Raw genomic sequence first — 57,671 nt, forward strand, 5'->3', positions numbered from 1 at the left:
CCCGGTTCATCTCTCCAATCGGACAAATGCGGTTTATTCCAATTGTCCCTAATAAATCAGCAAGCGTAAACAGCCGTTGTGGAGCAACTGCAAGACCACAAGATTGCAAGTATTGCTGATAAGGGACAATACATTCCGCTGCATGTTCTAGATTTTCACAAGAAAAAACATGTATGGTCCGATTTAATGGCGATCCTGCAAATCCTGGACTTTTATGAAAAATAACGGTCCAAGCAGTGTCGGAATGGCTTTCATATACGGTAGTTTCACTGTTTCTCAATGATTCTAATTGATGAACATTTCTTATTTTTTGTATAGACATCGCTTCTTCATCAGCCAGTTTGGCTCTTGGCCTTTTTTTATGATAATTTGCTAGTTCTGCTCCAAGCATTTGGGCAAAACCTTTTGCAGTAATGGCTCCCCCTTCTTCGACAAAAATAGTTTGAGGTGATAAACAGCTTTGCTGGTCATATACAGATACATCTTCTGCCAATTTATGGACAGTCTCTGCATAGTAGTCGGAAGTTAAAGCTTCTTTGCCAATCATCGCAAAACTTATTTTATGTCCATAATGGAGAAACTTTTTTTCAGTGGGCACTTTTTCTCTTAATGTTTCCACTGTTTGATTGGAACCATATACAATAATGGCTTCTGCCCTTTCGATTGCCCTTTCTTCCAAAGAAGAGGATCCTCCAATCCATGGAAGGATTGCCATTGCTTCTGCCAATTGCTTATCCACTTCTGCTAACGATTGAACAAATAAAGCAGGAAGTAATGGTTCTGAAAAGGATGTTTTTCCAAGGCATGCTGATTTTAATATAAGCCCCATGATTATGCTCCAAATTTGTACACCAGGCACATTGCCTGAGAAAACATGAAAAATGGCAGCGGGTCCAAAGGCACGACTCATCCCTCCAGATTTTCGGGGACGAAATTCATCCAATAAAGCTCCTTGATCCAACTCTTCGTCTAAAAAACGAAGAAGTTCTTTTTTTCGGAAAGTTCTCATGTATCTTTTTAATTCCAGGCGAACCATTTCTTTGTCATAGCCGGTGATTTCTGGAAGAAGCTTTTCCGCTAGCTGCCGAAGGGGATAAGCTGGATTCAGCCATTTTTGGATAGCTTGATCGATTTTTTCGATTATTTGCTGTACAGGCAACAAAGCAAGATAGTCATTTCTATTGGATCGAACCACTTCTCCTATATGCTTGATTTGTTCGCTTGTAAGGACAGGGTACGTCAAAATAAAAGTAGTATCTGCTGTTTCTATTCTCTTTTTCTCAAAATTTTTCCATTCAATAGATGCTGGCACATGATAGATTGGTATTTCTTTTATTTTTTTCACTAGCGAATTGCACCACCTGTATTTGCTTGCAGCAATTCATCCACTGCGATGGAACAGCCTCTCGCCTCTGAACCTTGTATTCTTCCAAGTAATGTAAACCCATGCTCTGTTAGGCAGCCTAAATCCTCTGTCAAAATAGCAAGACAAGCATTCCAATTGGCTAAATCATAATGGGCAATGACTCCCTGTTCCCCTTTTGCTGCTGGTTGAAGGGTATCTGTATTCAAAATAACGGTTTTAACCCATGCAGGGCTTTTTTTATCCTGTATAGTCGCCATGTTTGAATAATGGGACCAAATCGTTTGATCGTAAATTTGCGAACTTAATTCCGTCATTCCATACATATTAATACAATGATTTCTTTCTATCTTAAAAAAGTCATAAAAACTTTGATACATCTCCTCCATCTCCACTTCACGAGACCTTCCTTTAAAACCGCCGGTATCAAAGATTCTGCTACCTTTTTCCAATTGAAAAGAAAGTTGATGTTTCTCTAAATAATCCATTAGATGAACATAAGAAAATGTAGCCCCTATAAGAAGAACAGGTTCTCCCTTTTGTTCGCATTCTTTTAATGCTTGTTCTAGTTCTGCCATTTTCAAACCTGTTTCATCAAAGAAAAAACGACTGTTTTCCGTGCCAAAAAAAGATACAGCATTGGTTAAATAACGAGCAAGGGAAGAATTTTTATTTAAATCTTCTGCTGGAGAAAGAACAAAAATCGTCATCTTTTCTCTATCTGGAAGGACATATGTTTGAAAAGGCGTTTTCATGGATGCATCCCATACAGCAAGTGCCGGATGATAATTTTTTCCTTTGGAAGCAGGATTAGTTGTCCCGCTCGTCATAAATACTGCCTCTGCTTCCTCTATCGGTGTAGTGGATAATGTCAATTCTTTAAATCCTTGAATGGGCATCAGAGGAATATCAGACCAATGCTTCACCATCAAAGGCGTCTTTTTTTTGCTTTGGCAATACTTTTTATAGGCTTGGTTGTGCTGAAATTGATAGGAAAAAATGGTCAGTGCCAATTCATTAAATTCCTGTTCATATTGTTCATTATGTATAATCGGCTGACCGTATGTTTCCATAAATGCAAGAAGCTTGATTTGAATTTCCTGTGCATGTTCTATCATGATTGATTCTCCTTTTTTACCCAATTTGGGATATAAACAAATAACAACTGAAAAACGATAAACATACTAGGAGATAAAAAAACTCTCCTTGTATTTGTTCATCCAGCTGCAAAACTTGAAAAAAAACAGATACTACATCGATAAATCAATATTCATGTAATTAGTGTCTGTTTCCTCTGCTTTAAAAAGCAAAGGAATTCCTGTAAATAATGATCTTTTCTTTTTAACTTGCGTGTCCTGCATTCCTTAATTTTTGTCTGTATATTTTCTATTTACAGCAGAAGGGGGGAAAACAGCTACACGATTTTTTATAAAAACAGATAGAATAATTGCTCCTATGCATGCACCAACAATCGAACTAAATATAAATAGGGGAATAAATCCGAATAAAGTGGCCTTTTGCCCAAGAAACAGGCTTGCAATTGGATAAGACAGCAATGCACCAAGTATGCCTGTACCGATGATTTCTCCCAAAACAGCCATATACATTTTGTTTGTTTTTAAAAATAATAGGGATGCAAGCAATGCACCAACCATGCTTCCGGGAAATGCAAAAACGGAGCCAGTTCCCATTATGTTTCTCAATAAGGAAATGCATAAAGCTTGCGCCACTGCATAATAAGGTCCTAATAGCACAGCAGATAAGACATTAATAAAATGCTGAACAGGAAATACTTTTGTAAAACCGATCGGAATATAAAATAAATTGCTTGATAGTGTGCCGATTGCAATCATCATTGCTGTAATTGTCAGTTTTTGTGTTTTTCTCATAAAAGTCCCTCCAGTGTGAAATAAATATAGGCACTAAGGGAATTGGGGGAGGCAAAACGATCCATAATCGCATACAACTATCATCGTTTTTCTACACTTCCCTCCGCTGGCATAATCCAGATCAGGTAAAAAGGGTTTTTGAACCTATTGTTCTAATTTCAGCTAAGCAATCAGCTCCCCTAATGCAGCTATAAAGTTTTTATCAACTATTGATGGATAGTTGACGTAAATATGTATAAATTCCCCTCCTGCTTCGTTAAAATAAAAAAGCTTTCTCCTTAAAATCGCCATAAAAAAGCCAGATCCTTTATGCAGACCTGGCTTTGATAGTTAGCGAAAATAACTTTTTTCACTTGACTACTTTCCTCCGCTGGCATGATCCAGATCAGGTCCAAGGGTTAAAAAAATCACTTTTTTCTCTCAGTCCACTATCTGGACACCCCTAGTAGTTTTGCGTTATGAAATTATGTTAATCATATACCCTCCATTTTCATCTGTAAAGAAACAATTTGGTGAAAATTAGCGGATTTTGCAAATTCCTTAGGTATTGCTAGATTAGAATATTCGATTATTTAGAAAAAAATAAGAAATACTAATATCATGAAAGAAGGAATAACAATGAAGAAAAAAATGGTATACTCCTTCAAGAAAAGATGTTTCAAATTTTTTTATATGACAATTTAGTTGCAGAAGTGCGAGGAACATATCCTGATAAACAAATGGACTCATTGCTTCAATTTTTGTTCGTTTTGCTTCAGTTTTCGAATGATTTGCTTCAGTTTTTTCGGAATAGCTATTTTTCGACAAAAAAACACCATTGCCATACTCAAAAAAAGCTGCAATCCATGATTACTCATTGGATACAGCTTTTTTGTTTTCTATTTTTGTGCAATGCTAACCCTTATTTTTTTCCCTTTAATTGTTGTCTGTTCCATCAACTGCAAAACTAAGGATCCTTTGCCATTTAAAATATCGATATATGTCAACTGATCTTTGATGGTGATAATGCCGATATCCTCTGCAGCTACTCCTGGCAGATTGGCAATGGTTCCGACAAAATCAACGGCGCGCAGCTTTTTCTTTTTGCCGCCATTAAAATGAAGCTTCATAATATCTTGATTGATGCGTGCGGTGCGGTTGTTCCGGACAACGCGGCGGCCATTGATTTTTTCTTCGAATGCTTCTTTGCCTTGTGCCACTGCTTCTTTAGCAGGTGCTTCCATTTCGGTTATTTCAAAGCCGATATAGCGCTCAATGGAGTGGACGAATTTGCTTTCATAAGGTGTGGCGAAAGTAATTGCTTTTCCGGTATTGCCCGCTCTGCCTGTTCTGCCAGTACGGTGCACATAGCTTTCTTTTTCCATTGGCACATCATAATTGATGACAAGTGTGACATTATCAATATCAATTCCCCTTGCTGCGACATCTGTTGCGATCAAATAGCGGAAATTGCCCATTTTAAAGCCATTCATCACAGCAAAGCGATCCTCCTGTTCTAAGCCCCCGTGCAATTTTTCGCAACTATAGCCTGCATCGTCTAACTGTTCGAAAACAACATCAACATGTTCCTTTGTGCGGCAGAAAATAATGCTGCTGTCTGGATTTTCCACTATTAATACATCCTGCAGCAACTGGATTTTGTCCTCTTCTTTGCATTCTATTATACGGTGTTCAATCTGTTTTGCTGTTTTTTGCTCTGCCTCTATCTCGATATGGACAGGCTCTTTCATGTATTGATGGCATAACTTCTCGACATCTGTTGGCAATGTGGCAGAAAAGACCATCGTTACCCGATCTGCTGGAAGGCTTTCGATAATTGTTTCCACATCGTCAATAAAGCCCATATTCAACATTTCATCTGCTTCATCAATAATTAAATAGTTGATCTGTTCTAAAGAAAGAGTTTCTCTTTCTATATGATCCAATACACGTCCTGGTGTACCAACCACCACATGCGTTTTTTGTTTTAGCTCTTCTTTTTGAATGGAAAAAGGCTGTTTTCCATATACAGCAGCCGCTTTTATTCGTTTAAATCGGCCAATATTGGTGATGTCTTCTCGCACCTGTGCTGCAAGTTCTCGTGTTGGCGTTAGAATTAACGCTTGTGGTTTTTTCTCTTCCCATTCAATCATCTCGCAAATAGGAATACCGTAAGCGGCTGTTTTTCCGCTGCCTGTTTGTGACTTTACCACAAGATCTTTATTTAAAAGCGCTTTTGGCAATACTTCACACTGTACCTTTGTAGGTGTTTCATATTTCAGCACCGATAAGGCCCTTTTGATTTCATCGCTTAATGAAAACAGATCAAAATTACGTTCTGTCATGATTTCCCTCATTTATCTAGTATTTATTCAACTTCCATATAGGATTCTCCAGTAAGAATAACTTATACTTAATCTGAATATATTTATTATACATGAATTTGAAGGAATAAAGAGTTTTCTTACAATTAACCAAGGACAAGGCTATTTTAGCCATTGTCCTTTATTAATTATTCTGCTGGTACGAGGTGGATAAAGACGGTTTCACCGTTAATCGTTATGTCGCTTCCTTCCCCTTTTTCTTCTGTTATTTTTAAGTCTCTCATTAACAGATTATCCTTAAGCATCGATTGATAATTTGTTATTGCCTTTATTAATGGACCGTTTCCACCTATTTGAAGATTGACGCGAAGATTAATTGGCAAGTTCAGCTGTTTCCGGTATTCTTGAACAGCACGAATAAATTCTCTTGTCACTCCTTCTTGCATCAGTTCTTCTGTGATAGTGACATCTAATATAACAGTAAGTGATTCATTTGATGCAGAAGAAAATCCTTCTTTAGCTTTTTTCTCCACCATCACATCCTCTAGAGCAACAGGGATTTTTTCTCCTTCTGGACTGATAGATTCTCCTAACCCATTCACTAAAAAAGCAGAAACTTCAGCTGATGACAACTGTTGCAGCCAGTTATTCACGATATTGGCATTTTTCCCGAATTTGCGGCCAGATTTTCTAAAATCTAATTTTAATTTCAGCTCTTCTAAAATAATCCCTTCATATGGTTTCCAATTTATTTCTTCCGGCCTATTCACAACAGAAATGCCTGCTAATGGCTGTTTCACTTTTAATGACGCTGTATTGCGAATCGATCTTCCTAATTCCACCACATCTAATACGGCTTGCATGTCTTTTTCTAGGTTATCGTTTAGAAGTGTTGAATCATCTGCTGGAAAATTGCTAAGATGCACGCTTTCTCCTGTTAACTGACTGTATACATCTTCTGCTAAAAAGGGAGTAAAAGGTGCAAGCAGTTGACTTGTTATCGTCAATACCGTATACAGTGTCTGATATGCCGCTCTTTTGTCTTCTGTCATGCCTGCTGACCAAAAACGGCTTCGTGAACGTCTGACATACCAATTGCTGACTTCTTCAATCAATTTTCCCATTTCTCTTGCTGCATTTGTAAATTGATAGACTTCTAGATGCTGTGTTACTTGATAGATGGTTGTATGAAGTCTTGATATTATCCACGTATCTAGTATAGTGTTTTTCCCATCATCATGCCTTTGAGGGTCGAAGCCATCTAATTCTGCATATAACGTATAAAAATTGTGGATATTTACAAATGTGTCGATTACCTTTGATTTTGCTTCCATTTTTATAGAAGGCTGGTATGAGGAAATGTCCGCTTCTGACTATAAGCCAGGAATTTCCGGCATTTTTGATGGCGAGCAAACATTAACGAAGACCTTTAATGAAGCTGTTGACAAACAAAAAGATATAAAAGATCATACGTATTTATGGAGCGCATCACCAAATATCGGCATTACCACAAAAGAAAATGCACCAGACTTTGATGTGGATGCGCCAAAAGACTCGCTTGCATGGGGCTGGCAGTATGGCATTGATGCCGAAACATGCAATATTGATACAAATCTATTTGACAGCAGGCTTTTGGATGTGCTTTGGAGCAGCTAAAATAATAAGCTTATCTGCTTGTTATTCCAGATAAAGTGAAACTTCAATCAGTGGGGGTCAAAAACCCGTTACTGCCGGATAAATAAAGGGTGCAAAGAGCTTGGCTCTTTGCACCCTTTATTTTCATTAAATTTCTTTTGGAGCTGTTTTAATAGCTGTTACAGGTCTTGTCGCAAAAGATACAACAATCAATACGACTAAATTAATAATCAAGGCGATAATGCCGACATTAAAATCTTGAATCGCTTGGGGAAGAAACGGGAACAAGCTGCCAATTGTTGTACCTGAAATCGTTACATAGGCAACCGTTAATACGCCTGTCAAGATTCCGGCAAATGCTCCTTGTTTTGTGACAAAATTATTTTTCATCAAACTGAATAACAAGGTTGGAAACAACTGGGTTACAAGGCTATAGCCCATCAATAATAGCGCAACCAGTGTGCCGCCGCCCTTAAATGTAACAATTAAAGCAATAATCGCTACAATCGGAACAAAATTGCGGGCCATATTGGATACTTGTTTATCTGTAGCACTTGGCTTTAGTACTTTATAAATATTTTTTGCAAGCAATGTGGCAGCAGCCATCAAAATCATAGAACCTGGCACAAGAGCTGTTAAAATTCCAGCAGCACCAATGATGCCGACTACCCATGGATCAAATGTTTGAATGGATAAACGAAGCAAGGCTAAATCTGCATCTGCTCCTTGTAATCCTGGCACTTGAAGAATAGCTGCAAAGCCTACAAAAAAGACAAATAATAGCACTAATTGATAAAGCGGCATAAAAATAGCATTTTGACGGAAAGATTTTTCCCCTTGTGAGGAATAAATAGATCCGAATGTATGTGGCCACATATAAAAACCAAGCGCCGTTAATAGGACGGTTGTGACAAACCATGAAGAACTTTGGCCTTCAGCAGGCAAAGCAAGAAAACCAGATTTTGCCGCATCAATCGCTTCAAACATTGGCTGAATGCCTCCGTAATAATGAAAAGGCAGATAAATTCCTAAAAACAAAACGACAACCAATATTAAGATATCTTTTGCAACAGCTGTCCATGCAGAACCATGGATTCCAGACACCATCACGTAGACAGTAACCACAATAATGCCAATCCAAATCGCTATAGTGGGAGAAATATGGCCATAAGATGCTTCCGATACAATAATTCCAAGTCCTTTCAGCTGCAGAACAAAATAGGGAATCATCGCTGTAAACCCTACAATAGAAACTAAAATACCTAAGTAAGGACTTTTGTATTTGCTGACAAAAAAATCAGATTGTGATAATAAATTGTTTTCTTTTGCATAACGCCAAATTTTTGGAAGCAAAAAATAGGACATAATATAGGCTAGTCCGCCATAAGAAATGATATAATAAGTTGGACCACCTTTACTGTAGGCCCAGCCGCTTCCTCCTAAAAAAGTGAACGTGGTATAAATTTCTCCGGCCATTAATACAAAGATAAGAACAGAGCCGAATCCCCGTCCTCCGACAGACCATTGCTCCAAATCCATATCTTTTCCTTTTTTGGCTCGAATGCCTAAAAAGATGGATAAAATCATCGTAGCAAAGATAATGACTAATGCTGCATTCATTCTGCTTCACTCTCCTTATTCTTCGGATCAATTTTATAAATAATTGCCATAATAACCGATGTTAACACCGTCCATAATACGCACCAAAACAGCAAAAACGGCATACCCAGCACATATGGGGTGATTTGATTAAAAAGAAATACTCCCCCTAAAAGAAATACAAATGGAATAATGGCCAATACTCGAATCATTTTTATTCACATCCTTTTTCTGCATGTAAAAGTTTTAAAGAGCTATGCACAAATAGATTAACCCCTTTTTCAAGTGCATCTTCATCAATAGCAAATCGTGCATGATGATGCGGATAAACAGCCTCTTTGTCCGGATTGCCTGCTCCTATATAAAAGAACATGCCTCGAGTTTTTTGCAAATAGGCAGAAAAATCTTCTCCTCCCATATTTGGCTTCATTCTGTCTACTGCTTCTTCTCCATACAAATCAATAACCGATTCTTCTACAACTTTTGTTATATCCTCTTGATTAATAACCGGTCTGTAGCCATATTGGTAATCAAAAGCATATGCAGCGCCATGCGCTTCTGTTATGCCCTTAACAATACGCTCTATAAGAGTAGGAACTTCTTTGCGCAACTTGGCATCAAAACTGCGTACTGTTCCGCATATTTCAACAGATCCTGGAATAACATTATGAGTTGTTCCTGCGACAAATTGAGTAACAGACAATACTAAAGGATCAAGCGGGTCTGTATTTCTTGAGACAATATGCTGCAAGTTTGTCACTACTTGAGAAGCAATGGCAATTGAATCTACCGTTTCATGAGGCAGTGCAGCATGTCCCCCTTTCCCTTTCACGGTAATATAAAATGTATCGGGTGCTGCCATCATCGGCCCATATACAATCCCTATTTTTCCAATTTCAAGAGGTGCCCAAAGATGCGCGCCAATTACAGCATCCACATCGTCCATTACTCCTGCTTGCACTAATTCTTCGGCGCCGCCAGGAAAAAGTTCTTCCGCATGCTGAAATATCAGCCTGATTTCTCCTTCCATTTCATCTTTTAACGCAGAAAGCACTTTTGCTGCTCCAAGAAGCATCGCAGTATGGCCATCATGTCCACATGCATGCATTACTCCAGGATTATTGGAACGAAATGGACTGCTGTTTTCTTCTTGGATCGGCAGTGCATCCATATCGGCTCGGAGGGCTATCGTTTTCCCGGGCTTTGTACCGATTATTTTTCCAACGACACTTGTTTTTGTCGGACGAGCCAGTTCTATATTTCCAAAGGAAGCTAGCGTGTCGTATATGTATTGAGATGTTTTTTCTTCTTGAAAAGAAAGTTCTGGGTGTTGATGCAAATGGCGGCGCCACGCAATTACTGAACCTTTGACTTCTTCTATTTTCTCTCGTAGACTAGCGGTAATCACTTCCATTGTTTTCTCCCCATTCCTAATTATTTTCGTTTAATTTTTCAATCGCATTTTTTAATACATGAACAGCGTGCAGACAATCAGAAAGGGAGGTCCATTCCAAAGGATTGTGGCTGACACCGTTTTTACTTCTGGCAAAAATCATTGCAGTCGGTATATATCTTCCTAAAATCATCGCATCATGTCCGGCTCCGCTAGGCAAATATACAGGTTTTATCCCCTCTTTTTCCACGGCTTTTGTCAATGTTTCGATTAATGTTTCTTTTACTAAAAAAGGGTCTACTTTTAATGTTTGTTCATAATCAAAAGTTATCTCATATTTTTGGGTAATTTCCTTCGCTTTTGCAAGAATCGCTTCAACAAGCTGTTCCACCGTATCCGTGTAAATGTCTCGAACATCTACATAAAGATCGACTTTTCCTGGAATAACATTGACGCCATTAGGGTGCACCTCCACTTTTCCAATGGTTGCAACAGCACTATCGCTCACCGTTGATGGCAAAAGAGGAATGGCAGCAATAAATTCTCCTGCTGCAACCAATGCATCTTTTCTGCCGATCATTGGCGTATTTCCTGCATGTCCTGCTTCTCCAATAATGCTGATTTTTAACCAGAGGGGACCAGCAATCCCAGTGACCACCCCGACAGGCACATTCGCTTTTTCTAGTACTTTTCCTTGTTCAATATGCACTTCAATATATGCTTTGATAGTCGCAAGATCTCTAGAAGCATCAGTGAATGATTCGGCAGCAAGCCCGTAGTTTTTAATAACAGTAGTAAAATCATCTCCATTTAAGTCCATCAATGTCACTTGTTTTTCCATATCTATATCGCCTACAACTGCTCTGCTGCCAGTTAACCCTCCATTAAACCTTGCTCCTTCTTCATCAGAGAAAATAACTACCTCATAAGGAAATTCAGGCTGATATCCTGTTTCCTTCCAAGCCTCTACCACTTCTAATGCTGCAAGCACTCCTAGTGGTCCATCAAAGTGTCCGCCATTTGGGACACTATCTACATGGGAACCAGAAAGAATGCTCGGCATGTGATCTTGTCTTCCCGCCAATCTTCCAAATACATTGCCCGCACTGTCTGTTCGAACTTTTAAACCTGCTTCTTCCATCCAATTTGCTACAAGTTCTTTTGCTGCTTTTTCTTCTAAAGAATAGCCTATTCGATAAGAACCATTCTCTTCTGTTAACCCTATTTTCGCTAGTTCAGCTAAACGAAAGGCCAATCTTGTTCCAGAAACACCGGAACGATTAAGGGTAGCATCCATATTTTCTAACAATAAATGCTGCAATTCTTTTATTGAGGTATTAGTCATTTGATTTCCTTTCTTTTATCTTTTTAGTGTTATTATTTAGAAATTATAGAATAGTAAGATATTTTTAGGTATATATAAAAAAGACAAATTGTTATGCAACAATTTGTCTTTTTCTAACAACATTAACAATATCGTTATAGAATTAAATGAAATATTCTAAATACCTTTTTGTAAATATTGATGCAGATAAATGGCTAATTGGAGTTCAAAAATGACTTTTCCTTCTAGACTATTCGCTCCCAAAATCTCTTTTATTGTCTGGAGTCGATATTTTATCGTATTTAAGTGAACAAAACTATTCCGTGCCGTTAATGCCATATTTTGTTTACTTTCCAAATATGTAGTTAATGTTTGCAATAGCTCTGTACGATGCTCTTTGTCATAAAGAAGAAGTGCACCAATCGTACTTTCTACAAATTCAAAAAGTTCTTCCTGCTCATGTTTTAAAAAGAGTCGATAAATGCCTAAAGATTTATAGGAAAGCACGCTTGTTTCCTGTTTTTTGTTTTGGATATATTCAGCACAAATTTTGGCCTCTCGATGGGAGTTGGTTATATCAGGAATATCTTGAAATACACGGCCAATGCCAACATAATAATCAAAAGAAATAACTTTCCCCACAATTTCCTTAAAATGGTAAAAAAAGTCATAGAACGTTTTGGTGATCTTATCTTCTGTTCCTTTATCATGAATTATGACAAGAATGTTGTATTCTAAATTTTTTTCTGAAACAATTATTTTAAAGCCCAAATTCTTCAGCTCACGGAATAACAGTTTATTAAAATGTTGTTTTCTCTTATGCAATTCTTCAAAAGGCAGAAGCTGATGAGGAATTTGAATAGAAATGCAAAAATAGCGGTACTTTTTCGATAAACCAAGAATGGTGCGCTGCTGCTCCGTCAATTCATGTTGCTTTTTTGCCAGCAGCTGTTCAAGCAGGTATCCCTCATACTTATAAAATTCAGATAACAATCGTTCTCTTCCTAATATTTCTCTTGCAAAAATATTGTTGGCTAAATCAATGGCCAGTAAATCCAGTGTATCTAAATGAACGCTTTCTTCTCCAAAAATAGCGACTATGCCAAGGACAATATCTCCATCTGTCTTAATGGGTATTATTTGCATCAAATTACTTTCCAGTTCTTTTTGTCCCTTTGAAAATAGCTCTTCCACTTCCTTCTTTTTTTGTTCCCCTAAGTTCTCGGCAATAGAGGAAGAAAATGCAAGCAGATCAAAAAATTCATTATAGACACAAATTTCATGCCTTATAAGCTGGGAAAGGGTAATCGTTGCTTCTGTTAACCCTTTTTGAGAAATAGAAGCAGTCGCCAGTTCCGCATGAATTTTTTTCGACCGTTCTGTATCAGCAAAAAATTTAGCATTTTCAATGGCAATGCTAGCTTGAGCGGCAAAGGTTTCTAAAAGCAATAAATCCCGTTCAGTAAAATGAACATTTTCTGAAAAACTGTCAATTGTCAAAACCCCGATACAATCTTTTTTGCTTAACAGAGGTGCACATATCGTGCTGATGGGATGATAAGGGAATTTGCCGATCGCTTTTTTGAATAGATCTTGGTTTTTATTTTGAATATTTCCCATTCCCGCTTCTGTTTCCTTTAAGTGACTGAATATTTGTCCTTTTTTGCTGGTAAATGTTTTTCCAGTCATTCCTTCATTTGGGCTTAGCATAATATCTTGCAAATAATCTAAGTTTACCCCAATCCCTTTATTGGCAAGCAATTTATTTTTTTTAGGATTATAAACAAATAAAAGGACAGCATCAGCACCTTCTATTACGTTTAATGTTTCATGGATAAGCTGATCTAGCACTTTATCTAAATCTAATGTAGATGTCAGCACTTGTGCAGCATGAATTAGGCTGATGAGTTGTTTTTCTGTATTCAATGTAAGTCCCCCGCAAATTGTCCTGATTGCTTTTTTCATTTTTAATTGTAAAAGATATTTTCAGGAAAACAAGTCCATTATTTGTCATCGGGAAGTGAATCAATGCCTCATCGATTCTTTTGGCATCAAAAGATTTGTTTCGCTGCCTTTTGGCCATATAAGCTTTTTATACACTAATATCCAGAAATTTGTTTATAAAAAGTGACAATTGTTGCTATCTCTTTGATGGAATAATAATTAGTATAGATGGGGAATTTAAGCCTATTCCAACAGAAAGGAAGAATGGAAAATGAAAATCACAAAAGGCTTATTTGTATTATTTGGCGCTTTAACCATCTTGACTGGATGCAATGCTAATGATGATAAAGAAAATGCGATGAATGAAAATGTCAATAATCGCAATAATGATGTCAATGTGCAAAATGTTGGCTACCGAACAAACAATCATAACAATAAAGCCACTGCAGATCTTGACTTAGCAGACGAAGTGGCAGATAAAGTAACGGACATTAAAGGGATAAAAAGAGCTGTTGTTTTTAAAACAGATCGCAATGCTTTTGTTGCCGTTGAGTTGACAGGTAATAAAAGCGGAGAAGTAACAAAAAAATTGGAAGATAAAATTGCCAACAAAGTTCGAAAGATAGATGGGGATATTAAAAATGTCTATGTTTCATCCAATCCGGATTTTTATAACCGCATGACCAATTATGGGCGTGATATTGAAAACGGCAAACCAATAAGCGGTCTTTTTAATGAATTTAGTCAAATGGTCAGAAGAGTATTCCCTAACTACCGATAAAATGAAACTTCAATCAGTGAGGGATTTTTTCATCTCCCCACTAACAATCAGGCTTTTATGGGCAAGTTTTTACCCACCTAGATTTCTCGTTTTCTTTTACACTCCCTTAGGTGAGGGTCAAAAGCCCGTTATTGGGTGATAAATTATTCAAATTGCAGGGATATGTATAAACAGGTAGAGAATTTTCTCTCTACCTGTTGATTTGTTACATTTTTGGTCCATTAGCGCATCTTCATAAAATTAGCGATTAATCGAGCTGTTTTGCCTTCATGTGTAGGCTGATTGCTTTTTTTTTGAACACATTGGATTAATGCCTGATCACATCTAGCGGAGGAACCAAACCTTGCTACACAGTCATCATGTCTTTTGCAACATGAATCGACGTAATTAATGGGTGCTCCTGGCCCACTGCATCCTGGCCCGCAATATCGATATCCTCCTGGAAGGCAAAACCCCTTCTTTCTATTTATACAGGAATATTGATTTTTCAAAATAAACTCACCTTCTTTTTCCATCTTTTAATAGTTTATGTGATGAAAAAAGATTTGTTTGTGTCATATTAATAAATGTTATAAATAATAAAATCACTGTCTAGGTTTCTAATTATCCTATTTTTTCTTAATGGCATAAAAAAAGAAGGATACCTAAATAGAAATAGATATCCCTTTTTATTATTTTTTAAAAATAGTCGAAATGATTTTGTCGGTTGACATCGTGCTGTCAATCTCATAACTTCCCGGTTTAAGGTATTTTTCAACCCCTTTTTTTTCCACTTTTTTAGAAAATTGAAAACCAGTTTCTTTAATGATTTTGGCACTTTTTAATGTATTTCCTACATCAATGCTTGTCATTCCATTTGAAACATAAATAGTTGTACGATAGACAACTTTTCCTGAATCGCTAGAAGCTGCTTGTTTTTTAGCTTCTTCTACTTTTTGATTCCATTCTGTTTCTTTTGCCTTTGCTTCTTCCTCTGATTGAACGACATATCCAGAAGAGGAAAGCAACTCTTTCATTTCATCCACGGTTGGTGTTTTAGCTACTTGTGTTGCTTCTTCTTTTGTCGTTTCCTCTGCTGTATTGTTTTTTGCTTGTGCATCATCTTTTGTCACAAAATAAGCTCCTCCAGCAATTGCTGTTGCAAAAAGCAAACCAGCTGAAAAACTGGTTAATCCATTATACTTCATGTGCTACTTTTCTCCTTTCTTCTTTAGAAGTTACATAAGGAGAGAGCATATTCTCTAGCTCTGCTACAGGTAGTTTCTTTTGTCCTGCAATGCTTTCGATAGAGTAATTACGTTTATATAAATCTAAGATTTCGCGCATCATTACTCGGTCTTTAGAAGATAACTGAATGCCAGCATTTTTTTCAATTATTTCTAAATCAAGCTCAAGATTTCTTATTTGTTTTTGCAGCTGCTCCACTTCATCCATAACAGTTAAGTGAATCATATCAATTTCTCGTTGTTCTGTTTTTGCCGCTTGTCTCCCTTTAGCAAATGACATCATAAGCAAAATAACAGCTGCAACTAACAAAATGGCTAATGTCCATTCCATCTTTTAAGATCCTCCCTCTTTTTAGAATCTAGCATTCTAAGTTTCTATTATACATTCTTTTCTTTAGTTTTTCGATTTTTTTCTACAAAATCCTTCGTTAGTCAGAAGATTGTCAATGTTTGTCGAAAGAATAAAAAGGTAATAATTCTTTTTACCTAATATTTATCCTGCTGTTAAAAACCGAAAATTATCCTAGAAACATATTTTAATCTATAGCATATAAATATGTCTATTTTTACGCCAGTTTCTCATGAAAATTTTTTTCTTTCATAAGCGCATGAACCTATTCTTGTTCTAAGTGTTGGAAAAGTAGTTAAACTCCTCTTTTATTACCCCATACGTAAGCATGAAGCTGTGGGAGCACTCTTACATTCCTCCACACATTAGAATTCATTACCTGATCAATTAGCCATTCATATTTTTTTAGCAACTTTGTTACTAATTCATCATTATTGCCGTTTGTAAGATCATCATTGCCTACTTGCAGAAAAAACGGAACATTTGAATAGCGCGTATACACTTTTTGAGCATATTCCAAATCCTGATCATCAAATACAACTACTTTTAAGCTGAAATGAGTAGAATTCTTTTGTAATTTAGCAACAATGTCATCCAACGTAGAAAAATTTGTTTCCATGCGGGAACTTGGCGGTTTAGGAGAAATCGTTAAATCATCCACTTCATAAAACCAGTCCTGCCATTTGCTTCCTTGTGTCTCTAATGCCACTTGAATATTTTTTTCTTTGCATAACGAGATAAAATCTGATAAAGAAGCAAGAAGGGCAGGGTTGCCCCCTGAAATGGTCACATGATCAAACCGGTCAGAGCCAAGTGCATATAATTGCTCCCAAATATCCTGTGCCGTCATCTGTTTTATTTCATGCTTCGCGGATCCATCCCATGTAAAGGAGGAATCGCACCAAGCACATTTATAATCACAGCCTGCTGTTCTTACAAACATCGTTTTTCTGCCAATAACCATGCCTTCCCCTTGAATTGTTGGACCAAATATTTCTAAAACGGGGATTTTATTCAACTTCCATCCACTCCCTTTTCGCTTCCGCATAGCTTGTAGGTGTTTCAAATAGACGAACAAATTCCAATCTTGTTCCTTCTTTGATAGGATGTTTGGTTAAAGCCATCTGCATTTTTTCATAAATCCATACCACCATATTTTCTGCAGTCGTATTCATATTAGGAAGCGTTTCGTTTAAATAGCGATGATCTAAGTAGATTTCAATTTCATCTTTCCAAATCTTTTTAATATCGCCAAAATCAATAACAAGGCCAATTTCATCTGTGAAACCGCTAATGCCAAACACTACTTTATATGTGTGGCCATGAAGATTTTTGCATTTCCCTTCATATGCATGCAAATGATGAGAGGCATCAAAGGTAAATTCTTTGCTGACAAGCACCCTTTTTTTATGATAATTTAATTCACTTTGTTTTATATCTACATCTAGTTTTTGGAGGCCTTCTACAATGCGAAAGCCAAATAAATCTTTTTGCATGTTTTATTCCGCCTTTATTTTGAAGTTAAATATTGGTCTAATCCTGCTTTTCTTAATTTGCAGGCAGGACATTCACCGCAGCCATTGCCGATAATGCCTTCATAGCATGTTAGTGTTTGCGTTCTAATATAGTCTAACTGATTAAGATCATCAGCAAGTTTCCATGTTTCTGCTTTATCAAGCCACATCAAAGGAGTATGAATAACAAATTGACTGTCCATAGCTAAGTTAATGGAAACATTCAATGATTTGACAAAGGAGTCTCGACAATCTGGATAACCACTGAAATCTGTTTCACAAACTCCAGTAATAATATGTTTAGCGCCAATTTGACTCGCAAGAACTGCTGCAAAAGAAAGAAATAATAAATTGCGCCCCGGCACAAAAGTGGATGGCAATTCGCCATTTTCTCCTTCTTTCACTTCTATATCGCTTCTTGTTAATGCATTTGGTGCCAACTGATTTAATAACGCCATATCTAAAATATGATGGTTTATTTTTAAATCTTTTGCGATTGTTTTGGCACATTCAATTTCTTCTTTGTGGCGTTGATTATAATTAAATGTAACAGCCTCCACTTCCTTAAAAGTGTTTAGTGCCCAAAAAAGGCAAGTAGTGCTGTCTTGGCCCCCACTAAATACTACTACTGCTTTTTCATCTTTTAACATCTTGTTTAACTCCTTTCATTCCCTGAAAATTTCGGTTCCAATCATCACTTCTTTTGCACCCATTTTTTCTTTTGTCTTTGATAAAATTGCAATAATTATTTAGCCGCACAAAAAGAAGCAGTACTCCAAGATAGAAGTACTGCTTCTTCTTAGTTTTTTTAAAGAGGGGTGCTAGAACCTCTGCTTATTATGACTAAATAATATCATATTTTTTCTAGAAAAACCACCTTGCCTTTTTGCTGAAAAAGAAAAACAAAACACAAGCTTAAAGCGCATCCCCTATTTGATAGTCATTTTTTCCATGTTTTTTAATTTCATACATATATTTATCAGCATTTGTTATAAGGGCATCTACTGTATGTCCATGAGTAGGATAAATGCTGATGCCAATGCTTGCTGTAACAATAAAGTTTTCTGATTGAATAGAAAAGGGCTTTTGAAAAATAGAAAGAACGCGATCAGCAAGCTGTTGGATTTGCGCTGATTCCTCAATATTACGCAAGAGGATGATAAATTCATCTCCGCCATACCGGCACACAAAATCTTCTTTGCGAACACTGATAGAAAGTCTTTGGGAAATTGCTGACAAAGCGAGATCTCCATTATGATGACCATACGTATCATTAATTATTTTGAAATTATCGATATCTACAAAAAGCAATGCGAATTTTTTCTTTCCCTCGATATATTTAGTGAGCTCATCATGTAAAAAACGACGATTAGGCAAGTTGGTCAACTCATCTAGATAAGCTTTTTTCTTGATTAATTTTTCCAATTCAACCCTTTCCGTAATATCTCTTGCAATGGTTGAAAAATATTCAACCTCCCCTTGAGATGATTTATGGGCAATCATTATTTGTGAAACAGGCATTTCCCTTCCTGCTTTTGTAATGATGATTGTTTCGCCTTTCCACACTCCTGTTTTTATAGATGTTGGAAAGGCTTCTTGTATAATTAAGTCAGATGCCCATTTAGGATGAAAGGATTCAATGGAAAGTTGAGGTGATTCTTTTAATCCTAATATTGTTTTTGCTGTTGTATTAAGAAAGGTAACATGGCCTAATAAATCGATTGTTGCGATAAAATCAGGTGATTCTTTAATGATATCCAATAATTGCTGCTGCTTTCTTTCAGCAGCTTTTCGAGAGGTGATATCCCGGTCCATGCCTCGATAGCCAATACAAATTCCACGAGAATCTATGATTGGCGAACCGCTTGTTTCCAATATGACCTCATGGCCATCTCGATGGATATTAATATTTTCTAAGCTTTTAATTGGCAGTTTTTGTGAAAGTAATTCTTCAAAAATAGGGGCGATTCTTTTTGCTTCCCATTCTGGCATTAAATCAAAAGGAGTTTTTCCAATCACTTCTTCTGGCTCATATCCTAACATATCTTTCACCCTTGGACTGGCATATGTATATATTCCGTTATGATCTACTTCCCATATCCAGTCACTTACATGTTCGACTAATGCTCGAAATCGATCTATATCCTCATATTTTTGATTTGGTGGATTTTTTTCAATCATATAAATATTCTCCTATGCTTTACTGATTAACTATCATGATGATGCATCGGATGGAAATGTAAAAATTATATATATATTTACATAATAATACCATTTAGTTTCATGTAAGACAATTATAGTATTTTTTGATTAATAAAAGAAAATGAACAAACAATTTAATAGGAAAAAATAGCACTTATGCTTGCTTTTCCCTTAAACTCCCCCATGCTTCCTCTAGTTCTGTAACGGACAGTTCAAATAAATGAAAGGTTCCCTTTTTATAAATGCCATTGCTGAGCAATAAATCAATAAGCTGTTCTTTATAACATTCTTTATCTTCTGTATTCAAAAGTTGTTGATTCAAGTAGTTGTCCTCCTGTGCTGCCGATTATTCCAAGGTTTTTCATGTGTTTACTTGGTCTTAAAGAGAGAAAGCTGCATCACTGCAAAACTTTTCGCAAAAAGCAGTCAATCTCTGACTTATAATCTTTATCCAGGAGGTTTTTTTTTAAAACCTATCTTCAAAAAAAAAAAAAGAATCCACTCTTAGATAGAAGGGATTCCTTGATTATCTCTTCTTATCTGTCAGACGAATGTCTGCTGGAATTGGCACAGTATTCAAAAGAACCCGCTGCCGAGGTATCATAGGGCCACATCCCTCCACCTCTCTGGATAAGATTATATGAAAATTAAAGTAAGCTTATTATTGCATATATGACTAAGAATATCAATGTGTTTCTAGCATGCTTGTTAATTGTTTTGCTGCTGGGGGGCGGACAAAAGTTTAGAGAAGACTTCTCCTGTACTTAAAACAGCAACGTTTTTTATTCCAACATACACTCCAACAGATAAATCGGTTTTAGTTAATTCTCCCATTTCTTTTTCCGCCAAATAGACACAAAATAGTTGACACTTGTTGACATTTAACCATAGCGCTTAAGATGCGACCTTCTCCTTCCTTGAAAAAAGTGTCTTCTCGCCTATTCAGGATAAAATGCTGTTGCATTTTTTCCATATCTTATACATTAGAAAAAACGACAGTATAACCTTTTTGGGTTGACAATTATCGCATTTCATTACATTTCTCCCATCCCAAGCTTTATCTATCTATTTTTGCAGCTAAAAACTCAAGTCTAGCTTATTTTCCTGTATTAGTTTGTTTTTATTTGCTACAAGCAATTGATATATTTGGAGTTTAGTATAAACATTTCCATCTTTCTTTAAATAAGTGTCGTACAAGCCAGCCATCTTGAATACGTTTTATATAGATATGTTTATAGGAGGACGTAGCAGATGGGAAGCATTTTATATTATGTATTACTTGGACTCTCTCTTGCAGCACCGATGGGACCAATTAATGCGGCAGTCATTAACAGGGGCCTAAGAGATGGCTTTTCTTATGCTTGGATATTGGCAATAGGAGCTATGCTTGCAGATATTGTATACATATTATTTGTTTACTTTGGGCTAGTTAAATTTATTAATATCCCAATCATTCAAACCTTTTTATGGTTATTTGGAGGGTTTGTGCTCATATATTCTGGTGTGGAGGGATTTATAAAAACTTCAGCTGCTCTAACGCGAAGCAAAAAAGAAAAAAAGTCCATTTTATGGTCCTTTTTATCAGGATTTATGATAAGTTTTATGAATCCATTATCGATTGTATTTTGGTTAGGGATATATGGCTCAATCCTTGCTTCTACTATCACAAAATATGGTACAAGCAAATTGATCTTTTTTACAGGATGCATCCTTTTTGGTGTTGCAGTCTGGGATTTTTTTGTCGCTTTATTATCCAGCTTTTTTCGCAATTTTGTCTCCGAGCACATTATTCAGCTCATTTCCAAAATTTCTGCATTTGGTTTAATTCTTTTTGGACTATATTTTGGCTATCATGGCATCCAGTTTTTTTTCTAACGAACGCTATAAAGCGTATAAAGCAAAATTTTTTGTCGAAAAATAACTTTTTTTTAAAAAATGAACCAAAATATCGGAAAACTGAACCAAAAATAAAAGAAAAGGAAACAAAGAAACAAAATGCCCCCATAAACTGTTTATCCGTCTAAATAAACAGCTTATGGGGGCATTTTTGAAAGCGAATTCTATAGACATGTATAGCATTTCTTCCCCACCTTGTTAATTTAAGTCACATTTTCGCTATTGTAATGAGTGAAAAATCTGAATATAATAGAAGAATATTTTACATAATAGTTCTATTGTCATGAATGAAAGTCATTATTCTGTTTTATCGTATAAAACTTTTCTTCTCAAGGGAGTTTTGCCCCTCTTATTTCAGAGTGATAATACAGGTCTATAGACTTATTTCAAATAAGATAAGGAAAATTCACAGGAGATATGGATGGTGGTAAATATGGGTTATTTTGGTTGGTTGGATTTTCGGGAAGGGTTGCCCCTTTGGTGGTCCTTTCGGCTAAATAAAAATAGAACAAAAACGATAGAAGAAACGTTTGAAGGGATTGCCAAAACAAGGTTGGATATCCTGACGGGATGGGCAAATGGCCAATGGGATTTCCTTGAAAAAACAGCGTTGGAATTGGAACATATGCTATCTGATAATTTCAAACAAATTCTGGAGAATAAATTGCACAAAAGCAGAGATTTTACAGAATTATTTTTGCTGGATAAAGAGAAGAATGTTTTGTCTTCCACCTATTCCTCTCATATTGGAGCATCCTATGCCAAAGATTCAACTAGCAACTATCAAGAAGCTGCTGATTACGTTCTCAAACATAATAAACCTTTGCTTTATGGACCTTTTCAAGACACTCTTACATTAGAAATCGGAGCAAAAAGCTCTCGTTTTCATGATGAAGTAACACTACTTTTTTTTCAGCCAGTTATGCAAAGAGGCCAATTGAAATATATTCTTTCTGGAAGAATTCCTAACGACGTGGTTGGGGATTTAATACAGCGGGAAGCCGGCCATGTGTTTCAAGACTCAGGAGATAACTATCTATTTATGGCAAAATCTACGTTTAATCCTGCCATTTCTCAAGGGATAGCCTTATCACGCAGTCGTTTTGAAGATCATACTTTTACTTTTGGAGAAAATCTTAAAGACGGCATCCACACCAAATCTTGGGGTACCGTTCAAATAAAAAAGCATACGGAATTTGAAATTCGTTTTACAGATCCTGCAACAAACGAACTGCATCCAGGCGTTTCTAATACCATTCAAAATGGAGAAAATTTATTTGTCGAATTTCCGGGATATTCTGATTATCGCCATATCCCTGTTATCGGAAAAGGTGTAACCTTTCAAATGCCTGGGTCTATAGATACATGGGGAATGATGTGTGAAGCAGATCTAGAAGAGGTGTATCGAAACCGTTCTTTAAATTGGCAGTTTGGCAAAGAAGTTACGTTGATGCTAATTACCGCTCTTATCTTAAATATTATGTTTACGATGATATTTGCCATTCCTCCTATCTTGCTTGCATTAATACAAACGGTTTATCTTTCTTTTGCCGGCTTTTTCTTTTATAAAAAAATATTAAATCCAGTTGTATCAAGACTGCGGCAAATGAATGATATTGTACGCAAAATTGCAGAAGGCGGCGGAGATTTAACGATGCGGCTAGATAAAAAATTGCTTTTGAATGATGAATCAGGAACGCTTGGACGCTGGGTAAATAATATGATTGATAGTCAAGATGAACTGATGACAAAAGTTAAATTAGCAACCTTGGATGTAGAGCAAGCAAATGAATCTCTGCAAAATAAAACACTGCTTGTGGAAGAAAATTCTTATTCCGTGATTAGACAAATGGGAGAAATGCTCCTTGGCATGAATCATCAGTATCAAGATATTCAAGAAGCAATGAAACAAGTGGATCAAATTAGCGATAAGATGAAAGAAATGGAGCATCTTTCTCAACAGCAATTAAATGGAGCCTTAACGCAAGTGGAGGGCATTACAGAAAAAATGAATCAAATTGTAGAAAAGGTAGGACATGCTTTGAAATCCACAGAAGACTTTATGAAACTGTCTCAAAATATTGGCCGAGTAGTCGACTCTATTGATTCCATTGCCCAACAAACAAATCTTCTCGCATTAAATGCCACTATAGAAGCTGCAAGAGCTGGCGAATATGGAAAAGGATTTACCGTTGTAGCAACAGAAATACGAAAATTAGCGGATCAGACAACAAATGCGACAAAAGAGATTGGTCAAACCCTCGAGAAGATTGAAGAAAGTTCCGTCCATGTTCAAAAAGCGATTCAAGAAAGCAGCAAAGAAGTAGAAACAGGTTCTGAATTTGTTCATGGTGTCCATGAAGTGCTAAGCAATATTGCCCAGGCATCTGCTACAGGACCAAATGTAACAGATGAAATGACGGAAATCATTTCTAATATTGCTACAATAAATGAAAAAAATACATACACGGTACAAAATATTGATACAGCTGCCGCAAAAATGGTCAACCTTATACAAGATTCCAGGTTTGATTCAGAACAAAGCTCCTTGGTTGTTTCCCGTTTAAATCGTCTTATTTCGAAATTTAAGCTAACCTCTTAAGGGCAAGCTGACGTTGAATATATGCAGATTCCAGCCCAATAAAGGCCTAAAAAAGACCTCCTCCTATAGGGTTAAATCCCTGTAGAAGGCGGTCTTTTTTATCCATTGTTTCTGTAATTATACCATTATTTTGCAAATATTATTGGTAAATTCAACTGGATCGTTAATTGGCAGTCCTTCAATTAATAAAGCTTGATTATACAATAAGGTTGTAAAAAGGACTAATTTTTCTTTGTCGTTTGCAAAAGCATTTGAAAGCGATTGGAATACAGCATGATCTTTATTGATTTCCAAAACTTTATTGGCTTTTACATTTTGATTATCCGGCATAGCATTTAAGATTTTTTCCATTTCAATCGTTATTTCTCCTTCTGTTGATAAACAAACAGGATGAGATTTTAAACGGGCAGAAATCTTCACATTATTAACTTGTCCATTTAGGATATTTTTCATTTCTTCTAATAGATCTTTATTTTCTTCTTCCAGTTTTTGATCTATTTTGTTTTCTTCTTCATTTAGCCCTAAGTCGCTTGCAGATACAGATTTAAATTCTTTTTCTTTATAATTCATCAGCATTTTAATGGAAAATTCATCAATATCTTCTGTAAAATAAAGAATTTCATAGCCTTTATCTGCCACAAGTTCTGTTTGCGGCAATCTTTCAATTCTTTCAATAGACTCCCCTGCTGCATAATAGATATACTTTTGGTCTTCTTTCATGCGGAGAACATATTCATCAAGGGAAACAAGTTTTTTCTCTTTGGATGAATAAAACAGAAGCAAATCTTGAAGCATGTCTTTGTTTGCACCAAAATCGCTGTATACTCCAAATTTTAACTGTCTGCCAAATGCTTGATAAAATGTTTCGTATTTTTCCCGTTCATTTTTAAGCATCGTTTGCAGCTGACTTTTGATTTTTTTTGTCAGATTTTTTTCAATTCGTTTTAACTGGCGATCTTGCTGCAGCATTTCACGTGAGATATTAAGGGAAAGATCACTCGAATCTACCATGCCTTTTACAAAGCTAAAGTAGTCAGGAAGAAGATCGCCGCACTTTTCCATAATAAGTACACCGTTTGCGTACAATTCCAATCCTTTTTCATATTCTTTCGAATAATAATCAAAAGGTGTTTTTTCAGGAATATAAAGGATCGCCTGATAAGAGATCGTTCCATCAACGCTAATATGAATATGTCTTAGTGGCTGGTCAAATCCAAAGCGTTTTTCTGTATAGAAATTTTGGTAGTCTTCTTCTGTCAGTTCATTTTTATTTTTGCGCCAAATTGGCACCATGCTGTTGATGATTTGTTCTTCCATCACATCTTCCAGCTCGTTTTCCGTTCCTTCTTTTGGCTTTTTTGTTGTGATATCCATTTTGATTGGGTAGCGAATAAAATCAGAATATTTTTTAATAATTGCTTTTAAACGATATTCTTCCAAAAATTCCTCATAGGAATCTTCTTCTGTATTTTCTTTGATTTTTAAGATAATGTCTGTTCCGACTGTTTCTTTCTCTGTTGTTTCAATCGTATATCCATTTGCCCCTTGGGATACCCATTTATAAGCCGCATCACTCTCTAACGCCTTTGTGATGACTGTTACAACATCTGCAACCATAAATGCAGCATAAAAACCGACCCCAAACTGACCAATAATATCATGGCCATCTTTTAGTTCATTTTCTGATTTAAATGCTAAAGAGCCACTTTTGGCAATCGTCCCAAGATTCATTTCCAGCTCTTCTTTTGTCATGCCTATTCCTGTATCTGAGATTGTTAATGTACGATCCTCTTTATTTGCTGTTAATTTAATATAATAATGTTCTTTTTCAAAACTTAATTCCTCATCTGTTAACGCTTTATAGTAGATTTTATCAATGGCATCACTGGCATTGGAGATCAACTCCCGCAAAAACACCTCTTTTTGTGAATAAATCGAATTGATCATCATTTCTAATAATCGTTTCGATTCCGCTTTAAATTCTTTTGTTTCTACCATTTTTATAAATCCCCTTTCTGCTTTCTTTTATGTAATCTATTGTAAAAGAAATTGCTAGCACTTGGCAACGATGAGTGCTAAACAATATTTTAATAACATAAATTCTAATGATTGTCAATTAACTTCCTGGTTTTTGGACGATTAATCGGCAGTTGGAGATCGTTTACCTTTGTGCATCAGAATAAGAAAACGTTCTTCCCTGCAACAATTTATCATCGAAAAAAACAAGGCCGTTTATTCTACCTCTATGAAATAGTTTCAGGATTTTTGTTCAATACATTTTTCCGACTGAAAGCCTTGAGTTAATTTTGCTCGTGTACACTGTATACTTGCTTATTGGTTCATCACCAATAGTTCCATAGCTTTCAAAATAGCCATGGACGCCAGCACCTCTTGTATACATTACTCTTCCAGGGATTCGTTTTCAATTAGCATGACTGATTTTTTCTGAAAAATCATAGTTTTCTCATGTAGCCTTTTCTCTATTTTGGCTATTCGGACATTTTGCTTATTGCTGACAGGATAGCCCTATTGATTAGTGAATAAATCATCATAGTATGTTTTTTCTTTTTCATTCTCCTGCCTTCTTCAATATGTATCTTCTATAAGTTCCATTTTAAGGATCTATATGCATAAAAAGGATTAAAAGGAAACAAGCATAAAAAAACTCATGAAATAATCTATTCATGAGTTTTTTAAATAAGAATGGACATACCTGGTGCATCTGCTTCTCTTTCTTGAAATCCTAATTTTTGATAAAATTGTTTTTTTCCTTTTGCAGAAAAAAGCTGAATGGATTGAATGCCTGTTTCTTGGCATTTTTGCAGCAAACCTTCAATAATTCCTTTTCCCAAGCCTTTTCCTTGATAGCCCGGATCCACCATTACATCACAGATCAGAGCTTGATATACACCATCTGAAATCATTCTGCCAAATGCAATTAGCTGCTCCCCGTTATATATAGAATAGCAGTACCAGCTGTTTTGCGCTGCTGTATATAATTGTTCTTTTGTATAATTTCCCTTTTTATTTTTTATTAAGCCGCTCGCTTCATGTAATGCTGCAAATAAATCAAAGCTCGGCAATTCTTCTTTTATGATGTAGTCCATCGTTCATTTCTCCTCATACGTTATCTGATAATTATATTTATACATCATTATTAATAAATATTCAACCGTTATTATAAAAAATTTTGAAAATTAAATGTGTTCTATAAATAAAGGCTGTTTTCTAAAAGATGACTGTTTTCGGATAGTGTCCATGAGTAAATGCATGGTTAAAACAGATTGATTGGAGTGAAAGACGCAGAAACGCCTGTGAGGTTAAACTTCACAGGAGATACGCCAAGGAGGCTCGCTGCTCGTCCCACGGAAGGCGAGCCTCCTGTAACGGGGATCAACCGATACTCCTTTAAAAGCAACAAGGTTTGCAAAAACAGCCAAATAAAAAAGAAACATCTATTATTTAGATGCTTCTTCGTTTTACTTATGCAGATTTTTTGTTCGCTGATACATTTTTTGGCTGCTTATGCAATTGGTTATAGAAGATAATGCCACTTGCAATTAGAATCACGCCGAATGTAAATGTTTTAATGTCCGACGTTCCAGCAATAATGACCCAAATCGAATAAATCGTTGCAAGGCCGCCAATAATGCCATCTGTTATTCTTTCCTTTTTCGTTTTATATGTTTCCCCAGTGATGGTTAGCTTCAACTGGAAAAAAGAAGAGATTAGATAAGGAATTAAATAAGACAATGTTGCAATATAGATAACAAAATCAAAAGCTTGCGAAATGCTGTTCGAAATGGTTGAAAAAATAAATAATTGCCCAAGAATATTTGTAACCATTAATGAAAAGGTTGGAATTCCTTTTTTATTTTCTTTTAAGAATGCCGGTATAAATATTCCTTGTTTTGCTGCTTGATAAGGAACTTCTGAACTTAGCATCACCCAGCCAATAGTTGAACCAAATAAACTGATTAAGCCAACAGCTGCAAGAACTTTACCGCCGACTGGTCCTAAAATACTTTCCATTGCATCAATTAATGGCTTTTGGGAAGAAATTAATGCATCTTGGCTTAAAACACCCATTACTAGTGTACTGATTCCAATGTAAATGGCAAGTGCAATTAATAATCCTAAAACGGTAGCTGTTTTAATGTAAGATTGTTTTTTTGCCCGAGATGAAAATACTACTGCCGATTCAACCCCAATAAATGCCCATAATGTTGTAATGGCTGCACTGTTAATTTGTCCAAATAAACTAACAGAATTTCCTGCCGCGTCAAATCTTGGTGCAGTAAACGGCAAGATATTGCTTTTTTGAAAAGCGAATAGTGCCACCACAATAAATAATAAAAATCCTACCACTTTAGCAGCAGTTGCCATAAAGTTAAGTTTTCCAGCACTTTCAATTCCTCTTAGGATGATAAAATTTGTTCCCCATAAAAGAATTGTACAAACTGAAAATGTTAAAGCATTTCCTACTTTCAAGTCAAATGTTCCTATTGTAAATAGAACAGATTGGCTTGTTAAAATTGGAAAAAAAGTGGATAGGTATCCAGCAAATGTAGTAATGATCGCAATATTGCCGGCTAAATTTCCAATCCAGTAACCCCATGTAGACATAAAACCAGACAGCAGAGATTTTTTTGATCCCGGTTTAAACAGCTCTTTCGCATAGATTTGCGGACCACCGCTAAGCTCTGGCTTTCTTTTGGCTAAATTGCCAAATACAAGAGCTGTAACAAGCACTCCTAATCCTGTTAATAGCCATGCCGCAATAACGCCAGCAGGACTTGCTACTTCTGAAAGGGAGCGTGGAAGCATAAAAATTCCAGAACCGACCATATTTCCAATAACGAGGGAAGTTAGTATGCCAAGTCCAAGTTTTCCTGTAGTATTCATCTTGTTGTCTCCTTTGATTGTCCTTGTGCTCAAAGATTGGAGAATTTACTGTAAGAATATATCCTGTATAGATTACGAATACAATGTTTATAATTCGTAAAAAGAAGAAAGTGAATACACTTATTCACTATTATTTAAATCTGGGATGTGTATTTGGCTTTTTTAAAGTAAGTTAGACAATAGCCAAATAATGGGGCATAAAAAAACACACCTCTAGTCATGGTGTGCATATACAAAACACCATCAGATAAAAAGGATAGTTCATCATAGTAATTCCTATGACAGTCCTGTACCTATTCGAATACAGTCCCAGCTACTATTATTTAGAGAATAATAGTGCTTCGGCGATTGTTCCTTTCTAAAGATATCAACAAGCTCTCTAACTTTCCATCTTTATACTGATAAAAATCGCGACCTCTACCTCATCTTGAGCTGATAAGGATTTTTTGTTATTCATTTATATATATAACAATACGTAATATTTACTAGACTGTCAACCTTTTAAATTATAATGAAAAAGTATTTTAATTTTCAAACTATAATTAATCACTAGATTTACAGTTGAAATTTCGTTTTCCGAACAAAAAACATGCTAATTCATATAAGATAAAAACTTTTTTGCAATACTAATAAAAAAAGCTGTCAAAAAGAAAGTTTTCATCTTCCTTTTTAACAGCTTTTAATGGGGTTATAGAGTAGTGATAATCGGTTTATCTTTTGTAATAATTACAGTATGTTCATATTGAGCCACAAAACTTTTGTCTTTTGTTGAAAAAGTCCATCCATCCTCTTTTTCATATACTTCTTCTGCTTTTGTTGAAATAAATGGTTCAAATGCGATAACCATGCCTTCGCGCAATAATTCATTATCCCATGCATCAAAATAGTTTAAAATATGGTCTGGCTTTTCATGCAGAGATGTGCCAATGCCATGTCCTGTTAAATTTTTAATAACAGTAAAGCCGTTTTTCTTTGCAGTATTAAACACAAATTTGCCGATGCGGTTCTTTTTGCCTCCCGGTTTTAAACATTTTAATCCTTCTTCAAACGCTTCTTTAGCGACTTCGCAAAGTTTAACTAAATTAGGATCTCCATTTCCGACCACAAAAGATTTGCCTGTATCTGCAAAATAGCCATTTTTGCTTGCGGACACATCGATATTTACCAAATCTCCTTCTTGAATAACTCTATCTCCTGGAATGCCGTGTGCCACTTCATCGTTTACCGAAATACAAGTGTATCCTGGGAAATCATACATAGATTGTGGTGCAGACACTGCCCCATGCTCTTCAAATAGCTTTCCAGCTAAATCGTCTAATTCTTTTGTTGTTACACCAGAAACCGTTTTTCTATAAAGTTCTTCGCGAATAAGGCTCACGATTTTTCCAATTTCTTTTAGACCATTAATATCTTGTTCATTTTTTACTATCATGTTTGTCTCTCCGATCATTTTGTTCCAATTTTGTACTGATATATGTAATAAGCACGATATCTCGTTTTTTATTATATGCTAAGAGAACGTTTGAAGCAAAGAGATTATCTGTATGAAAAACATTATCTTTTTTCCGAAAAAAGCAATAATAAAGTCGCAATAGGTCCCAGAAGCAACGACAATAAAAACCAGTTTAGCCCTGTTCTCCCTTTTCCTTGCGCGAGCCCTGCATTAATTAATGAAAGAGTGCCCCATCCAACAAAATATTGATCCACTTTTTCTCCTCCCTTAAAAAAGATGTGAGTATATCAATATACTCACATCCTAGGCTGTTTTATTCTTTGTATTCTCCATTATTTTTTGCTGCTTTTTCTTTTTTTGCTTTATCTTTATGAATTTTATTTGTTGCTGCACTTCCAAATTCATGGGCAAATTCTTCATTTAACACTGCAGAATCAAAGCCTTTTTTATTTTTCTGTGCTGCATCATTTTTTTTGTTCTTTTTTGCCATGTGAATTCCTCCTTTTTAGTACAAAATTAGTATAAGTGCAGAAGATGCTTTTTATGCAAAAAGGAAAATGGCAAAGGTCTAACTTATTTTGGCGGGTATAATTCCTGCAAAAAAGCAATGGAATGCTGAATAAGTTCTTTTAATATAGCTGTATCTATATCGGCAAGCTTATTAATATAAACGCAAGCTTTTCCTGTTGTATGTTTTCCCAGCTTGCTTAACAATTCTTCTCTTTTCGGAGCATCTGCCGCAAAATACAAACTTATTTTTGCTTTTCTTGGCGAAAATCCTACTAAAAAGGCATCTCCTTCGTGTCCTGTTTTATATGTATAATGATAAGAGCCAAATCCAATCATGCTTGGCCCCCACATTTTCCCTTTATATCCTGTCATATCCGTAAATAAATCAAGCAGTTGATAGGCATCCGCTCTTTTTTTTTGACTTTCTATGCTTTCAATAAATTCAATCACACTATTTTCTGTTTCTTTTGTTTTTAATTCGTACATAGGTTTCTTCCTTTCTTATCTTCTCTAGTATATTCGCTCCTGTCCATTTCTTCTTCTTTCCTTTTGGTTCAAAAAAATAGGATAGATCACCTTTTTGGTGATCTATCCTAAATCGGGATTAGTCTGCTAATCCCCAAACCGAGACGCTCTTTCCATCAACTGGGAAATAGGCAAACCCATCTTCTCCTATTTCCACTTTCTCCTTCCTTGTATTGGTAAAATCAATCCATTTTTCCCTTGCACGATTTTCACCAACAAACATTCTTTTGGCACCTTCCTCATGGTTGGATATCACAACAGCACAGCCAGATTTTTTTATCGAATCCTCTCCATGGCGAACCCAGCCGATAATATGCTGATCATCGAAGTAATCATCTTGTTTGCCATATGCTTTTTGTTTTCGTGCATATAATAATGGATCAATCGCTATTTTTTTGCCATCCATAGGCTCTGCGCCGCCAATTCCAAAGTAATCTCCATAAAAAACGGTTGGATAGCCATCTTTGCGAAGCAGAATAAGACTATAGGCAATCTGCTTAAACCAATCTCCCACCCATGATTCAAGGGATTCATTTGGCTGTGTATCATGATTATCTACAAATGTTACACTATTTTGTGGATTTGTTTGCACTAAGGTATCTTCAAAGATAGTAGACATATCAAAATCACTGCCTTCTAGTGATGCGGTATGTAATTTATAATGCAATGGCACATCAAATAAGTCGATTTTATGGTCCATTTCTTCTAAAAACGCTTGGCATTCTTCTAAATCTGATTTCCAAAACTCTCCAACGAAATAGAAGTCATCACCATTGTTCTCTTTCATGTTTTCTACAAATCGCTTAATAAATTTGTGGTTGATATGTTTAATGGCGTCTAAACGGAAACCATTGCATTGAAGGGTTTCGCTGATCCATTTCCCCCAGGAAATCATTTCATCCTGCACTTCTATATTATTGTAGTCAATATTTGCGAACATTAAAAAATCATAGTTGCCAAACTCATTATCCACATAGGTATTCCAGTCTTTATTTTCTCCAAGAATGCGATATACCCCTTCCTTTTCTCCCTTTGCATCATAATCCGTTCCGTTAAAATGTTCGAAATTCCATTCGAAATCAGAATACTTCCCTTTTCTTCCTGGAAACGTAAACTTTGTCCACCCCTTAATGTCAAAAGGTTCTGAAATATCTTCTTCTCGGTTCTCTGGATTTACTTCGACTACTTTAAAGGTTTCTGTTTCATCCGCTGCTGCTTTATGATTCATGACAATATCTACATATACAGCTAAACCGACATTATGGCAAGCTTTAATGGCTTCTATCAGCTCCTGCTTTGTTCCATATTTTGTGCGCTCGCCGCCTTTTTGATCAAATTCTCCTAAATCATACAGATCGTATACCCCATATCCATTATCATCAACAGATTCGCCTTTTGTAACAGGGGGAATCCAAATAGAATCAATGCCTGCTTCCTTTAAAGTTCCTGCCTGCTCTTTTAATCTTTTCCAATGTTTCCCGTCTGCCTCTACATGCCATTCAAAAAATTGCATCATTGTTTGATTCATTTATTCTTCTCCTTTTTCTATTGTTTAGTTGTGTATGAATAATTTGTACCCCCATTTTTTGATTTTGAAGCATTTTTTTTAAAATAATGAAGTGTTTCACAAAACATGGCATTATTTTTTCAAAATAAGCCTAATCAGGGAATGATTCTATCCAATTTATTAACTAGGGAATTTCCCCATTTTTATAAAAAAGACACAAAACGAATCATTCGTTTTGTGTCTTTTTTTGATAAATTATTGTTTCTGCTGTTTAAATTCTTCTTTAATTTTTGCTAGCAGTTCTTTATTTGTTAATACTTCAAATGCGGTTAATGCCATTGATTTTGCTCCAAGAATCATTGCTTCTCTTGCTTGATCTGACATGGCAGCTTCTCTAAATTCATGAGTATGGCAAGCATACGCTTCGTTGCAGATTTTAATATATGGATGAATCGCCGGCACCACTTGGCTTACATTCCCCATATCAAGAGAGCCTGTACCGTCTTTTTGAGAGAAGATTTCTTCTTCTTTTACCCCTAATGAAACCAGTTCTTTTGTAAAAGTTTCTGACAATGTATGATTTGTAATCATATCATCATAAGAAAATTCGTAAAAAGAAGCTTCCATTTTTGCCCCTGTCTGCAAGGCAGCTCCTGCTGCACATTTTTTCACTTTTTCCACTAATTCATTTACATACTCCCGTTTTGCCGCACGCACATAAAATTGGGCAACCGCATAATCCGGCACGACGTTTGCCGCCTTGCCCCCTTCTGTAATAACGCCGTGAATACGAGCATCTGAAGTGACATGCTGACGAAGTGCATTAATGCTGTTAAATGTTTGCAGCACAGCATCAAGGGCATTTATTCCCATATGAGGGCTTGCTGCTGCATGCGCGGATTTTCCAAAGAATTCAAATTGAATGGCATCCATCGCTAACGATGCGCCGCTTTTTACATAGTTATCCAATGGATGCACCATCATCGCTACATCTAATGCATCAAATAAACCTGCTTCTGCCATTGTTACTTTGCCGCCTTTTGTTTCTTCGGCCGGCGTTCCAAAAACAATGATTTTCCCCCCTGTTTCCTTTAACACCTTGCTTAAGCCAATTCCTGCTGCTATGCCCATTGTACCAATTAAATTATGGCCGCAAGCATGTCCTACTTCCGGCAATGCATCGTATTCTGCCATAAAACCAATAGTTGGACCTTGTTTACCGCTGTCAAAAGTTGCAGTAAATGCAGTCGCAAGTCCCAATGTTCCAATTTCTACAGCAAAATCATGTTTTTTTAATGTGTCTGTCAGGACTTTGCATGCTTTAAATTCTTCGTGGCCTAGCTCTGGATTTTCTCCTATATAAATACTAATGTCATAAAAATCATTTTTATGGTAATCAATTGCTTCTACGATGGTCGTTTTCACTGCTTGTCAGCACCTTTCAATTATTCTACTAAAATAGTTTAGCAGAATCATCAAAAAATGCATAGATAAAAACGAGTAAAAATAACCGAAAATGTATAAATATGCGATAAAAAAGCGGAGGAGCAAACATTTTTCCACCACTTTTTTTGTTTCCTGCCCAATATCTATTTGTTTTTAATGAATATTTTTCCCATAAAAAATTTCATTCATTTCCATTCTTAATTTATCTGTAATATCCGTTTGTTCTTGCTTGGAAAGTTCTTCTGCTGTATAGCCAAACAAATAATTGTTTAAATCGAATTTTTTTAATTTACATTTTGTATGAAAAATATTTTCTTGATAAATATTAACATCAATCATATCAAATATTGCTTTTACTTCATCTGGTATATAATTTTGGATAGAATCGATATTATGGTCGATAAATAATTTATGGCCGTTTATATCCCTTGTAAAACCTCTGACACGATAATCCATAATCATAATATCTGTATCAAATGAATGAATAAGATAATTTAATGCCTTTAAGGGAGAGATTTCGCCGCATGTGGATACATCAATATCTGCTCTAAAGGTGCTTATTCCTTCGTCTGGATGATATTCAGGATAAGTATGTACCGTTATATGACTTTTATCTAAATGCATAACAACCGAATCAGGCAAAGGACCTGGCGATTCTTCAAATACATCTTTTGGAACTTCCGCAACAGGTCCTTCTGATACAAGCAAAGTGACACTTGCTCCTTGTGGTTCATAGTCTTGTTTGGCAATATTTAATACATGAGCGCCAATGATATCTGATACATCTTTTAGAATATTAGTAAGACGATCTGCATTATATTGCTCATCAATATATTCCAGATACGCCTCTCTTTCCTCTTTTGTTCTTGTATAACATATATCATACATATTAAAACTTAAGGATTTTGTTAAATTATTAAATCCGTGGAGTTCAATTCGCTGCTGTGGTGTTAACATTTTTTCTCCCCCAGTCATGATCACACTTTTAATATCCTCGAAAATATTTTTATCTTACCCTTTTTAGCGCTATTTAATCATAAAAAAGGATGATCTTTATGTTTCTCTGCACTAAAGGCAAAAAACATAAAAGATCATCCCGTAATTAAAACATGCTTAGCGAATATTTTTCCGCAAGGAGTTCCAATAGTTTTAAACCCGCGACACTATTTCCTTTGTCATCGAGTGCAGGACCAGATATTCCGATGCCAAATCGGTTTGGAACAGCTCCCAATATTCCTCCTGATACACCGCTTTTTGCTGGAATGCCGACGCGAACAGCAAATTCTCCTGAAGCATTGTACATGCCGCATGTTACCATAAATGTTTTGCAGATCCTCGCAACATGTGCGGGCATAATTCGCCTATTGGTAATAGGCTCCATGCCATCTAAAGCGAAAATAATGCCAATGCGCGCGAGATCTAAACAGTTTACTTCAATCGCACATTGTTTTGTATATAAATCCAATAACTCTTCGACATCTTCATTGATGATGCCATGCTGTTTCATAAAGTAGCATAAAGATCGATTTAAATGAGAGGTTTCAAATTCAGATTTAGCCACTTCTTTTGAATAGGCAGTATGTTCATTTCCAGTCAAAAGACTGACAAAAGAAAGAATTTTATTCAGGCGTTCTTCTACTGATTGACCTTTAATCATATGAGTAACAGCAAGTGCACCTGCATTAATCATGGGGTTCAGCGGTTTAGATGGGTTGCTCATTTCTAGTTTAACAATGCTGTTAAAAGGATCTCCAGTCGGCTCGTATCCTACTTTTTGAAATACATATTCCTCCCCGCATTCAATCAGTGCGAGAGCAAGCGTTAACACTTTGGAAATGCTTTGCAGGGTAATGCTTTCTTGAATATCCCCTGCAGAAATGCATCTGCCATCAGGATGATAAACGGCGATGGATAAATCATCTGGATTTGCTTTGCTTAAGGCTGGTATATAATCGGCCACTTTCCCTTTTTTTGTGTAATGTTTTGCTTCTTCCAATATTGCTTCTAGTTCATCGCTTGTTTGACAAGGCATATTTTTCACCAACTTCTATGTAGAATAATAATTGTAATTATTTAGATGAAATGCAGAATTGATTGTTGTTACTTTACCCAGTTTACTTTTTTCCTACTATGCTTTATTTAGAAAAAATATTTTTTTTTGGATTTTCAACGAAGAATTCCTATTTCATTCTCTCTATTCTATCATATCTGATTTTTCAGAAAAAGAAAAAAGAAAAAATCCGGCAGCCGCTGCTCACCCGGATTTTTATCTCCCCTGCAAAAATAGCAATTTTTCTACCTCTTTTCGCGGAAGGGGTTTGCTGTAAAAATACCCTTGTCCCACTTTACAATTATTTTTTACAAGAAAATGAACTTGATCTAGCCTTTCTATTCCTTCTGCAATGACAGAGAAATTCATGTTTTGTCCCATATCAATAATCGCTTTTACTAAAGCCCCTTTGTGAACAGGATCATTAATATCATCAACAAAAGATTTATCGATTTTAAGGGTATCAATAGGCAAATGCTTTAAATAGCTTAAACTGGAATAGCCTTTTCCAAAATCATCAATAGAAATAAGAAAGCCAATCTTTTTCAGCTTATTTAAAACCTTTATCGAATGGTCAATATTTTGCATAATGCTTTCTGTAATTTCCAATTCCACTTTATTAGGATTAAGCTGCAAATCTGTAATAGTTTTTTCAAAAATTTGCGCCAGTTCTGGACACTGAAATTGTTTCGCAGAAATATTAATGCTCATTTTAATAGAAGATGTGCTAAGGTTATCCCATTTCTTTTTTTGTTTGCAAGCTTGTTTAAACACCCATTCTCCAATCGATAAAATTAAATTTGTTTCTTCTGCCAAAGGGATAAACTCTTCTGGAGAAATAAATCCATACCTAGGATGAATCCACCTGAGCAATGCTTCAAAACCAATGATTTTGTTTGTATGCAGATTAACCTGAGGCTGATAATACAGCACTAATTCATTCGATTGAATCGCTTTTCTTAAAGCCATTTCCAATTCCATTTTTCTGGAACTTGTCATGGCTAGCTTTGAAGAATAAAACTGGAAATTATTTTTCCCATTTTCTTTTGCTAAAAACATTGCTGCGTCTGCGTTTTTTATTAAAGTTTCTTGATCTAATCCGTCCTCCGGATATAAACTGATGCCAATGCTTGCAGAAATAAAAAACTCCTCGTCTTTAATGATAAATGGCAAAGACATTTCTGTCATAATCTTGTAGGCTATTTCTTTTATTTCTTCCATGCTTTTATTTACTAAAAAGATTAAAAACTCATCCCCGCCAAGCCGGGAAACAAACGCATCGTGCGGACTTGCTTTTTGCAGCCTTTTTGCAGCCTGCTGCAAAACAATATCTCCAGTCGAATGTCCTCTTGTATCATTAATTCGCTTAAATTGATCCAAATCAATAAATAATAGCGCCATGGACTGGACAGACGGATGAAGAAGAAGCTCATTTAATTTGCTTTTTGAGCTGTTTCGATTGGGAAGATTCGTCAATTGATCACAGTAGGCCAAATTTTTGATCATTTTATCTGTCGCTTTTCTTTTGGTAATATCTTTTCCAACAACTAATAAGGCATGTTTCCCAGCAAATAATATTGGTTTGCAGGATATTTCTACATCAAAAATGACCCCTGTTTTATCTTGAATAATCTGCAATTCATATGATCTGCTGCTATATTGTTTTTTAGGAGGGACCGGAAATGCTTCTTTAATTCGTTCATAGTCTTCTTTTGATAAATAATTATCAATTGTTTGTTTCTTTAATTCTTCCGATTCAGCAACTCCTAAAATATCTTTTCCAGCATTATTTATATATAAAATTTGATAATTGCTTACAACTGCAATTATATCTGGCGAAATATCAACAAGTGTGCTAAATCGTTCTTCATTTTCTTTTCTTTCTGTAATATCCAATAACACACTGGTAAATTCAATCATGTTGCCAGATTCATCTAATACAGGAATGCCATTATCTTTTATCCAGCGAATGTCGCCATTTGGCTTTACAATACGGTAAATGCTTGTAACATGTTCTCCGCGGCTGATAGTGCTAACTCGTTCTCCTAAAATAGAAATATCCTCTTCTGATATTACATCTCTCCATAAATTGGGATTTTCATAAAAATCTTGCAGAGGTCTGCCATATATTTTTTCAATCCCTGCTGAAATAAGCAATTCGTTCTTTTTCATATCATGATACCAAATAGCAATATCTGTTGTTTCAAAAATATTTTGCAATTTTAGATTGCTCGTTCTGATTTCTTTTACCATTTTTTTGATATTCTGCAATATTTTTAACAGGGTAAAAAGACAACCGATAAGAAATACGGCATGTAAAACAATATAGAAAGTAGCATTGATTTCTTTATAAAAAATATTTAATACCAATGTGCTCAACATAAAAGAACATAATATAATGATCCATTTTGTTTCGTTATTTTTATAGACCATTTTGCCAATCTCCATTCATACTCGGTGTAAGGTTCATGATTCAGCTGTTTCTTATGACCTCTTTTTGCATATAAAGCAGCTCAGTTTAAATAGCTCATACCATTTTACTAATTAACCTATATTAGTAATATCGGAAAAAGTAAAAATATTTTTAATAAGAACATGAAAAACAGGGGTAATCTGTCGATTTGGATAATGACTCTTAAAGAGTGGTTAAAATAACGCCAATGGTAATCAGTGCAATGCCTAATCCATTTAATAAGCTGATTTTTTCCCCTAAAAACAAAATGGCAATAATGGTGGCAAGCACCACACTTAATTTATCAACAGGGGCCACTTGTGTAACTTTCCCTGTTTTTAATGCTAAAAAATAAAATATCCAGGAAGTTGCACCTGCCATTCCACTTAGTACAATCCACATAAAGCTTTTCTTATCGGCAATAATGCTTGGGATTTTTGCTAAATTCCCTTCAATTCCTACCACTATCACTAAAAAAGCAGCCATTATAATAGCTCGAACAGCAGTAGCTGTATTAGCATCAATATTGGCAAGCCCAATCTTTCCAAAAATCCCAACAAGTGCTGCACAAACGGCAGATAATAAAGCAAAAATCAACCATGACATCTGCTTTCCCCCTTCCCATCTTGTATAATATAGCTCTTTTTTTCTTTTCCTTAGGATACACTATTTTTCGGAAATATTATTCCTTTTTTTTAAAATCAAAAAAAGAGAGTATCCGCATAAAAAACATGCCGCTACTCTCTTTTGTCCTGATAAATTTTATAAAGAATGTGTTTCTGTGTGGATTCTTGGCTCATTCCACATTTTTAACCATTTGCTGGTGGCGGTGATAATAATAATGACTCCAAGAATTAGCATAATGATGGAAAGAATGCCATTCAGCACATTATATCCTGCAGCAGCTGGATTTAAATAAACATTTGTAATCATCCAATATCCCGCATAATTGACAGTAATGAATAAATAAACCATTGGTATTAAACAAGTCAGCATATATCTGCGTTTATCGGCAATTTTTAAAATAACCGTTGCTCCAATAATTAGCCCAATACTTGCCATCAGCTGATTAGAAACACCAAATAATGCCCAAACAGAACTAATATCGCCAGAGTAAAGAAGATAACCCCACATAAAACAAGCAAGAGCACTAGCAAAAATCGATCCAGGCATCCAGTCAACTTTTTTCAATGGTCGATAAAATTCTCCAAAAAAGTCTTGAATTAAATAGCGAGCAACTCTTGTACCCGCATCAATTGCCGTTAAAATAAATACGGCTTCAAACATAATGACAAATTGAAAGAAATAAGAGGATAAATGCTGAAACCAAGAAATCTCGGTGAAAATATACGTCATTCCAACAGCAAGGGTTACTGCTCCTCCTGTTCTTCCCTCTAAATCAATGCCAATTTCTTTCGACAGTTCAGGCAGATTGGTTACATTCATTCCTAATGTTTGAAATACTTGCGGCGAAGAATTAATGGCAAAATAATCTCCTGGATGGAGTGCTGTTGCAGCAATTAATGCCATAATGCCGACTAAACATTCCACTAGCATCGCTCCAAAACCAACTACTTTTATATCACTCCATTTATCGAGCATTTTTGGCGTTGTTCCAGATCCAACAAATGCATGGAACCCAGAAATTGCTCCACATGCGATGGTAATTGAAATAAATGGCCATACAGGACCTGCAATAACTGGTCCGCCTCCATGGATAAAAGAAGTAAAAGCAGGAAATTCAATCACTGGATTAATGATAAATACTCCAATAATTAGTGCAATAAAAACCCCGATTTTCATAAAGCTGGATAAATAATCTCTCGGCGCAAGAAGCAGCCATACAGGCAATGCTGCTGCAAAAAATGCATAAATCGGCAATATAATAGCAAGTGTTTTTGTATCAAATGTCAAAAAATCTCCAAGTGCAGTATCTTGTATGGATGGCCCTATAAAAACGCCAACCATCAATAAAATGAATCCAATAGTAGAAGTCATTTTTAAATTGCCCGTTTTTTTGTAAAGAATGCCAACACCCATGGCAATCGGGATGGTTATTCCAACGGCAAATGTTCCCCAAGGGTTTCGTTCTAATGCATGAAGAACAACCATGGATAAGCCTGCCATTGTAATTGTAATAATGAATAGCATTGCAAGTCCTGTGCAAAATCCAGCGACAGGCCCTAATTCATCTTTTGCCACTTCTGAAAGTGATTTTCCTTTTTTGCGCATACTCGCAAATAATACGACAGCATCGTGGACCGCTCCCCCAATCACTGCTCCAATCAACAGCCACAACAGTCCTGGAAGATAACCAAACTGTGCCGCAAGAATTGGCCCAACCAATGGTCCTGCAGCTGCAATTGCTGCAAAATGATGGCCAAATGATACCCACTTATTCGTGGGCACATAATCTTTGCCATCATTTAGTTCATGTGCCGGCGTTAATTTTTCATCATTTAGTTTTAATACTTTTACCGCCATAAATGTTCCATATAAACGATAGGCAATCATTAAAATACACATGGATGCTATCACAATTGTAATCGCATTCATTTTTCTCATCCCCCTTTTTCTGCTTTTATTATAAAAGATGAAAAGAAAATACATGCGTTTTCAATGCTAATTGCTGAAATATCGCTGTGAACTGCAGAAATAGAAAGCTAAAATGCAGCTAAAATTGTAAAATCTGTTTCAGATCTTTTGTATAGTTTCTGCTGACAGGAATTTTTGCCCCATCTTCCATAAAAAGCTGGTAGGTAGAATGAAACCATGGTTCGATTTCTTTGATTTTATCCATATTAACAAGAAAACTGCGGTGAACACGGAACATCGAGCTGTTTTTCAATTTTTGTTCTAACTGTATTAAAGTGCTTGTGACGGTAATCGTTTTTGTTTTTGTTGTAATGGACGTTTTATTGTTTTGAGACTGAATATATAATATTTCCTCTATGGGAATAATTTTTATTCGATCATCACTGGATACTGCAATTTTATCAGGCATAAGACTGACAGTATTTAATTCTGCTGTCTTGTTTTTATAGTGTTTAGCAGTCTGTACATGCTGGAGCTTTTTTATGGTACTTTTTAGCCGCTCCTCATCAATCGGTTTTAAAAGATAATCCATGGCATGCACCTTAAAGGCATGAAGGGCATACTCATCATAAGCTGTTGCAAAAACAATTTCTGGCGGATTCTTTAGCATGCTAATTTTTTCTGCTAGCCGCATTCCACTTTCATTGCCAAGCTGAATATCAAGAAAAATAACATCGACTGTTTCTGCAGAGAGGAGAAACTCTAATTCATCTTCTACCGAAGCATATTCTCCCATTATTTCCACCGTATCTGTTCTTTTTAGTAAATACATTAATTCGTCTCTAGCCAATGGCTCATCTTCCACTACTAGCGCTTTCAACATCCTCATTCCCCCATTGTTTTATTTCTCTGATTGGAAGCTGAATTATAATTTTTGTCCCCCTATTTGGTTCACTTTCCAGCAAAAAAACTGCTTTTCTCCCATATAGTTCTTTTATCCGTTTGGAGATATTCCATAATGCCGTACCGGTGCCTTTTTCTGACTGCACTGTTTTATTTCCAATCATTAACAGCAACTCTTCCGACATTCCTTTTCCATTGTCTTCCACCGTAAGCACCAGAGAGTCATGTTGTCTATAGCCTGTTAAATAGATATCCCCTTTTTTGGCGGCAGAAAAAGCATGTCTTAATGTATTTTCAATTAATGGCTGTAAAACAAATGGCGGAACTAATACATTATGTAAAGAAGAATCGATCGAACGATGAAGGGAAAATTTATCAGGAAACCTCGCTTTTTCTAATGCCAAAAAAGCGTCAACATGTTCTAATTCCTGTTTAAGCGGAATATACATGCTTTTTGATCCTTGCAAATTGCTGCGGAAAAATGCACTTAATTGATGAACCATTCTTCTCGCTTTGTCCCGATCTGTTCGTATTAAAGCCGCAATCGTATTCATGCTGTTAAATAAAAAATGTGGATGAATTTGAGCCTGCAGTGCTTTAATTTCTGCATCTTTTAATAGTTTTTGCTGATTTTCCGCTTCCGCTAGTTCTAATTGCATGGAAAACAGCCTGCTTAACCCTTCTGCTAATTTATATTCAACAATTCCCATATTTTTCGGATTAGTAAAATATAATTTTAATGTCCCAACAATTTTTTGATTTGCTTTTAGCGGGAGAACAATTGCTGCTTGCAATGGACATTCTAGATGAGAACAATGAATTTCCTTTTTGGTGATGGCTGTAACTATTTTTCCTGATGCAAGCACATGTTTGGTTAATTCTGTTTCTGTTTTTTCTAACGGAATATGGTGATCTGATCCAATGCCAATATGGGTCAGCACCATGGTTCGATTCGTAATGGCAACTGCTTCTGCCGATGTTGCTGCAATAATGATTTGTGCAGCATGGCGACTTGATTCAGGAGTTAGGCCGAGGCGGAAATAAGGCAAGGTGTTTTGCGCAATATCTAAGGCCACTTCCGTTTGTGCTGCTTTTGTTTGTTCTTCTTCCGATAAAATACTTTGAATAAGATAAATAAAAATGAGAATGCCAAATCCATTGATGATAATCATCGGCGCGGCGATAATGGATACTAGTTCGAAAGCGTTAACAAATGGTTTTGCCATAAGAAGAATAATCGCCATCTGCAGCAGTTCCATACAAATGCAAATAAAAACGGTAGTAAACGGAGGATTTTGAAAAAAACGATATTTTTTGCCGATTAATCCAGTAAGAAGCCCAGCTATAATGGTGGAAATCCCACACGCAATGCTTGTAAAACCACCTAGTGTAAATCGGTGCAATCCGGCAATAAATCCGACTCCAAATCCGATAGCAGGACCTCCTAATAACCCCCCAATCGCTACTCCCATAATGCGTGTATTTGCTATGGCTGTGCTTTCCTCCAGATTTGTCTGCCAGGAATGAGAAATAATGCTTCCCTTCTCAATCGCCACCCCTGTGTAGTTGCTGATAATGCCAAACATTCCAAAAATAAACATTAGCAGCATCTTTTCTTGGAGATTATACTCCCTTTCTTTTTGAATCATTCCACGAAACAATGATACACGGGAAAGCAAAAAAGCAAATAATACTAAGATGCCCACTCTTTCTATCATAATAGGCAAAAGGCTAATCAACGGTTTTCCTCCTTCCTATGCTAGTATACTTTCATTATACTGAATTATGGTTTGTTCGCATCCTTTTTTGCATATATTTCCTGTTTTTATAGAAAAAACCTTTCTTGTAAAAAAGAGGCTGTTGAAAAATTTACTATATTTTATATTTGTATGTGATGAAAGGGGCAATGAAAGGAAACTATCTATTGTTTGAAGAGGCATCCATTCGACTCCTGGGGGATCTGCAGGAGCAAAGCAGCGAAGCGGCTTGGCGCTCGCCCCTCCGGAAAGCGAATGGTAAGCCCCGAAAAACTGATTTATTCATCGATTAAAAGCCAATTTCAAACTAGTTTTATCCACTAATTTAACTTTTTCAACGGCCTTATAAAAAAACGAGGGAACTGTACATGCCATTCGCCTTTACCCTATGGTATGATAAAAAAATGAATAAAAGGTGGGGGGATGTATCGTGGCAAAAAAAAAATATTATGTAGTATGGAATGGCAGAAAACCTGGTATTTATACAACATGGGCCGAATGCGAGAAACAGACAAAAGGATATCAAGGAGCCTCTTTTAAATCATTTCCTACTTTGCCAGAAGCAGAACAAGCATATGGACAAGGAAAAAACACAGCAAACAGCACGCGAACTGCCAGTGCTAGAAACAAAACAACAACTTCTTCTCCTGCTCCAGCAATCGAGGAAAACAGCATTTCTGTAGATGCTGCCTGCAGCGGCAATCCAGGGATGATGGAATATAGAGGCGTCCATACGAAAACAGGTGAAACGATTTTTCATTATGGGCCAGTACTCGGCACTAATAATATTGGAGAATTCCTTGGCATCGTTCACGCTTTGGCACACTTGCAAAAAGAAGGACAAAACACAACGATTTACACAGACAGCATGACAGCACTTGCTTGGGTCCGCAATAAAAAGGCCAATACTACACTTGTAAGAGATGATCGTACAGAAGCGCTTTGGCAAAAAGTGGCGCGTGCAGAAAAATGGCTCAAAGAAAATAGCTATTCCAATAAAGTAATCAAGTGGGATACAAAACGACACGGGGAAATAAAGGCAGACTTTGGAAGGAAATAACCAATAAAAAAGAAATGCTTTTATACTACTTTTTTTAAAAGTCCAAAACACTGATATTCAATCTATTACGCACCAAACTAAACATTAAGGTTATGGATAAAGTCTAACAGTAAATAAAAAACAATATATCAAAACCCATATACTAAAATATATCTTTTCGTTTTGCCCTTTTTTCTAAAGGATGGATGAAAGAAAAGAGCATCTGTTCTTTAAACAGATGCTCTTCAGGCTGTTGACAAACGCCCGTTTTTTTGTTGCTCTCCTTGTTCGAATGCTCATTACCTGCCTTGGTAACTCTGCTCCTCTCCAGGCTTCGCGCCTAGACGTTTTCAATCGACCTGAAAGTATGCGTTTTTGACTTTATCTACACTTTGAAAGCCTCTGTGTTTTAAACAGATGCTCTTTTTTATTCTTCTGCTGTTTCTACCCACATCGTTTTTACTTTTCCTGCATCGCTTTCATCTATCACAAAAGAGCCATTTGAATAGCGGTCATTAAAACGAATCGGCTCAACAGCAATTTGTTCGATTTCTCCCTTTTCTGTTTCTAAATAGAGGACATTTTGTTTATGGACAATTGCCATGCCGACAATTCGGTGAGGATTTGCTTTTAGTTCCCTCAGCATCACAACACCTCTTTTTGCTCTGCCTATGTTTTCAAATTCCGTAAGTTTCATTTTTTTGACAGAGCCCCTCTGTGTTAAAATAACGACACTTTGTTCTTTTGGATCGGTAATGAGCTTGCCTGATACAACAAAATCTTTTTCTTTTAAATTAACGCCTTTAACCCCAGCAGCACGCACACCCACTATATTGACTTCTTCTTCATGGAAGCGAAGCGCATAGCCATTATAGGTAGCAACAAGCACTTCTTCTTTGCCTGTTGTAAGATGCACATCCACTACTTCATCATCGCCTTTTAAGTTAATGGCAACAAGGGGCTTCGAATAGCGCTGTGCTTTATATTGATTTAATTCCGATTTTTTTGCCATGCCATTTTTAGTGAAAAATAATAAATATCCTGTTGTTTCAAAATCTTTGACTGGAATGGCTTGGATAATGCATTCATCCCGTTCAATCGGAATTATATTGGAAATATGCTGCCCCAAATCTTTCCAGCGGATATCTGGCAATAAATGTACAGGACAATATAAATAATTGCCTTTATTCGTAAACAATAAAACAACTTCTGTTGTATTAATGTCGATTTTCTTTAAAATCCGATCACTGTCTTTCATGCCAAAATCCTGGCCATTGCTCGCAGCATAGGATCTTTGGCTTGTACGTTTTATGTATCCTTCTTTTGTGACAGTCACAATCACATCTTCACTGGCGACTAGCACTTCTAAATTGATTTTAATTTCTTCAATTTCCGCTTGAATTACCGTGCGTCTCGTTGTTTCAAAACGTTTTTTCACATCTTTTAACTCTTTTTTAATCACAGACAGCAGTTTTTTTTCACTTGCTAAAATAGCTGTCCACTCTGCAATTTTTTTTGCAAGCTCCTTTGCTTCTGCTTGCAGTGCGGTAATATCTGTATTGGTTAATCGATACAACTGCAAGGAAACAATGGCTTCTGCCTGAGGTTCCGTAAATTGAAAAGCGGAAATTAAATTATCTTTTGCATTTCGTTTATCTTTTGATGCACGGATAGTCGCAATCACTTCATCTAAAATCGACAAAGCTTTAATCAATCCATCCACAATATGCTGGCGTTCTTTTGCTTTTTCCAAATCGAATTGCGTACGTTTTGTCACTACTTCTTTTTGATGTTCAATATAAGCATCCAAAAGCGGCAAAATGCCCATTAGCTTTGGCCGTTTATTATAAATGGCTACCATATTAAAATTATACGTAATCTGAAGATCCGTGTTTTTATATAAAAAGTGCAAAATGCCATTAGCGTCTGTTTCTTTTTTTAATTCGATGACAATTCGCAACCCAGTGCGGTCCGTCTCATCTCGGACCTCGGCAAGACCTTCTACTTTGCGGTCTAAGCGAAGTTCATCGATTTTTTTGACAAGATTGCTTTTGTTGATTTCATATGGAATTTCCGTGATGACAATTTGCTGTTTGCCGCCTCTAAGTTCTTCCATTTCCGTTTTGCCTCGAACGACAATTTTTCCTTTGCCGGTTTCATAAGCTTTCCTTAGGCCTTCAACTCCTTGAATAATGCCGCCTGTCGGAAAATCTGGCCCTTTAATATGCTCCATGATATCTTCAACGGAACAAGTAGGATGATCCATCCTTTCGATGACCCCATCAATTACTTCTCCTAAATGATGGGGAGGAATATCAGTTGCATACCCTGCGGAAATTCCTGTCGAACCGTTTACAAGCAAGTTGGGAAATTTGGCTGGAAGTACAGTAGGTTCATTGGATGTATCATCAAAGTTTGGAATAAATTCTACTGTTCTTTTTTCGATATCTTTTAAGAGTTCTGCAGAAATGGCTGACAACCTTGCTTCTGTATAACGCATAGCTGCAGGTGGATCGCCGTCTAAACTTCCGTTGTTTCCATGCATTTGTATTAATACATTGCGAAGTTTCCATTCTTGGCTCATCCGCACCATTGCATCATAAACAGATGAGTCTCCATGCGGATGATAGTTCCCGATTACATTTCCGACTGTTTTTGCTGATTTGCGGAAATTCTTTTCTTGGGTGTTCCCATCGACATGCATCGCATAAAGAATGCGGCGCTGTACCGGCTTTAAGCCATCTCGTGCATCAGGCAGCGCCCGCTCTTGAATAATATATTTACTGTACCGTCCAAAACGGTCGCCGAGAACGTCCTCTAAAGGCAAATCACGAAATTGTTCGGTTGAACTCATGATGGACTTCCCTCCTCTGCAACCACAATATTTTCATTTTCCAAAATGCTTCCATCTTCCTCTAAACCAAATGCTACATTGGATTCAATCCATTTTCGCCTTGGCTCGACTTTATCGCCCATTAATGTTGTCACTCGGCGTTCTGCTCGGGCAATATCATCAATTTTCACTCGGATCAATGTTCTTGTTTCTGGATTCATTGTCGTATCCCATAATTGATCGGCATTCATTTCTCCAAGTCCTTTATAACGCTGCAGCGTGTAGCCTTTGCCAATTTTTTTTATCGCATCCTGCAGATCATCATCGCTCCAGGAGTATTCAATCTTTTCATTTTTGCCTGTTCCTTTGCTTACTTTATATAAAGGTGGCAAAGCAATATAGACTTTTCCTGCTTCAACAAGAGGTTTCATGTATCGGTAGAAAAATGTCAAAAGCAATACCTGGATATGGGCGCCATCTGTATCTGCATCGGTCATAATGATGATTTTTTCATAATTAGAATCTTCTACATTAAAATCTGCGCCGACGCCTCCGCCAATTGCATGAATAATCGTGTTGATTTCTTCATTTTTGAATATATCAGCAAGTTTTGCTTTTTCTGTATTAATAACTTTCCCCCGGAGTGGCAGCACGGCTTGAAAACGGCGATCTCTTCCTTGTTTTGCCGATCCTCCCGCAGAATCCCCTTCGACTAGATACAATTCATTTTTTAATGGATTTCGAGATTGTGCTGGCGTTAATTTGCCGGAAAGAACCGCTTCTGAACGTTTTCTTTTTTTGCCGCCCCTTGCTTCTTCCCTTGCTTTTCTCGCAGCTTCTCTTGCTTGATAAGCTTTTATCGCCTTTTTGATTAAAAGCGAGCTGGTTTCTGGATTTTCTTCTAAAAAGTAGGCAAGATGTTCTGATACGACAGCATCTACTGCAGATCTTGCTTCGCTTGTGCCTAATTTCCCTTTGGTTTGCCCTTCAAATTGCAGCAAATCTTCTGGTACACGCACAGAAACAATTGCCGCAAGCCCTTCACGAATATCCGAGCCATCCAAATTTTTATCTTTTTCCTTTAAAAGGTTTACTTTTCGCGCATATTCATTAAACATTCTGGTCATTGCTGTTTTGGATCCAGCTTCATGTGTTCCACCGTCTTTTGTGCGAACATTATTAACAAAAGACAGTACATTTTCTGAATAGCCATCGTTAAATTGGAAAGCAAATTCTACTTCAATGCCATTGCTTTCTCCTTCTAAACTGACAACTGGATGCAAGGTGTCTTTTTCTTCATTTAAATATTCGACAAATGCTTCGATCCCATTTTCATAAAAGAAAATGTTATGAAGATCATTTCTATCATCAATCAATTCAATTCTTAATCCTTTTAATAAAAAAGCAGATTCTCTTAACCGCTCACTTAATGTTTCAAAATTATAAGTTGTAGTAGAGAAAATCGTTGGGTCTGGCTTAAAATGAATGGTTGTGCCTGTTTGTGTAGTTTTTCCTTTTTTCTCCAGCGTTGTGACTGGTTTGCCCCCATGCTCAAACCGCTGCTCATAAATAAAACCATCTCGTTTAATTTTGACAACGACCCATTCAGACAAAGCATTAACAACAGAAGCGCCAACCCCATGCAACCCGCCGCTTGTTTTATAGCCTCCTTGTCCAAACTTTCCTCCTGCATGAAGAATCGTAAAAATGACTTCTGGCGTCGGTTTGCCGATTTTATGCATTCCAGTAGGCATTCCTCTTCCTTTGTCTTGTACACTAATACTATTGTCCCGATGTATTTTTACAATGATCGCATCCCCAAATCCGGCTAATGCTTCATCGACCGCGTTATCTACAATTTCATATACTAAATGATGCAATCCTCTTGAATCCGTGCTGCCAATATACATGCCAGGACGTTTTCTCACTGCTTCCAGCCCTTCTAAGACCTGTATGGCATCATCATTATAATCAAATGTTTGCTGACTTTTTGCCACATACATACCCCTTTCACCTTTAAAACACGACATGTTCTCTTTTTATGTATCATGTCGAACAATTGTTTATGTATTCGTCCAATATCTAAATTTCCCTTTAATTTATCTTTAAATTTTTTTAGAAAATTATCATTTGGCCGTAAAAGCAACAAAAAGAAGGTCATAAACATCCCCCTTCTTTTCGCCACATTATTTACTAAAAAAATAAGAAGCATAACCATTTAAACTAAAAAACGAAGTGAAAAATGTTTTTATTTTTTACAGATGCAGTAAATAATCCGCAACAAGAACAATTGTTCTTATTTTTATTGTATCATTTTTTTTTCAAACGAGAAATCTTTTTCTTTTTTTGTTTATTTTTTGCACAGGTACTCATCATATACCATTACTAAAAAAAGAAAAAGTTATTTTATAAAATAAAACTTTAAACAGTAAGGAGTTCTTCATCCCCCGTCTATCTTTCTTAGGCCCTTTTCTAATTCCTTAGCTGGGATCAAAGGCCATTCATGCATAATAAAGTATTGTTAACATAAATGTCTATATTATGTTAACACAGAATGATAGGAAAAAAAACTTGACACTCATTTTCCTTATGTGTAGTTCCAGGAAGAAAAAATTCTTTTAAAAATAGAAAAACTAAAACGAAACTACAATCAGAGGATTTTTTTTCCCCCACTGATTGATCCGGCTTTTAGAGCTAATTTTTTGCCTATCTGGGCTTCTCATTTTCTCTTATCATCCCTTAGATGAGGATAAAAAGAGAGATTCATGCCAAAGCAGAAAATTCCAATAAATTTGCATCTGCCAAAAGCAATGAACCCAACTTTTTCATCTGTTATTTTGTTAAAGCATGCTCCACTTTAATGCACCGATCCATGATAACCGTATATCCTTTTTCAGTTAAGTGCTGAAATGTTTCTTCATGGACCACTCCAAGCTGGGCCCAAAATACATCTGCATCTATTTTTTCAAACTCTTCGGCCACTTGAGGCAAAAATTCTGATCTTCTAAAAACATTCACAATATCTACATGGCCTGTTATCTCAGACAAACTGGCAACCGCTTTCACCCCAAAAACCTCTTTTACGGTTGGATTGACAGGAATAATTTCATAACCTGCCTCTTTCATTGCATAACTAACCATGTAAGAAGTTCTTTCTGGATTATCGCTTAATCCAACCACTGCAATTCTTTTTGCTTTTTTTAAAAGTGCACCAATTTCTTGTCTGCTGGGATTTTCAATTGCCATCATTATCTCTCCTTTTGTGCTATTTCTCGATTAAAAACAGTGAAGCATGCATAATCTCCACTGATGGAAGTTTCCGTTTAACTATTCCCAATCAGTAAAAATAACAAACAGCGCTCGAAAGTAAGCGTTTACTTCATTTTCTTGATTGTCTAAAAGATGCTGATAAGTTATGATAACAAATTTTATTAACAAAAGAAAAGCTAAAAGAAAAAACTCCCTTGAACTAAAGGAGTTTTTGTGAATTTTTATCAAAAAAAGGGTTATCTGCACAAATGGCAGCCAAACCTTTTTAGTTATGCTAAAAAATTACTGTTCCTGTTTTTCTTCTAAAGCAAGAGCGCTCCAAGCTGTTTCATCTGCAAAAAATCTCGACCAGCTGGCAATTCCAGCTAAAGCATATTTATCGACAAGTTGAGCTCGATTGGATAAAGATATTTCATCTTCCATCCAAATTTTATAGGTGGATTTTGTTTTGCTGTCATAATATTCCCCGTAATTCTGTTTTGTTTCTTCATCATACGTAACTGTTACTTTATGTTTTTTTACCCATTCATCAGCTTTTTCCATCGATAAAGCTTTTGAAGAAATATCGCCATTTTCTTTTTCTTCCCATAATCTTGTATACAAAGGCACACCTAATACTAACTTCTCATTTGGAACTTCACCCATTAATGCTTCTAAGTTATTTTCTACCCATGGCAAACTTGCAACACTTCCAGCTTCTGGCGATGTTGCCCAATGTTCATCATAGGCCATTACTACCATATAATCGACTAAATCACTAAGGTGAGCCCGTTCGAAAAAGGCCGAATAGTTGCCCCCTGCAATAAAGGTTATATCCATAGAAACCGTTAGACCTGCATCATGCAAATAAGGGGTTGCTTCTCTAACAAACTGAGTCACATATTTGCCATCTTCTTCATTGACATTTTCAATATCAATATTGATTCCATCTAAATTATACATCTCACTGTATACAAGCAGTTGACGGATAACCTTTTGTCTTGTTTTGTAGTCTTTAAACACTTCATGTGTTTTTTCTGGTGAAAAATCATTGGAAAATAAGCCCCATACTTGATATTTCTGCTTATGAGCCCATTTTACATAGGCAGTAGAACCTAAATTGCTGACATTTCCTTTATTGTCCGATAGCTTAAACCATGTTGGTGAAACAACATTGACGCCTTCCATTTTTTTTATGGTAGAAGTATCTGGATTTTTTGAATAGACGGCTTCCCATGTTAATTGAATTGGGCCATTTACTTTCTTGAGTTTTGGTTCTTTTTGTTTTAATTCTACTTTTACCGTTTCTGTTTTCCCTTTTTGAATCAAATCTTTTTTAATAAAGCCCGCTATCCCATTTTTTTTGCGTATATAATAATAACCATCTTTTTCTTTTTCAATGGTTACTGCTTCTTTATCGGCTACTTCTGCTGTGTAGGACGAGAATAGACTTGGTTCTGTTCTCAGTCTTTTGTAGTCCTCGTCCTTTTTGCCCGCTGTAACCGTTGCATATGTTTTTTTGTCCCCATCTTTTTCTAATAGAATTCCATCATTGTCTTTTAAGCTGGAATAAGACAACGCATAAAAATCGACTAAAGGATCAATCGCAACATATACTTTGCCATTTTCATCCTTAATCGGATGAAATTGCAGATTCACTGCCTCATTATTGACAAAATAAGAGAGCGAATCTGTTGGAAATTGTACGACTTTATCTTTTGTTGTTACAATAACAGAATTGCTGTTTGAATCATAAGTAATCGAACTGTCAATATTTTTTTGCCAGACAGATAAAGGCAAATACACTGTATCATTGACAGTAATGGCATTGCCTATTTGTTCTCCATTTAATAAAATCGGTTTTTCTCCATGAAAATAACTGCTTTTCTCCTTGCTTGCAAATGGATAAAAAAGCAGAAGAATACTTGAAAAAACAAGGAAAATTCCAAGCACCAGTCCAAGTATCAATTTTTTCCTTTTTTGCCTTTTGGGCGGTTGAATAATTAATTGAGACATACCTTCCTCCTCGAAGCAACTCTATAGATGCCTTTCAATAGCTTCTTTAAAAAGTGCGAGTTTCATAGAATAATAATTTTATGATAACATTAATTGTGAATAGAAAAAAGAATCCTACTTGATATTTAGGATTCCAATAACTAGCATATGCAAGAAACATGGTTGTTTATTAAAAAGTTTAATAGATCAGATCCATAATCTTTTGATATCCAAAGGGCAAAATGGAAACAGCAATTAAACTTGCGGCAATGGTAAATGTAATGAAAACCATGAATCTTCGAAATTTTATTTCCACTTTTTTATAAGCAATAATAAATATTTTTATCATCGAACAAGCCATTATAAATAATATGATAACTGAAAAGGCACTTGCTATAATTATTTCCATTTTAACCTTCCATTCTTTTTATTTTCCAACTAATCCAAACCTACTGTTAAAGCATTGTTTTCCCAAAATCCAACTGTTTTTTTCTGATTTCCTCAGGTACAAGCATGCCTCCTGTTCCCCAAAAAACATGAGTCGATTGGGACATTTTTTCACAAAGGTTTTCTTTTTCTGTATATGCCTTAATCATTAGTGGTCCATAAAAACCTGCGAGTGCAGATGGCTCTAAATATTCCTTTTCTGCCTCAAATAACAATGCCTGCAAACAAAATAGCTGGTGATCGGAAATCGTATAACAGCCGCTAATGAAGCTGCCAATATGATCTGCTACAAATTCAGATGCTTTTCCCACCGCAAGCCCATCTGCTTCTGTCTGATTATCCAGCTGAAGATCTTGGACAGCAATATTCTTTATATTCGTATAAAGTCTTGTAAGCATAGCAGGCGAATGGGTTGGTTCCGCAAAAAAACAATGTACATGTTCGTGAAAGATTTTTTTTAATCCATAGGAAATGCCACCGGGAGCCCCGCCGACTCCACAAGGCAAATAAACGAATAATGGGTGATTTTCATCGATAATAATTTGTTTTGCGTGTAGTTGTTCTTTCAAGCGATATGCCGCAGTGGCATACCCTTCAAATAAATGAGTGGAATTTTCGTCATCGATAAAATAGCAAAAGGAATCTTTTTCTGCTTCTTTTCTCCCTTGTTCTACAGCAACACTATAATCTGCATCATGTTCTATAACCGTTGCACCAATTTCTTTCAGCTTATTTTTTTTCCATGTTTTTGCATCTTTTGACATATGTACAACTACCTGAAAACCTAATTTTCTTCCAATAATGCCAATGCTTAAGCCTAAGTTTCCTGTAGAACCAACAATGATTGTAAAATCCGCAAAAAAACTTTTTATAGAAGGAGAGAGCAGTTTCCGATAAGATTCCTTTTGATCAATCAGCTCCTTCTCTAACGCTAGTTTCTCCGCAAATTTCAGCACTTCATAAATGCCGCCTCTTGCTTTGACTGATCCTGATATAGGCAATTGATGATCTGATTTGACAAACCAATTGCCAAAAAACTTTTGGTTTTCCCTCTTTTCCATCGCTTGCTTAAACAAAGGGATTTTTTGGAGGGGGGATTCAATTAATCCAAAATCAGAACGAGTTTCAGGGAACCATTCAGCAATAACAGGAGCAAAACGCTGCAGTCTTTTTATTGCTTCTTCAATATTAACTTCCTTAATAGCAGCAATAGGCAGCTCGCTTTTCCCCTCATTTATCCAGCACACTTCTTGATATTCTATTATGGACCGCACTAGAGGGGAATTATCCAGCAATTGTTTTTTGATCATTTTCTTCATCCTTCATAACACCTCTTTTTTACAATTCTTTAAATCTCCTTTTTTTCCTGCTAGTTTAAACAAAAAGAAGGAGCATAAACTGCTTCCACAAAATATGGATACACTAAGAAAGCAGTGTCAAAAAACAGATCAATTATTGGCAGTCAAGACAAAACTAGAGCCTAAAGCAGACAGCTAGACTCTAATTTCACTATAAATCAAACAATGCCTTTGTATCACAAGACAGTTTCCTTTTTCCTACATATTCATTGCGGTAATTGCAAAATGCATAATCTGTTTCCCATTCTTTATGAAAAAGGATGATTTTTTTTATCCCATGAATAATAGTATATACCTCTTCATTGGACATAGTTGGATGAAGAGACAGGCGCACCCAGCCAGGTTTATGGGAAAAATCTCCTTCCAGCACTTCTTGGCTGATTTTTTTCGATTGTTCTTTTGTTAAATGCAATAAATGATGTCCATATGGCCCTGCACAAGAGCAGCCTCCCCTTACTTGTATGCCAAAGCGATCATTTAGCAGGCGCACCATTAGGTCATAATGAACATTTTTAGCGATAAAAGAAATGACACCAAGGCGATTTTTATTGCAGGAATCAAGCACTTCTATTCCTTCTATTTTTTCTAATTCTGCAAGCGCAATTGTCACTAGTTCTTTTTCTCTTGCTTCAATTTCCTGTATGCCCATATTTTCTTTTAATTTTATGGCTAATGCCGTTTTAATCGCTTGCAAAAATCCTGGCGTCCCTCCATCCTCCCTTTCCTCGATGTCTTTTTTATAAAGAATATCGCCCCATTGATTGGTAAAATCAACGGTTCCTCCTCCTGGCAAATCAGGGACTTTGGATGTGAGCAAGTTTTTGTTCATTATGACAACGCCGCTTGTGCCAGGGCCTCCAAGAAATTTATGTGGAGAAAAGTAGATAGCATCTAATTGTTCTGTTTTATCGCTTGGATGCATGTCGATTTTGATATATGGAGCAGAAGCGGAAAAATCGATAAAACATAGGCCGTTATGGTTATGCATAATGCTTGCTAAATGGTGATAATCTGTTTTTCTTCCTGTTACATTAGAACAGGCAGTAAAAGCTCCTATTTTTTGTTTTCTATCTTTATATTTTTTCAGGAGTTCTTCTAGATAGCTATAATTTACATCTCCTGATGAATCAGGAGGAATCATTTCTACATCTGCATTGGTTTCTACCCAAGAAAGATAATTGGAATGATGCTCCATATGTGTTACAAAAACAATGGGCCTTTCTGATTCAATCTCCTTTTTTGGCTGTTTTAATCCAAGTATTCTCTGCAGTTTATTTACTGCTGCTGTCATGCCAGAACCTGCAAATAAAAGTATATCCTTTTCATTTGCATGAACATGTGACTTTATAATTTCTTTCGCTTCTTCATAAGCCTTTGTCATATAGGTTCCTGTAATATTTGATTCTGTATGAGTGTTTCCCACAAATGGGCCTAATTCTTTTGTTAATTTTTCTTCAATACTTTTATATAAACGACCACTTGCAGTCCAATCTGCATAAAGAAGTGTTTGCTTGCCAAAAGCGGAGAATGTTTGATTATGCCCAATAATATATTGTTTAAATCTTGAAAAATACAATTCTAAATCACTATTGAAAAAGTATGTGGATTCACCAACTCTTGCTTTTATCAATCTGAAATCCCCTTTCTCCCTCACTTAATAACCTATGTTAAAATAAAAAAGAAGTTAATCAACAAACGATGAAAATTCAAAATTTTTCTGTAAAGGAGCGAATCGAAATGAATTTATTATTTCCAGAGTATGTTCAAGCTTATATAGAAAGCTTAGTGGAGTCAGGAAGATCAAAGCTAACATTAAAACAATATGAATCTGATATCAAAAAGTTTATCACCTGGCTGGAAAAAGAGAAAAAAAGCACTAATTTCGAAACATTTGCCGCCCTTCAAACAGAAGATATACGCGCTTATTTTTTTTATTTGCGGAAGCAGCATTTATCCCAGGCAACCATTCGCCGCTTGGCATCTGTGCTAAGCCGTCTTATGAAATTTCATCAAGTAATAGCAGCAGAGGAAATCCATAAACTTTCAGAAGCGCTGCCTATGCGTTCTTTAACAGAAAATGACTTTATTAAAATAGAGGAATACAATCGGTTGATTGAATCATTGCAAACAAAGGAGAGCGAAAAAACAAAAAAATCGGCCCGTAACTATTTGCTGGATAGAAATAAAGCGATTGTCCAGTTGATTCGAGCATATGGATTAACTCCTCAAGAAATACATAATCTAACCATGAAAAATATTAATTTTGCACAAAGGGAGTTAATTTTACAGGGGAATGAGGTGGCCAGAAAATTTATACTGGAGGAAGATATTATAAAAAATATAAGAGCCTATTTTTTTTCCATTCCCCCATTATTTCGGCCAAAATATCATACACTTGATCCTTTGTTTGTTGCTTTTAACAATATTTCCTATTCTTTTCAGTATGATTATGATATTCAGCGGCCCAAGTTTTTGTCTGTTCGCGCTATTCAGGAAATGATTAAAGATGAAGTCAGAAAAATTCCTCTGCGAAAAATTTCTGCGTCAACATTAAGAAATACAGCCATTTTAGATTATATAAAAGAAGGGAAACGAGACGAGCAAATTATGAAGCGATTTGCCTTGACTAGTGAAGCAGCACTGCGACGGTATAAACAGTTTATTGAAACTGTTTTTTCTGAAAAAAG

General features: G+C 36.1%; 48 protein-coding genes, 2 pseudogenes and 4 riboswitches (2 of these 54 only partly in view). Of the genes and pseudogenes, 6 read left to right on the plus strand and 44 right to left on the minus strand.

The genetic code is table 11. The features are described 5' to 3' along the window. From NCCP28_RS12375 to NCCP28_RS12395, 5 genes are all read right to left on the minus strand, one after another. Positions 1-1,345, minus strand: the 5' portion of a protein-coding gene (locus NCCP28_RS12375; protein WP_248561704.1) for an acyl-CoA reductase. The gene continues 116 nt to the left of window position 1, outside the view; the window shows 1,345 of its 1,461 coding nt (coding positions 1-1,345); it begins with the start codon at positions 1,343-1,345; the stop codon falls past the left edge of the window. After that, the gene (locus tag NCCP28_RS12380; protein WP_248561705.1) at positions 1,345-2,481 is read right to left on the minus strand and encodes a LuxE/PaaK family acyltransferase; all 1,137 of its coding nucleotides are present in this window, start codon (positions 2,479-2,481) and stop codon (positions 1,345-1,347) included. The genes NCCP28_RS12375 and NCCP28_RS12380 overlap by 1 nt, the downstream gene beginning before the upstream one ends. Positions 2,482-2,727: 246 nt before the next feature. Beyond that, positions 2,728-3,252, minus strand: a complete 525-nt coding sequence (gene thiW / locus NCCP28_RS12385) for an energy coupling factor transporter S component ThiW (protein ID WP_248561706.1) — start codon at positions 3,250-3,252, stop codon at positions 2,728-2,730. An 81-nt stretch (positions 3,253-3,333) separates the two neighbouring features. Next, positions 3,334-3,443, minus strand: a riboswitch (TPP riboswitch). A gap of 154 nt (positions 3,444-3,597) precedes the next feature. Then, a riboswitch (TPP riboswitch) is annotated at positions 3,598-3,706 on the minus strand. Positions 3,707-4,130: 424 nt separating this feature from the next. Next, a complete protein-coding gene (locus tag NCCP28_RS12390) occupies positions 4,131-5,576 on the minus strand; it encodes a DEAD/DEAH box helicase (RefSeq protein WP_248561707.1) in 1,446 nt (481 codons plus the stop codon). Positions 5,577-5,743: 167 nt separating this feature from the next. Then, positions 5,744-6,889 carry a class I tRNA ligase family protein gene (locus tag NCCP28_RS12395; RefSeq protein ID WP_248561708.1) on the minus strand — a complete coding sequence of 382 codons (1,146 nt, stop codon included), beginning with the start codon at positions 6,887-6,889 and terminating at the stop codon, positions 5,744-5,746. Here NCCP28_RS12395 and NCCP28_RS12400 point away from each other — a divergent pair. After that, positions 6,861-7,211 (plus strand): glycoside hydrolase family 25 domain-containing protein, encoded by a 351-nt coding sequence (locus NCCP28_RS12400; protein WP_248561709.1) that lies wholly within the window; start codon positions 6,861-6,863, stop codon positions 7,209-7,211. The two genes, NCCP28_RS12395 and NCCP28_RS12400, sit on opposite strands and share 29 nt — an antisense overlap. A 126-nt stretch (positions 7,212-7,337) precedes the next feature. On the opposite strand, the gene NCCP28_RS12405 is transcribed toward NCCP28_RS12400, so the two are convergent. The 5 genes from NCCP28_RS12405 to NCCP28_RS12425 all read right to left on the minus strand — a co-directional run bounded on the left by NCCP28_RS12405 (position 7,338) and on the right by NCCP28_RS12425 (position 13,432). Beyond that, positions 7,338-8,810 carry a sodium:solute symporter family protein gene (locus NCCP28_RS12405; protein ID WP_248561710.1) on the minus strand — a complete coding sequence of 491 codons (1,473 nt, stop codon included), beginning with the start codon at positions 8,808-8,810 and terminating at the stop codon, positions 7,338-7,340. Then, positions 8,807-9,007 (minus strand): DUF3311 domain-containing protein, encoded by a 201-nt coding sequence (locus tag NCCP28_RS12410; RefSeq protein ID WP_248561790.1) that lies wholly within the window; start codon positions 9,005-9,007, stop codon positions 8,807-8,809. Before NCCP28_RS12410 ends, NCCP28_RS12405 begins: the two co-directional genes overlap by 4 nt. Continuing rightward, positions 9,004-10,203 (minus strand): M20 family metallopeptidase, encoded by a 1,200-nt coding sequence (locus NCCP28_RS12415; RefSeq protein WP_248561711.1) that lies wholly within the window; start codon positions 10,201-10,203, stop codon positions 9,004-9,006. Before NCCP28_RS12415 ends, NCCP28_RS12410 begins: the two co-directional genes overlap by 4 nt. Positions 10,204-10,219: 16 nt before the next feature. Then, on the minus strand, positions 10,220-11,527 hold the full coding sequence (locus tag NCCP28_RS12420) for a M20 family metallo-hydrolase (protein WP_248561712.1): 1,308 nt from the start codon (positions 11,525-11,527) through the stop codon (positions 10,220-10,222). A gap of 156 nt (positions 11,528-11,683) precedes the next feature. Further along, complete coding sequence (locus NCCP28_RS12425) at positions 11,684-13,432, minus strand: helix-turn-helix domain-containing protein (protein WP_248561713.1); 1,749 nt, start codon at positions 13,430-13,432, stop codon at positions 11,684-11,686. A 289-nt stretch (positions 13,433-13,721) separates the two neighbouring features. On the opposite strand from NCCP28_RS12425, the gene NCCP28_RS12430 reads away from it, so the two are divergent. Beyond that, a complete protein-coding gene (locus NCCP28_RS12430) occupies positions 13,722-14,231 on the plus strand; it encodes a YhcN/YlaJ family sporulation lipoprotein (RefSeq protein WP_248561714.1) in 510 nt (169 codons plus the stop codon). Between the two features lie 221 nt (positions 14,232-14,452). Here the strand turns inward: NCCP28_RS12430 and NCCP28_RS12435 are convergent, their stop codons facing one another. The 9 genes from NCCP28_RS12435 to NCCP28_RS23630 all read right to left on the minus strand — a co-directional run bounded on the left by NCCP28_RS12435 (position 14,453) and on the right by NCCP28_RS23630 (position 20,356). After that, the gene (locus NCCP28_RS12435) at positions 14,453-14,722 is read right to left on the minus strand and encodes a phospholipase A2 family protein (protein ID WP_248561715.1); all 270 of its coding nucleotides are present in this window, start codon (positions 14,720-14,722) and stop codon (positions 14,453-14,455) included. 180 nt (positions 14,723-14,902) lie between these two features. Next, on the minus strand, positions 14,903-15,418 hold the full coding sequence (locus tag NCCP28_RS12440; protein ID WP_248561716.1) for an endolytic transglycosylase MltG: 516 nt from the start codon (positions 15,416-15,418) through the stop codon (positions 14,903-14,905). After that, positions 15,408-15,788, minus strand: coding sequence for a hypothetical protein (locus NCCP28_RS12445; RefSeq protein WP_248561717.1), 381 nt, complete (start codon positions 15,786-15,788; stop codon positions 15,408-15,410). Before NCCP28_RS12445 ends, NCCP28_RS12440 begins: the two co-directional genes overlap by 11 nt. Before the next feature lie 313 nt (positions 15,789-16,101). After that, a complete protein-coding gene (gene queE / locus NCCP28_RS12450; RefSeq protein WP_248561718.1) occupies positions 16,102-16,824 on the minus strand; it encodes a 7-carboxy-7-deazaguanine synthase QueE in 723 nt (240 codons plus the stop codon). Next, positions 16,817-17,302 (minus strand): 6-carboxytetrahydropterin synthase QueD, encoded by a 486-nt coding sequence (queD, locus tag NCCP28_RS12455; protein WP_248561719.1) that lies wholly within the window; start codon positions 17,300-17,302, stop codon positions 16,817-16,819. Before queD ends, queE begins: the two co-directional genes overlap by 8 nt. A 14-nt stretch (positions 17,303-17,316) precedes the next feature. Continuing rightward, on the minus strand, positions 17,317-17,970 hold the full coding sequence (gene queC, locus NCCP28_RS12460) for a 7-cyano-7-deazaguanine synthase QueC (RefSeq protein ID WP_248561720.1): 654 nt from the start codon (positions 17,968-17,970) through the stop codon (positions 17,317-17,319). A gap of 265 nt (positions 17,971-18,235) precedes the next feature. Beyond that, positions 18,236-19,501 carry a sensor domain-containing protein gene (locus NCCP28_RS12465; protein WP_248561721.1) on the minus strand — a complete coding sequence of 422 codons (1,266 nt, stop codon included), beginning with the start codon at positions 19,499-19,501 and terminating at the stop codon, positions 18,236-18,238. Positions 19,502-19,676: 175 nt separating this feature from the next. Then, a complete protein-coding gene (locus tag NCCP28_RS12470; protein ID WP_248561722.1) occupies positions 19,677-19,844 on the minus strand; it encodes a Fur-regulated basic protein FbpA in 168 nt (55 codons plus the stop codon). Positions 19,845-20,055: 211 nt separating this feature from the next. Next, positions 20,056-20,159, minus strand: a riboswitch (SAM riboswitch). Positions 20,160-20,230: 71 nt separating this feature from the next. Continuing rightward, positions 20,231-20,356, minus strand: a complete 126-nt coding sequence (locus NCCP28_RS23630) for a hypothetical protein (RefSeq protein ID WP_282579563.1) — start codon at positions 20,354-20,356, stop codon at positions 20,231-20,233. 417 nt (positions 20,357-20,773) lie between these two features. On the opposite strand from NCCP28_RS23630, the gene NCCP28_RS12475 reads away from it, so the two are divergent. Together NCCP28_RS12475 and NCCP28_RS12480 are read left to right on the plus strand one after the other, a co-directional pair. Next, positions 20,774-21,397, plus strand: a complete 624-nt coding sequence (locus tag NCCP28_RS12475; RefSeq protein ID WP_248561723.1) for a LysE family translocator — start codon at positions 20,774-20,776, stop codon at positions 21,395-21,397. 442 nt (positions 21,398-21,839) lie between these two features. Continuing rightward, complete coding sequence (locus NCCP28_RS12480) at positions 21,840-24,020, plus strand: methyl-accepting chemotaxis protein (protein ID WP_248561724.1); 2,181 nt, start codon at positions 21,840-21,842, stop codon at positions 24,018-24,020. A 117-nt stretch (positions 24,021-24,137) separates the two neighbouring features. Here the strand turns inward: NCCP28_RS12480 and htpG are convergent, their stop codons facing one another. From htpG to NCCP28_RS12565, 18 genes and pseudogenes are all read right to left on the minus strand, one after another. Continuing rightward, positions 24,138-26,018: a molecular chaperone HtpG gene (gene htpG, locus NCCP28_RS12485; RefSeq protein ID WP_248561725.1), complete on the minus strand. Its 1,881-nt coding sequence runs from the start codon at positions 26,016-26,018 to the stop codon at positions 24,138-24,140. A 131-nt stretch (positions 26,019-26,149) separates the two neighbouring features. Beyond that, positions 26,150-26,256, minus strand: a pseudogene (locus tag NCCP28_RS23840) (catalase); the annotation flags it as partial. 84 nt (positions 26,257-26,340) lie between these two features. Continuing rightward, a pseudogene (locus NCCP28_RS12490) lies at positions 26,341-26,546 on the minus strand (catalase); the annotation flags it as partial. Positions 26,547-26,713: 167 nt separating this feature from the next. Further along, on the minus strand, positions 26,714-27,127 hold the full coding sequence (locus tag NCCP28_RS12495; protein WP_248561726.1) for a GNAT family N-acetyltransferase: 414 nt from the start codon (positions 27,125-27,127) through the stop codon (positions 26,714-26,716). A gap of 376 nt (positions 27,128-27,503) precedes the next feature. Continuing rightward, positions 27,504-28,925: an amino acid permease gene (locus NCCP28_RS12500; protein WP_248561727.1), complete on the minus strand. Its 1,422-nt coding sequence runs from the start codon at positions 28,923-28,925 to the stop codon at positions 27,504-27,506. Between the two features lie 249 nt (positions 28,926-29,174). After that, positions 29,175-29,353, minus strand: a riboswitch (Lysine riboswitch). Positions 29,354-29,613: 260 nt separating this feature from the next. Continuing rightward, complete coding sequence (gene map / locus NCCP28_RS12505) at positions 29,614-30,357, minus strand: type I methionyl aminopeptidase (RefSeq protein ID WP_248561728.1); 744 nt, start codon at positions 30,355-30,357, stop codon at positions 29,614-29,616. Between the two features lie 122 nt (positions 30,358-30,479). Beyond that, positions 30,480-30,632 carry a hypothetical protein gene (locus tag NCCP28_RS12510; protein ID WP_248561729.1) on the minus strand — a complete coding sequence of 51 codons (153 nt, stop codon included), beginning with the start codon at positions 30,630-30,632 and terminating at the stop codon, positions 30,480-30,482. 59 nt (positions 30,633-30,691) lie between these two features. Then, on the minus strand, positions 30,692-30,868 hold the full coding sequence (locus tag NCCP28_RS12515) for a hypothetical protein (RefSeq protein ID WP_168714379.1): 177 nt from the start codon (positions 30,866-30,868) through the stop codon (positions 30,692-30,694). An 83-nt stretch (positions 30,869-30,951) separates the two neighbouring features. Further along, positions 30,952-31,374 carry a DUF1801 domain-containing protein gene (locus NCCP28_RS12520; RefSeq protein ID WP_248561730.1) on the minus strand — a complete coding sequence of 141 codons (423 nt, stop codon included), beginning with the start codon at positions 31,372-31,374 and terminating at the stop codon, positions 30,952-30,954. A 118-nt stretch (positions 31,375-31,492) separates the two neighbouring features. Further along, a complete protein-coding gene (locus NCCP28_RS12525; RefSeq protein WP_248561731.1) occupies positions 31,493-32,941 on the minus strand; it encodes an alpha-amylase in 1,449 nt (482 codons plus the stop codon). Between the two features lie 234 nt (positions 32,942-33,175). Continuing rightward, positions 33,176-34,345 (minus strand): M20 family metallopeptidase, encoded by a 1,170-nt coding sequence (locus tag NCCP28_RS12530; RefSeq protein WP_248561732.1) that lies wholly within the window; start codon positions 34,343-34,345, stop codon positions 33,176-33,178. Between the two features lie 174 nt (positions 34,346-34,519). Then, positions 34,520-35,323 carry an adenosylmethionine decarboxylase gene (gene speD, locus NCCP28_RS12535; protein ID WP_248561733.1) on the minus strand — a complete coding sequence of 268 codons (804 nt, stop codon included), beginning with the start codon at positions 35,321-35,323 and terminating at the stop codon, positions 34,520-34,522. A gap of 145 nt (positions 35,324-35,468) precedes the next feature. Further along, complete coding sequence (gene glsA / locus NCCP28_RS12540; protein ID WP_248561734.1) at positions 35,469-36,398, minus strand: glutaminase A; 930 nt, start codon at positions 36,396-36,398, stop codon at positions 35,469-35,471. Between the two features lie 234 nt (positions 36,399-36,632). After that, entirely contained in the window at positions 36,633-38,849 is a 2,217-nt protein-coding gene (locus tag NCCP28_RS12545; RefSeq protein WP_248561735.1) for a bifunctional diguanylate cyclase/phosphodiesterase, read from the minus strand. Positions 38,850-39,051: 202 nt separating this feature from the next. Continuing rightward, positions 39,052-39,474, minus strand: a complete 423-nt coding sequence (locus tag NCCP28_RS12550; RefSeq protein ID WP_248561736.1) for an EamA family transporter — start codon at positions 39,472-39,474, stop codon at positions 39,052-39,054. A 156-nt stretch (positions 39,475-39,630) separates the two neighbouring features. Further along, the gene (gene cstA / locus NCCP28_RS12555; RefSeq protein ID WP_248561737.1) at positions 39,631-41,424 is read right to left on the minus strand and encodes a carbon starvation CstA family protein; all 1,794 of its coding nucleotides are present in this window, start codon (positions 41,422-41,424) and stop codon (positions 39,631-39,633) included. 118 nt (positions 41,425-41,542) lie between these two features. After that, complete coding sequence (locus NCCP28_RS12560; protein WP_248561738.1) at positions 41,543-42,286, minus strand: LytR/AlgR family response regulator transcription factor; 744 nt, start codon at positions 42,284-42,286, stop codon at positions 41,543-41,545. After that, entirely contained in the window at positions 42,258-44,045 is a 1,788-nt protein-coding gene (locus NCCP28_RS12565; RefSeq protein ID WP_248561739.1) for a sensor histidine kinase, read from the minus strand. Before NCCP28_RS12565 ends, NCCP28_RS12560 begins: the two co-directional genes overlap by 29 nt. A 448-nt stretch (positions 44,046-44,493) precedes the next feature. Between NCCP28_RS12565 and NCCP28_RS12570 the strand changes: the two genes are divergently transcribed. Beyond that, complete coding sequence (locus NCCP28_RS12570) at positions 44,494-45,123, plus strand: ribonuclease H1 domain-containing protein (protein WP_248561740.1); 630 nt, start codon at positions 44,494-44,496, stop codon at positions 45,121-45,123. A 406-nt stretch (positions 45,124-45,529) separates the two neighbouring features. Here the strand turns inward: NCCP28_RS12570 and parC are convergent, their stop codons facing one another. The 7 genes from parC to NCCP28_RS12605 all read right to left on the minus strand — a co-directional run bounded on the left by parC (position 45,530) and on the right by NCCP28_RS12605 (position 56,614). Then, positions 45,530-47,956 (minus strand): DNA topoisomerase IV subunit A, encoded by a 2,427-nt coding sequence (gene parC, locus NCCP28_RS12575; RefSeq protein ID WP_248561741.1) that lies wholly within the window; start codon positions 47,954-47,956, stop codon positions 45,530-45,532. After that, positions 47,953-49,932: a DNA topoisomerase IV subunit B gene (parE, locus tag NCCP28_RS12580; RefSeq protein WP_282579564.1), complete on the minus strand. Its 1,980-nt coding sequence runs from the start codon at positions 49,930-49,932 to the stop codon at positions 47,953-47,955. Before parE ends, parC begins: the two co-directional genes overlap by 4 nt. A gap of 835 nt (positions 49,933-50,767) precedes the next feature. Then, entirely contained in the window at positions 50,768-51,181 is a 414-nt protein-coding gene (locus NCCP28_RS12585; RefSeq protein WP_248561791.1) for a CoA-binding protein, read from the minus strand. A gap of 306 nt (positions 51,182-51,487) precedes the next feature. Beyond that, a complete protein-coding gene (locus NCCP28_RS12590) occupies positions 51,488-53,200 on the minus strand; it encodes a glycosyl hydrolase family 18 protein (RefSeq protein ID WP_248561743.1) in 1,713 nt (570 codons plus the stop codon). A gap of 178 nt (positions 53,201-53,378) precedes the next feature. Then, complete coding sequence (locus NCCP28_RS12595) at positions 53,379-53,588, minus strand: hypothetical protein (protein ID WP_248561744.1); 210 nt, start codon at positions 53,586-53,588, stop codon at positions 53,379-53,381. A 46-nt stretch (positions 53,589-53,634) separates the two neighbouring features. Then, positions 53,635-54,945 (minus strand): D-serine ammonia-lyase, encoded by a 1,311-nt coding sequence (locus NCCP28_RS12600; RefSeq protein ID WP_248561745.1) that lies wholly within the window; start codon positions 54,943-54,945, stop codon positions 53,635-53,637. 190 nt (positions 54,946-55,135) lie between these two features. Next, a complete protein-coding gene (locus tag NCCP28_RS12605; protein WP_375709397.1) occupies positions 55,136-56,614 on the minus strand; it encodes an aminotransferase class V-fold PLP-dependent enzyme in 1,479 nt (492 codons plus the stop codon). A 107-nt stretch (positions 56,615-56,721) separates the two neighbouring features. Between NCCP28_RS12605 and NCCP28_RS12610 the strand changes: the two genes are divergently transcribed. Next, positions 56,722-57,671 carry the 5' portion of a tyrosine-type recombinase/integrase gene (locus NCCP28_RS12610; RefSeq protein ID WP_248561746.1) on the plus strand. 16 nt of this gene lie beyond the right edge of the window, so 950 of the gene's 966 nt are visible here — the first part of the coding sequence; its start codon is at positions 56,722-56,724; its stop codon lies beyond the right edge, outside the window.

It is taken from the genome of Niallia sp. NCCP-28, assembly GCF_023168165.1.
Lineage (GTDB): Bacteria > Bacillota > Bacilli > Bacillales > Cytobacillaceae > Niallia.

Bases quoted from the DNA above. Each gene is read 5' to 3' on its own strand.
- NCCP28_RS12380 (WP_248561705.1), bottom strand. From the start codon at position 2,481: ATGATAGAACATGCACAGGAAATTCAAATCAAGCTTCTTGCATTTATG.
- thiW (WP_248561706.1), bottom strand. From the start codon at position 3,252: ATGAGAAAAACACAAAAACTGACAATTACAGCAATGATGATTGCAATC.
- NCCP28_RS12390 (WP_248561707.1), bottom strand. From the start codon at position 5,576: ATGACAGAACGTAATTTTGATCTGTTTTCATTAAGCGATGAAATCAAA.
- NCCP28_RS12395 (WP_248561708.1), bottom strand. From the start codon at position 6,889: ATGGAAGCAAAATCAAAGGTAATCGACACATTTGTAAATATCCACAAT.
- NCCP28_RS12405 (WP_248561710.1), bottom strand. From the start codon at position 8,810: ATGAATGCAGCATTAGTCATTATCTTTGCTACGATGATTTTATCCATC.
- NCCP28_RS12415 (WP_248561711.1), bottom strand. From the start codon at position 10,203: ATGGAAGTGATTACCGCTAGTCTACGAGAGAAAATAGAAGAAGTCAAA.
- NCCP28_RS12420 (WP_248561712.1), bottom strand. From the start codon at position 11,527: ATGACTAATACCTCAATAAAAGAATTGCAGCATTTATTGTTAGAAAAT.
- NCCP28_RS12430 (WP_248561714.1), top strand. From the start codon at position 13,722: ATGAAAATCACAAAAGGCTTATTTGTATTATTTGGCGCTTTAACCATC.
- NCCP28_RS12440 (WP_248561716.1), bottom strand. From the start codon at position 15,418: ATGAAGTATAATGGATTAACCAGTTTTTCAGCTGGTTTGCTTTTTGCA.
- NCCP28_RS12445 (WP_248561717.1), bottom strand. From the start codon at position 15,788: ATGGAATGGACATTAGCCATTTTGTTAGTTGCAGCTGTTATTTTGCTT.
- queD (WP_248561719.1), bottom strand. From the start codon at position 17,302: ATGCAAAAAGATTTATTTGGCTTTCGCATTGTAGAAGGCCTCCAAAAA.
- queC (WP_248561720.1), bottom strand. From the start codon at position 17,970: ATGTTAAAAGATGAAAAAGCAGTAGTAGTATTTAGTGGGGGCCAAGAC.
- NCCP28_RS12465 (WP_248561721.1), bottom strand. From the start codon at position 19,501: ATGATTGAAAAAAATCCACCAAATCAAAAATATGAGGATATAGATCGA.
- NCCP28_RS23630 (WP_282579563.1), bottom strand. From the start codon at position 20,356: ATGGGAGAATTAACTAAAACCGATTTATCTGTTGGAGTGTATGTTGGA.
- NCCP28_RS12475 (WP_248561723.1), top strand. From the start codon at position 20,774: ATGGGAAGCATTTTATATTATGTATTACTTGGACTCTCTCTTGCAGCA.
- NCCP28_RS12480 (WP_248561724.1), top strand. From the start codon at position 21,840: ATGGTGGTAAATATGGGTTATTTTGGTTGGTTGGATTTTCGGGAAGGG.
- htpG (WP_248561725.1), bottom strand. From the start codon at position 26,018: ATGGTAGAAACAAAAGAATTTAAAGCGGAATCGAAACGATTATTAGAA.
- NCCP28_RS12495 (WP_248561726.1), bottom strand. From the start codon at position 27,127: ATGGACTACATCATAAAAGAAGAATTGCCGAGCTTTGATTTATTTGCA.
- NCCP28_RS12500 (WP_248561727.1), bottom strand. From the start codon at position 28,925: ATGAATACTACAGGAAAACTTGGACTTGGCATACTAACTTCCCTCGTT.
- map (WP_248561728.1), bottom strand. From the start codon at position 30,357: ATGATAGTAAAAAATGAACAAGATATTAATGGTCTAAAAGAAATTGGA.
- NCCP28_RS12515 (WP_168714379.1), bottom strand. From the start codon at position 30,868: ATGGCAAAAAAGAACAAAAAAAATGATGCAGCACAGAAAAATAAAAAA.
- NCCP28_RS12520 (WP_248561730.1), bottom strand. From the start codon at position 31,374: ATGTACGAATTAAAAACAAAAGAAACAGAAAATAGTGTGATTGAATTT.
- NCCP28_RS12525 (WP_248561731.1), bottom strand. From the start codon at position 32,941: ATGAATCAAACAATGATGCAATTTTTTGAATGGCATGTAGAGGCAGAC.
- speD (WP_248561733.1), bottom strand. From the start codon at position 35,323: ATGTTAACACCACAGCAGCGAATTGAACTCCACGGATTTAATAATTTA.
- glsA (WP_248561734.1), bottom strand. From the start codon at position 36,398: ATGCCTTGTCAAACAAGCGATGAACTAGAAGCAATATTGGAAGAAGCA.
- NCCP28_RS12545 (WP_248561735.1), bottom strand. From the start codon at position 38,849: ATGGTCTATAAAAATAACGAAACAAAATGGATCATTATATTATGTTCT.
- NCCP28_RS12550 (WP_248561736.1), bottom strand. From the start codon at position 39,474: ATGTCATGGTTGATTTTTGCTTTATTATCTGCCGTTTGTGCAGCACTT.
- cstA (WP_248561737.1), bottom strand. From the start codon at position 41,424: ATGAATGCGATTACAATTGTGATAGCATCCATGTGTATTTTAATGATT.
- NCCP28_RS12560 (WP_248561738.1), bottom strand. From the start codon at position 42,286: ATGTTGAAAGCGCTAGTAGTGGAAGATGAGCCATTGGCTAGAGACGAA.
- parC (WP_248561741.1), bottom strand. From the start codon at position 47,956: ATGAGTTCAACCGAACAATTTCGTGATTTGCCTTTAGAGGACGTTCTC.
- NCCP28_RS12585 (WP_248561791.1), bottom strand. From the start codon at position 51,181: ATGGCAATTGAAAATCCCAGCAGACAAGAAATTGGTGCACTTTTAAAA.
- NCCP28_RS12590 (WP_248561743.1), bottom strand. From the start codon at position 53,200: ATGTCTCAATTAATTATTCAACCGCCCAAAAGGCAAAAAAGGAAAAAA.
- NCCP28_RS12595 (WP_248561744.1), bottom strand. From the start codon at position 53,588: ATGGAAATAATTATAGCAAGTGCCTTTTCAGTTATCATATTATTTATA.
- NCCP28_RS12600 (WP_248561745.1), bottom strand. From the start codon at position 54,945: ATGAAGAAAATGATCAAAAAACAATTGCTGGATAATTCCCCTCTAGTG.